At 67.3% G+C, this 55,953-nt stretch carries 56 protein-coding genes and 1 pseudogene (1 of these 57 running past the window's edge); 20 read left to right on the top strand and 37 right to left on the bottom strand.

Annotated elements, in window-relative coordinates:
- A protein-coding gene (locus EAO79_RS12060; RefSeq protein WP_124769126.1) for an Lsr2 family protein crosses the window boundary here: on the bottom strand, positions 1–74 show its start. Its footprint begins 151 nt before the window's first position; only the first 74 of its 225 coding nucleotides appear in the window; it begins with the start codon at positions 72–74; its stop codon lies off the left edge, out of view.
- Positions 75–216: 142 nt separating this feature from the next.
- On the opposite strand from EAO79_RS12060, the gene EAO79_RS12055 reads away from it, so the two are divergent.
- The 3 genes and pseudogenes from EAO79_RS12055 to EAO79_RS12050 all read left to right on the top strand — a co-directional run bounded on the left by EAO79_RS12055 (position 217) and on the right by EAO79_RS12050 (position 1,289).
- The gene (locus tag EAO79_RS12055) at positions 217–573 is read left to right on the top strand and encodes a hypothetical protein (protein ID WP_124769125.1); all 357 of its coding nucleotides are present in this window, start codon (positions 217–219) and stop codon (positions 571–573) included.
- A 38-nt stretch (positions 574–611) separates the two neighbouring features.
- Positions 612–704: pseudogene (locus tag EAO79_RS19555) on the top strand (DUF2510 domain-containing protein); the annotation flags it as partial.
- Positions 705–779: 75 nt separating this feature from the next.
- Positions 780–1,289, top strand: coding sequence for a hypothetical protein (locus tag EAO79_RS12050; protein ID WP_241160864.1), 510 nt, complete (start codon positions 780–782; stop codon positions 1,287–1,289).
- A 79-nt stretch (positions 1,290–1,368) separates the two neighbouring features.
- Here EAO79_RS12050 and EAO79_RS12045 read toward each other — a convergent pair whose 3' ends face one another.
- Complete coding sequence (locus EAO79_RS12045) at positions 1,369–1,833, bottom strand: hypothetical protein (RefSeq protein WP_205858638.1); 465 nt, start codon at positions 1,831–1,833, stop codon at positions 1,369–1,371.
- 120 nt (positions 1,834–1,953) lie between these two features.
- Here EAO79_RS12045 and EAO79_RS12040 point away from each other — a divergent pair, with 120 nt between their 5' ends.
- Positions 1,954–3,027 carry a hypothetical protein gene (locus EAO79_RS12040; RefSeq protein WP_124769123.1) on the top strand — a complete coding sequence of 358 codons (1,074 nt, stop codon included), beginning with the start codon at positions 1,954–1,956 and terminating at the stop codon, positions 3,025–3,027.
- Positions 3,028–3,068: 41 nt separating this feature from the next.
- On the opposite strand, the gene EAO79_RS12035 is transcribed toward EAO79_RS12040, so the two are convergent.
- Positions 3,069–3,572, bottom strand: a complete 504-nt coding sequence (locus EAO79_RS12035) for a hypothetical protein (RefSeq protein ID WP_124769122.1) — start codon at positions 3,570–3,572, stop codon at positions 3,069–3,071.
- 59 nt (positions 3,573–3,631) lie between these two features.
- Complete coding sequence (locus EAO79_RS12030; RefSeq protein WP_124769121.1) at positions 3,632–4,117, bottom strand: hypothetical protein; 486 nt, start codon at positions 4,115–4,117, stop codon at positions 3,632–3,634.
- Between the two features lie 39 nt (positions 4,118–4,156).
- Between EAO79_RS12030 and EAO79_RS12025 the strand changes: the two genes are divergently transcribed.
- Positions 4,157–4,582: a hypothetical protein gene (locus EAO79_RS12025; protein WP_124769120.1), complete on the top strand. Its 426-nt coding sequence runs from the start codon at positions 4,157–4,159 to the stop codon at positions 4,580–4,582.
- A 74-nt stretch (positions 4,583–4,656) separates the two neighbouring features.
- The gene (locus EAO79_RS19100) at positions 4,657–4,830 is read left to right on the top strand and encodes a hypothetical protein (RefSeq protein WP_164486935.1); all 174 of its coding nucleotides are present in this window, start codon (positions 4,657–4,659) and stop codon (positions 4,828–4,830) included.
- A gap of 314 nt (positions 4,831–5,144) precedes the next feature.
- Here EAO79_RS19100 and EAO79_RS12020 read toward each other — a convergent pair whose 3' ends face one another.
- A complete protein-coding gene (locus tag EAO79_RS12020; RefSeq protein WP_124769119.1) occupies positions 5,145–6,725 on the bottom strand; it encodes an LA2681 family HEPN domain-containing protein in 1,581 nt (526 codons plus the stop codon).
- 174 nt (positions 6,726–6,899) lie between these two features.
- On the bottom strand, positions 6,900–7,613 hold the full coding sequence (locus EAO79_RS12015) for a hypothetical protein (RefSeq protein WP_124769118.1): 714 nt from the start codon (positions 7,611–7,613) through the stop codon (positions 6,900–6,902).
- Between the two features lie 460 nt (positions 7,614–8,073).
- Between EAO79_RS12015 and EAO79_RS12010 the strand changes: the two genes are divergently transcribed.
- Positions 8,074–11,460 carry an SIR2 family protein gene (locus tag EAO79_RS12010; RefSeq protein WP_164486934.1) on the top strand — a complete coding sequence of 1,129 codons (3,387 nt, stop codon included), beginning with the start codon at positions 8,074–8,076 and terminating at the stop codon, positions 11,458–11,460.
- Between the two features lie 289 nt (positions 11,461–11,749).
- The gene (locus EAO79_RS12005; protein ID WP_124769116.1) at positions 11,750–12,451 is read left to right on the top strand and encodes a hypothetical protein; all 702 of its coding nucleotides are present in this window, start codon (positions 11,750–11,752) and stop codon (positions 12,449–12,451) included.
- Positions 12,452–12,703: 252 nt separating this feature from the next.
- Here the strand turns inward: EAO79_RS12005 and EAO79_RS12000 are convergent, their stop codons facing one another.
- From EAO79_RS12000 to EAO79_RS11930, 15 genes are all read right to left on the bottom strand, one after another.
- On the bottom strand, positions 12,704–13,744 hold the full coding sequence (locus tag EAO79_RS12000) for a hypothetical protein (protein WP_124769115.1): 1,041 nt from the start codon (positions 13,742–13,744) through the stop codon (positions 12,704–12,706).
- Positions 13,745–14,585: 841 nt separating this feature from the next.
- Positions 14,586–15,080 (bottom strand): hypothetical protein, encoded by a 495-nt coding sequence (locus EAO79_RS11995; RefSeq protein ID WP_124769114.1) that lies wholly within the window; start codon positions 15,078–15,080, stop codon positions 14,586–14,588.
- Positions 15,077–16,378: a prenyltransferase/squalene oxidase repeat-containing protein gene (locus EAO79_RS11990; protein WP_124769113.1), complete on the bottom strand. Its 1,302-nt coding sequence runs from the start codon at positions 16,376–16,378 to the stop codon at positions 15,077–15,079. The genes EAO79_RS11995 and EAO79_RS11990 overlap by 4 nt, the downstream gene beginning before the upstream one ends.
- Positions 16,375–17,016, bottom strand: coding sequence for an HIT family protein (locus EAO79_RS11985; RefSeq protein ID WP_124769112.1), 642 nt, complete (start codon positions 17,014–17,016; stop codon positions 16,375–16,377). Before EAO79_RS11985 ends, EAO79_RS11990 begins: the two co-directional genes overlap by 4 nt.
- A gap of 3 nt (positions 17,017–17,019) precedes the next feature.
- Positions 17,020–17,619, bottom strand: coding sequence for a DUF1599 domain-containing protein (locus EAO79_RS11980; RefSeq protein WP_124769111.1), 600 nt, complete (start codon positions 17,617–17,619; stop codon positions 17,020–17,022).
- A gap of 404 nt (positions 17,620–18,023) precedes the next feature.
- Positions 18,024–19,082: a DNA-processing protein DprA gene (locus tag EAO79_RS11975; RefSeq protein WP_124769110.1), complete on the bottom strand. Its 1,059-nt coding sequence runs from the start codon at positions 19,080–19,082 to the stop codon at positions 18,024–18,026.
- Positions 19,079–20,608 (bottom strand): YifB family Mg chelatase-like AAA ATPase, encoded by a 1,530-nt coding sequence (locus EAO79_RS11970; protein WP_124769109.1) that lies wholly within the window; start codon positions 20,606–20,608, stop codon positions 19,079–19,081. The genes EAO79_RS11975 and EAO79_RS11970 overlap by 4 nt, the downstream gene beginning before the upstream one ends.
- Positions 20,608–20,964, bottom strand: coding sequence for a YraN family protein (locus EAO79_RS11965; protein ID WP_064296323.1), 357 nt, complete (start codon positions 20,962–20,964; stop codon positions 20,608–20,610). The genes EAO79_RS11970 and EAO79_RS11965 overlap by 1 nt, the downstream gene beginning before the upstream one ends.
- A gap of 121 nt (positions 20,965–21,085) precedes the next feature.
- On the bottom strand, positions 21,086–21,409 hold the full coding sequence (locus tag EAO79_RS11960; RefSeq protein WP_071260887.1) for a DUF2469 domain-containing protein: 324 nt from the start codon (positions 21,407–21,409) through the stop codon (positions 21,086–21,088).
- A gap of 12 nt (positions 21,410–21,421) precedes the next feature.
- On the bottom strand, positions 21,422–22,066 hold the full coding sequence (locus EAO79_RS11955) for a ribonuclease HII (RefSeq protein WP_124769108.1): 645 nt from the start codon (positions 22,064–22,066) through the stop codon (positions 21,422–21,424).
- Entirely contained in the window at positions 22,066–22,815 is a 750-nt protein-coding gene (gene lepB, locus EAO79_RS11950; protein WP_124769107.1) for a signal peptidase I, read from the bottom strand. Before lepB ends, EAO79_RS11955 begins: the two co-directional genes overlap by 1 nt.
- Before the next feature lie 76 nt (positions 22,816–22,891).
- Positions 22,892–23,239 (bottom strand): 50S ribosomal protein L19, encoded by a 348-nt coding sequence (gene rplS / locus EAO79_RS11945; RefSeq protein WP_124769106.1) that lies wholly within the window; start codon positions 23,237–23,239, stop codon positions 22,892–22,894.
- Positions 23,240–23,426: 187 nt separating this feature from the next.
- On the bottom strand, positions 23,427–23,957 hold the full coding sequence (locus tag EAO79_RS11940) for a hypothetical protein (protein WP_124769105.1): 531 nt from the start codon (positions 23,955–23,957) through the stop codon (positions 23,427–23,429).
- 78 nt (positions 23,958–24,035) lie between these two features.
- Positions 24,036–24,695 carry a response regulator transcription factor gene (locus EAO79_RS11935; RefSeq protein ID WP_064296318.1) on the bottom strand — a complete coding sequence of 220 codons (660 nt, stop codon included), beginning with the start codon at positions 24,693–24,695 and terminating at the stop codon, positions 24,036–24,038.
- The gene (locus EAO79_RS11930) at positions 24,692–25,945 is read right to left on the bottom strand and encodes an ATP-binding protein (RefSeq protein ID WP_124769104.1); all 1,254 of its coding nucleotides are present in this window, start codon (positions 25,943–25,945) and stop codon (positions 24,692–24,694) included. Before EAO79_RS11930 ends, EAO79_RS11935 begins: the two co-directional genes overlap by 4 nt.
- Before the next feature lie 112 nt (positions 25,946–26,057).
- Here EAO79_RS11930 and EAO79_RS11925 point away from each other — a divergent pair, with 112 nt between their 5' ends.
- Positions 26,058–27,569 carry a PspC domain-containing protein gene (locus EAO79_RS11925; RefSeq protein WP_164486933.1) on the top strand — a complete coding sequence of 504 codons (1,512 nt, stop codon included), beginning with the start codon at positions 26,058–26,060 and terminating at the stop codon, positions 27,567–27,569.
- Positions 27,566–27,934 carry a hypothetical protein gene (locus tag EAO79_RS11920; protein ID WP_124769102.1) on the top strand — a complete coding sequence of 123 codons (369 nt, stop codon included), beginning with the start codon at positions 27,566–27,568 and terminating at the stop codon, positions 27,932–27,934. Before EAO79_RS11925 ends, EAO79_RS11920 begins: the two co-directional genes overlap by 4 nt.
- A 29-nt stretch (positions 27,935–27,963) precedes the next feature.
- Here the strand turns inward: EAO79_RS11920 and trmD are convergent, their stop codons facing one another.
- From trmD to nirD, 3 genes are read right to left on the bottom strand one after another with little or no spacing between them, the layout of a single operon-like run.
- The gene (gene trmD, locus EAO79_RS11915) at positions 27,964–28,671 is read right to left on the bottom strand and encodes a tRNA (guanosine(37)-N1)-methyltransferase TrmD (protein WP_085510627.1); all 708 of its coding nucleotides are present in this window, start codon (positions 28,669–28,671) and stop codon (positions 27,964–27,966) included.
- 46 nt (positions 28,672–28,717) lie between these two features.
- Positions 28,718–29,476: a sirohydrochlorin chelatase gene (locus tag EAO79_RS11910; RefSeq protein WP_124769101.1), complete on the bottom strand. Its 759-nt coding sequence runs from the start codon at positions 29,474–29,476 to the stop codon at positions 28,718–28,720.
- The gene (nirD, locus tag EAO79_RS11905) at positions 29,473–29,847 is read right to left on the bottom strand and encodes a nitrite reductase small subunit NirD (RefSeq protein WP_124769100.1); all 375 of its coding nucleotides are present in this window, start codon (positions 29,845–29,847) and stop codon (positions 29,473–29,475) included. Before nirD ends, EAO79_RS11910 begins: the two co-directional genes overlap by 4 nt.
- Positions 29,848–30,052: 205 nt before the next feature.
- Here nirD and nirB point away from each other — a divergent pair, with 205 nt between their 5' ends.
- From nirB to EAO79_RS11875, 6 genes are all read left to right on the top strand, one after another.
- Positions 30,053–32,656, top strand: a complete 2,604-nt coding sequence (gene nirB, locus EAO79_RS11900) for a nitrite reductase large subunit NirB (protein ID WP_371413641.1) — start codon at positions 30,053–30,055, stop codon at positions 32,654–32,656.
- On the top strand, positions 32,657–33,436 hold the full coding sequence (gene cobA, locus EAO79_RS11895) for a uroporphyrinogen-III C-methyltransferase (protein WP_121290213.1): 780 nt from the start codon (positions 32,657–32,659) through the stop codon (positions 33,434–33,436).
- Positions 33,433–34,596, top strand: a complete 1,164-nt coding sequence (locus EAO79_RS11890) for a uroporphyrinogen-III synthase (RefSeq protein WP_079705653.1) — start codon at positions 33,433–33,435, stop codon at positions 34,594–34,596. The genes cobA and EAO79_RS11890 overlap by 4 nt, the downstream gene beginning before the upstream one ends.
- Positions 34,597–34,773: 177 nt before the next feature.
- Positions 34,774–36,192 carry an MFS transporter gene (locus EAO79_RS11885; RefSeq protein ID WP_124769098.1) on the top strand — a complete coding sequence of 473 codons (1,419 nt, stop codon included), beginning with the start codon at positions 34,774–34,776 and terminating at the stop codon, positions 36,190–36,192.
- A 37-nt stretch (positions 36,193–36,229) separates the two neighbouring features.
- On the top strand, positions 36,230–38,383 hold the full coding sequence (locus EAO79_RS11880) for a molybdopterin oxidoreductase family protein (protein WP_124769097.1): 2,154 nt from the start codon (positions 36,230–36,232) through the stop codon (positions 38,381–38,383).
- Positions 38,380–40,041, top strand: coding sequence for an FAD-dependent oxidoreductase (locus EAO79_RS11875; RefSeq protein ID WP_124769096.1), 1,662 nt, complete (start codon positions 38,380–38,382; stop codon positions 40,039–40,041). Before EAO79_RS11880 ends, EAO79_RS11875 begins: the two co-directional genes overlap by 4 nt.
- Before the next feature lie 93 nt (positions 40,042–40,134).
- On the opposite strand, the gene rimM is transcribed toward EAO79_RS11875, so the two are convergent.
- Genes rimM through rpsP form a run of 3 tightly spaced genes read right to left on the bottom strand, consistent with a single transcriptional unit; the run spans position 40,135 to position 41,462 of the window.
- Complete coding sequence (rimM, locus tag EAO79_RS11870; protein WP_240043911.1) at positions 40,135–40,782, bottom strand: ribosome maturation factor RimM; 648 nt, start codon at positions 40,780–40,782, stop codon at positions 40,135–40,137.
- A complete protein-coding gene (locus tag EAO79_RS11865) occupies positions 40,783–41,034 on the bottom strand; it encodes an RNA-binding protein (RefSeq protein WP_064296312.1) in 252 nt (83 codons plus the stop codon).
- 2 nt (positions 41,035–41,036) lie between these two features.
- Positions 41,037–41,462, bottom strand: coding sequence for a 30S ribosomal protein S16 (rpsP, locus tag EAO79_RS11860; protein ID WP_064296311.1), 426 nt, complete (start codon positions 41,460–41,462; stop codon positions 41,037–41,039).
- 251 nt (positions 41,463–41,713) lie between these two features.
- On the opposite strand from rpsP, the gene EAO79_RS11855 reads away from it, so the two are divergent.
- Positions 41,714–42,856 carry a glutamate--cysteine ligase gene (locus EAO79_RS11855; RefSeq protein WP_124769095.1) on the top strand — a complete coding sequence of 381 codons (1,143 nt, stop codon included), beginning with the start codon at positions 41,714–41,716 and terminating at the stop codon, positions 42,854–42,856.
- 10 nt (positions 42,857–42,866) lie between these two features.
- On the opposite strand, the gene EAO79_RS11850 is transcribed toward EAO79_RS11855, so the two are convergent.
- Positions 42,867–43,247 carry an META domain-containing protein gene (locus EAO79_RS11850; RefSeq protein WP_124769094.1) on the bottom strand — a complete coding sequence of 127 codons (381 nt, stop codon included), beginning with the start codon at positions 43,245–43,247 and terminating at the stop codon, positions 42,867–42,869.
- A gap of 16 nt (positions 43,248–43,263) precedes the next feature.
- The gene (ffh, locus tag EAO79_RS11845; RefSeq protein WP_064296308.1) at positions 43,264–44,817 is read right to left on the bottom strand and encodes a signal recognition particle protein; all 1,554 of its coding nucleotides are present in this window, start codon (positions 44,815–44,817) and stop codon (positions 43,264–43,266) included.
- Between the two features lie 103 nt (positions 44,818–44,920).
- Between ffh and lipB the strand changes: the two genes are divergently transcribed.
- Together lipB and lipA are read left to right on the top strand one after the other, a co-directional pair.
- Positions 44,921–45,595 (top strand): lipoyl(octanoyl) transferase LipB, encoded by a 675-nt coding sequence (gene lipB / locus EAO79_RS11840; protein ID WP_124769093.1) that lies wholly within the window; start codon positions 44,921–44,923, stop codon positions 45,593–45,595.
- Positions 45,592–46,608 carry a lipoyl synthase gene (gene lipA / locus EAO79_RS11835; protein ID WP_064296306.1) on the top strand — a complete coding sequence of 339 codons (1,017 nt, stop codon included), beginning with the start codon at positions 45,592–45,594 and terminating at the stop codon, positions 46,606–46,608. The genes lipB and lipA overlap by 4 nt, the downstream gene beginning before the upstream one ends.
- A gap of 24 nt (positions 46,609–46,632) precedes the next feature.
- Here lipA and EAO79_RS11830 read toward each other — a convergent pair whose 3' ends face one another.
- The 3 genes from EAO79_RS11830 to EAO79_RS11820 are packed head-to-tail and all read right to left on the bottom strand — an operon-like array spanning position 46,633 to position 51,737.
- A complete protein-coding gene (locus EAO79_RS11830; RefSeq protein WP_079705645.1) occupies positions 46,633–47,133 on the bottom strand; it encodes a DUF2004 domain-containing protein in 501 nt (166 codons plus the stop codon).
- On the bottom strand, positions 47,133–48,011 hold the full coding sequence (gene ftsY, locus EAO79_RS11825; protein ID WP_064296361.1) for a signal recognition particle-docking protein FtsY: 879 nt from the start codon (positions 48,009–48,011) through the stop codon (positions 47,133–47,135). The genes EAO79_RS11830 and ftsY overlap by 1 nt, the downstream gene beginning before the upstream one ends.
- 54 nt (positions 48,012–48,065) lie before the next feature.
- Positions 48,066–51,737: an AAA family ATPase gene (locus EAO79_RS11820; RefSeq protein ID WP_124769092.1), complete on the bottom strand. Its 3,672-nt coding sequence runs from the start codon at positions 51,735–51,737 to the stop codon at positions 48,066–48,068.
- A gap of 149 nt (positions 51,738–51,886) precedes the next feature.
- On the opposite strand from EAO79_RS11820, the gene EAO79_RS11815 reads away from it, so the two are divergent.
- Complete coding sequence (locus EAO79_RS11815) at positions 51,887–52,969, top strand: GNAT family N-acetyltransferase (protein WP_124769091.1); 1,083 nt, start codon at positions 51,887–51,889, stop codon at positions 52,967–52,969.
- Positions 52,970–52,972: 3 nt separating this feature from the next.
- Here the strand turns inward: EAO79_RS11815 and mutM are convergent, their stop codons facing one another.
- The 5 genes from mutM to coaD form a co-directional block, all read right to left on the bottom strand.
- Positions 52,973–53,863, bottom strand: a complete 891-nt coding sequence (gene mutM, locus EAO79_RS11810; protein ID WP_079705643.1) for a bifunctional DNA-formamidopyrimidine glycosylase/DNA-(apurinic or apyrimidinic site) lyase — start codon at positions 53,861–53,863, stop codon at positions 52,973–52,975.
- Complete coding sequence (rnc, locus tag EAO79_RS11805; RefSeq protein ID WP_086473824.1) at positions 53,847–54,524, bottom strand: ribonuclease III; 678 nt, start codon at positions 54,522–54,524, stop codon at positions 53,847–53,849. Before rnc ends, mutM begins: the two co-directional genes overlap by 17 nt.
- Positions 54,525–54,615: 91 nt before the next feature.
- Entirely contained in the window at positions 54,616–54,825 is a 210-nt protein-coding gene (gene rpmF / locus EAO79_RS11800; RefSeq protein WP_056006932.1) for a 50S ribosomal protein L32, read from the bottom strand.
- Between the two features lie 3 nt (positions 54,826–54,828).
- Complete coding sequence (locus EAO79_RS11795; RefSeq protein ID WP_079706272.1) at positions 54,829–55,341, bottom strand: DUF177 domain-containing protein; 513 nt, start codon at positions 55,339–55,341, stop codon at positions 54,829–54,831.
- A 111-nt stretch (positions 55,342–55,452) separates the two neighbouring features.
- Positions 55,453–55,935, bottom strand: a complete 483-nt coding sequence (coaD, locus tag EAO79_RS11790) for a pantetheine-phosphate adenylyltransferase (protein WP_064296302.1) — start codon at positions 55,933–55,935, stop codon at positions 55,453–55,455.
- Positions 55,936–55,953: the final 18 nt, after the last annotated feature.

Below are 55,953 nucleotides of genomic sequence, written 5' to 3'. Positions count from 1 at the left end.
AGCGACTCTCCACCGTCATCAAGGGGTTCACCGTTGAGGTCGTCAACCATTGTGACGGTGCGTCGTATTGCCATGAGTCGTCTCCAATGAGTTCCTGACTAACGACCACCTTATCTACCGCTTGTACTGAGCGGCATACGGCCCGGATCTTGGGGAGCGTTCAAATCCCCTCACCCACCGTCGCCAAATCTAGCTCGCCCGGTACCCTGAGGACCAATGACTGACTCCTGGCTCCTCATCCTGATCCCGATCGGCATCGTTCTCGCGATCTGGGCAGCGATGCAGTTCCTCGTAGGGAGCAAGCGAGTCAGCATCGGCGTCCTCCTCACTCTTGTCGTCGCCTACGCGTTGGGCGCATTGGGTCTCTGCGGGGTGCTGTTCGGGGTCCCGTTGCTGACGCAGACCGACCGTGCGTCTGCCGAGCTGACGGAGCCGTCCTTCAGTGGCGGCATCGTCGTGACGTTCCTGGTCCTTGCAGCGGCTGCGCCGGGTATCGCCACGGCTCTCCTGCTCCTTGCCGGGTACTGGGTCAAGGCGAAGCTGCCTCGCCGGACTGGTCGAAGCGCTGCGTAGGAGATCCTGCTTCGCGCCCGTTCGCTAGGCTTCCGGCTATGTCTGACGCTCCTCCTCCGCCGCCGCCTGCTGGCTGGTACCCCGATCCAGACGAGGTTGGCTCCGAGCGTTGGTGGGACGGTGCCGCTTGGGGGCCTCGTAAGTACACGCCTCGACTCGAGACCGGTCGCCGTAACGCCGACTTACCTTCGGCGTCCGAGCGGCGCATGCAAGTCGCGATTGAGCGGGAGCTGGAAGCTGAAGATGCAGCAGCTGCCGCCTCGCCCCAGGCAATCGCCGCTCTCCAGAGGCGGCGTGTGAAGATCGGTGCAGGCCTTGCGGCTCTAGGCCTCATTGCCCACATCATCACCGTGCAGTCGATCGCCGCCCACAATCGTGCGCCATCCTCCGCGGGAAACGCAGCCGAGCCTCTTCTCTCGGACGAGTGCAGCAACGCCATGGTCGCCGCAGAGAACGAACCGTCCGAGAGCGAAGTCGCGCTCCTGGCGACCCTCGACCAATGCGGCACGTCGGAGCAGTGGATCCTCGGTATCCAGGAACACCCGACGGCCGGCTCGTTCACGTCCTACTCGAGGGCGGAGGCGATTGACTTCCTCGACCTCGCTTGCATCCGACACACGGACGCCGTCGTCTGCATCGACGCCGCGGCGCAGGGGCACCTGACCTACGAGCTCGATGATCCGCGCCTCGTCGAGCTGCAGGTCCCGCGCGGCTGATCGCGCGTCCGAAAGAAGAAGCACCCCATCAGACGGTGACGTCTGATGGGGCGCAGTGGCGTAGCGATCGAGTAGCCGGCTACTCCCGCTCGAGGCGGACGGTCATGGTCGTGCCGAGCGCAGTGACCTCGTAGGACAGCTCGCCGTTCTCGTAGGTGAACGTCTTCGCTGCGTCACCGGAGGCCATGATGGCGCTCTCGGTCTTCGAGGTGTCGTTGGCCGAGTCCCACGTGAACGACTGCGACGCATCCGCCGGCGCACCAACGGTTCCGGCCCAGTAGAGCGACTTCGTGTCGGTCGCGACCCAGTAGACCTCGATGGTGTCACCGGTGATGGTCGCGGTCTGGAAGCTGTCGGCGCTCTTGGAGTTCGTCTGCTTCCACTCGCCGGTCAGGTCGACCGGCTTCGGAGCCTCGGAGGTTGCCTGCGCCGCAGAGCTCCCGGGTTCGTTGGTGCTGGCTCCGGAGGAGCAGGCGGTCGAGCCGAAGGCGACGGCGGTGAGGAGTGTGAGCGCGGCGACGCGCTTGATGATGGTGCTGTGCATGTCGCTCAGCATAGTGATCGCCTGAGTTCGGAGAGGACGGCGCCTGCGGGTCAGTACGGAGCCCAGCGTGTCGGGGCCGGAGCTCGCCCCCGAACGTCGGTTCGATGGCACGATCGGACCATGAGCATCCCACCTGTGACACCTGAGCTGCTTGGCGCGCCGGTTGCCATCTGGGCTCTCGTGATCTCTGTGCTCGGGTTCTTGATGGCGATCGCATCGCTCGGCTGGCAGATCGTGAAGCACTTTCTCGATGGAGGACGGGTCAGCGTCTACCTCAACGCCGCGGTCCTCGAGCCCGACTACATGCTCGCCACTGTGGACAATGGCAAGTTCGAGATCCGGAACGACGAGGCGGTAGAAGCCGTTCTGAAGGGGCGGGCACTCGAACTTGCTCAGGTCGTCGTGGAGAATCGCGGCAAAGTCGCGGTGACGGTACACACCCCGAGCCTCAGCTTCAGCGGTCACGGGAAGAAACGGCACACTGTCACTCCTCGGATGTTCGCCACCGAATCTTTCGGAGCGAAACGGGCCGTGGTCGAGGACGTGGTGCGTCTCGAACCCTACGGTCGCGTGACCTTCCTCATGGACTACTGGAGCATCATGCCGTCCATTCTCGAGGATGCCCCAAAGGGTTGGGTCGACGTCCGCGGATGCGTGCAGGTTGCCGGTCGGATGCGCAGGCCGCAGCGGTCAAGTCGTCGCCTGCGATGGCGCATCCGGGAGGGGATGTACACAGCCATTCCGGGGTCGCCCGCATTCACGCCGTTCGCTGTGATCTGGCGAGCCATCTACGGACGACTCCCGGAGCGGGCCGACGAGCCCCGGCACCAACCCGACTCTGGACGCGCGCTCACACGAGGAATGCTGCGATACCCGCTTGAAGCAGCCATGGGGCAGTTCGCTGTGAGGCCCGACGTCGATGCGTTCGCGGATGCGCTCGGCGCTGAGGCCCAGCGGTTCGAGGACCAGAACTTGTTCGCCCGCTTCAACGCGTACGACGCATACGCTGCCCTCGATCGGATGGAAGGCCACCTCACGGACTGGACGTTCGGGCTGGTCTCGTTTGACCTGCGCAGGGCTCGTGATGCGCGAGCGGCACAGGCATCGGTGGCGGCTCGAGACGAGGACTCGATCGAGCATGACGTGCCGAACCCGGACGTCGCAGCTGAGCCGACGGCACCAGGTCCGGAGTGAGAACACCTCATCGGCTCCTTGGCCGCCGATGAGGGCTCGCTTCAGGGTGCGACGATGCTCGGTACGCCGAGCCCCAGCGACGCAACCGCCTCACGCACCTCCGCGGCGAAGCGCGCCCGGAAGTTCCCCAGCGGGAACGGGATCGCCTCGTCGTGCAGCAGTGGGGCTCCCGCGGCGACGAGGGCCAGCGCTAGCGCCCGGAACGTGGGTGCGTGACAGATCACGATTCCGTCAGGGGCGAGGTCGAGGATCTCGCGGGTGCGCGCCGGCGCGTGCTCGAGGAGAGCCCGTCGGCGATCGCCGGAGGAGAGCTTGTTCACCGGGTAGGGCGCGAGGTCGATCAGCCAGACCCCGTCATCGCGCAGTCGCGTGAGCCACGGCGTGCGGTCGTCACCGGTAGTGACCTTCGCACCGTAGAGCGCGAGGACGACGCCGCGGAACAGGTTGTCGGCACGGGAGACGGTCGGTGCGTAGAAGAAGCGGCGCTCCGTCGCCGCGGCAGCACCCGAGTCGGGCGCCGACTCGGCGACCAGAAGGAGCTTCACGTGGTGCGGCTTCCACTGCACGCGAAGCTGCTGGTACCAGGGGTCTTCGGCGGCCACGGTCAGCCGGCCTGGCTTCCCGGGATCGGATCCTTGCCGCCGCCGAGCGGGTTCTTCAGATCGAGCAGCAGCTCGCTCGCCAGAGCGCGGGTAGTGAATGCGAGATCGAGCGCGGTACTGTCCGCCGGGTCGTTGGCACACAATTGGGAGACGAGTCCCATGTTGGTCGTGATCATCTCGTAGGTACCCCGGTAGCTCGGCAACGGTGTCGCCTGTTCCAGCTGCAGCCCCGTGATCCCGACGAAGTCGCAATCAGCCGGAGCGTATGTCTCGACGTAGGAGAACAGCGCTCCAGCAGCGATGCCCAAGGCTGCCTGCGCTGCCGAATCGTCGATCCCAGCGTCACCACTAGCTCCGTCAGGAGAGGCCGTCTCGCCCGAGGAAGATGAAGTGGTCTCGGCTGCAGGCACGTTGATCGTGATGCACCCGGCGAGGAGCGGGGCGGACAAGAGGAGGACGGCAGCGGCCGAGAGGGAGCGGAGTTTCACGACCTCAGCGTATCGACGCCGCTCGGCATAATGGGGCTCATGCCCAAGTTCGTCACGCCCGTCGCTGTGCTCGCTGCAGCGGTCCTCCTGCTCTCTGGCTGCTCCGGCGGTAACGTCGGCGACGGCCGCCCGTGCGAGGCCGTTCCACCTGAGCTGCTGAGCGCGATCGCGGACGGCGCCAACGATGGTCCCGCGATCACCCCGATCGCCGCCGGCGCCGTGAAGTCCATCGAGCGCGGCGACGTCTACATCGTCGCGATGAGCTTCACGACACCGGGCTTCGAAGACGAGCCCGAGGTCGGCGTCTGGGGCATCGGCAGCTCGCTCACTCCCGGTTCCGGTCCCTTGGTCGCCATCGACAGCTTCGCGGCCGAGTTCACCGTGTGGCCGCACCAGATGAACGGCGAGGAGTTCTCGGTGGCCGAGGACGGCGTCGACGAGGCGAAGGCCTGCCTCGAAGGCTGAACCCAGTACCGGGCACGCCGAGCCCTTGTGGATAACTCAGAGCCCGGGCAGCCCTGATCCGTGAGACTCGACCCATGATGACGCCGCAGTCCATCAGGGACAGATACGCCGAGTTCGTTGCACGACAGATCACGGGTGGGATCGAGGATCCCGACGGTCTCCTTGAGGGTTCACTCGACGTCCTCGACGACATCATCGCCGGGCGCGAGACGCGCTTAGCTGACCGGGGTGGAGTCGGCGGCGGCTAGAGGTCAAGGTGTCGTATCGTGAGCCGATCCAGACACGAGAAGAAGTCAAGTGACCGACGATCCCGACCTGCAGGCGAAGAACGACATCCGCCGCGGGACGCTTTGCCCATCGGACGTCGATTCCTGCCCAGGTGATCGCGTCGCGCGCCCAAACGGATGCACGGACGGGCTGCCCCTGCATGGACGTTGCTCAATGAACGTCGCACCGCCGAACGCACCGTCGAGTCGCTTAGGCTGCGTCGACGCTGCTCGCCAGACAGGCACGATTCAGTCGCTGTCCCGCACGGAAGTCCGCTGAACGCTCCCAATGATGCTCAGTACTGAAGTGGAAGCGGAAGCGAGACGCGGAGCTCATCATCGATGCTCTCCTGCTGATCCTGGATAAGGTCGATGAGATAGATATAGGCGGACCTAGCAACACGAAGCGACTGGTGGGTCGCTCGGATGAGCGCCTCCGCGTCGACACTACTGTGAGCTTTTTTCGTGACGCCCGTCGGTGCAAGGTGTGTCACGTGCACGAGGCGATGGGTGCCGGCGTTACGCAGCACCTTGGCCTCGGGGTACATTCCGTCATCGTCGATGTCGTAAGCCAATTCAGCGAGGGCTGCGGCGGCGCTCACCATCTGGTCGGGCACTGGGAGTTCCGCGCGAGGTCGATCATCGTCGCGTAAGCGCCAATAGTTGAAGAAGTTCACTTTGGTAGGCTCAACACCGGACTGAAAGTGGTCGTTCGCAGCGACGGCAATCTTGTCTAGGAGGTCCAAAGTTGCGCGCTGGGCGAGAACGAGCTGTGCCGTCGGCTCACCATAGATCGAAAGGTCCAGGGTATCCGCGTAGGTGCCCGGGTCGGCAGGATCCTGCTCGAACATCGAATCCGTCAGCCGGGTTTCACCATCGTAAGCAAGGCGTCGGGCCACGAGATACTCAGCTTTGAGCACGTTCATGGAGGTGAAGATCAAGGGCGGATCAGGTGTGTCCTGGCCGACACTTACGGCTTCGATCATCGCGCTGTCCCACCGCAGATCGTCGGAGCCGAGTCCCTCGACGGCAACAGTGAGGGCCAGACGGTGGCGCTTTATCCACTGCTGATACTCATCGAGCGCGTTGCCGTCATGAGAAAGGTGTCCCTGACTTCCGGATGGAGGGAGAGCGTCCCATCGGCATGCTACTTCTTCGCCCGCAACCTCAACAGTCCGGGCACGGTGCTGCTGAGCTTGCTTGCGATACTTGTCGTATACGGCGGCGTAGTGACCGCTAAGACCGCGCCCACGGGCGGCTCTGATGCGCAGAAGTTCGGCCGCGTTTCCGGCCGCGTTCCCGTTCGTCGGATCGGCCGCTAGGGCGTCAACGTAGGCCTGGTAGGCCTCAAGCCATCGACCCGAATGATCTAGAGCGTTTCCAAGATTGCAAAGAGCCCTAGCGCGTAGGTCGCCATGCTCGGCGGAGTACCCGACCCTGGCGAAGAGCGAGCGCACGCGCCTTAGCCGGTCTCGGTCGCGAAGCTCCAGGACCGAGCGCGGGACATCTGGCTCAGCGGTATGCCACTCTTCCCGATCGACCATGTTCAAAGCGGCGAGCCCGTTGGCGATGTTGTACTCAACGTTTCCTCGGAACTCAGGGACAGATTCGTCGTCGAGAATCTGCTGCGCACATTCGATTCCGGCTGTGATGACGGCTCTGTCGCGACGATCAGTACCGAGATTCGTGAGTAGCGATGAACAGCTGAACTTCAGGGAAGACCACTGCAGGTCTCCGAGTTCGCCGTCGATCAAGGCCTGATCGGCGTCGCTCGAGAGCTCCAGTAGTTTTGCGATGGCAGCCGTGTGGCCGCCGCTCGCGAGTCGTGCGACGATGTCGCGCCGCTGGACCCATGCACTGGGAAGGCGCTCGTCCATCTTCTCCCAATCGCTCGAGGGCTCTCAGACTAGCGGTGCACGCTGACTCACCAACACGCTGGCCGGCACCGGAAACGGCGTCGCGACCAAGATCCTTGCTCTTCGCAGTCCCCAATAGGGCCGCCTCCGAGGATGGAAGACGGCCTCCTCTTAACAGAGGCTCGCAGCCATCGCCTACGCGGTGGGGTCCTCTCCAATGTCGCCTAGAAAGCTGAGGAGGCTTTCTCCATCCGCCGTTGTCCGCGACTCGAGCGCCCCAGGCCCTGTCCCGATCGTCGAGAGGTCAACCTGGACGAGCCTTTCCGCCACTAGGTCGCTGACGGCATCAAAACCACGCCGAGCCAACTCCTCGTCGCCCTCAAAAAAGTACCTGCTCAGCACCTGCCCGACGGACTGCATGTACGAGTTGCTGATCTCGCTGATCGCTTCCGGCCGATGCTTCGCAAACCACCCCTGTGGCGAACTCAGGTATCGGAGAATTCGAATGTGGCCTGGCGTGAGGGTCGAAATGAGGTCCAAATACCGTTCTCTCCTGTTGAGGTCGGTGGTCGACCAGCTTCCGGCGTTGGCGACAGCCTCAGCAAGCATCTGGCGCTTCTGCCGGTCGGCCGTCTCCCTCGCGGCTCGGAGTGTTCGATGAACAGCGGCGAGGAATTCATCGTCCGCCGGATCGAAGAACTGGCCATGTCGTGCTTCCAGGAGGGTAACTCTGGCGGCAGTCCAAGCCCAATACTCCTCATCGCGAGTGCGCTGTTTTGCAGCGACAGCTGCAGCGAGGGCTCCGCTGGCGAGGCCTCCGACAACAGGGACATTGCCAAGTAGACCAAGAGCAGCTCCGGTTACTACTCCCTTGACGGGCGATGATTCGGGAACTTCAGAGAACGGCATGATGATACTCAAGCAGATTCCGATCCGCGACGTCGAGAGAGGCCGGCAGGTGCGCTTTACACATCGTGTTTGCGCACCGCGCACGACACGAACGGAGCCATGCCGAATTGCTGTTGTGGCACGCGGACACGAAGCCACTGGAGTCACAGGTGACTCTTGCCGATTCCCGGCGAGTACACTTTACTCGCCGGAAACAGTTGGGTCGACAGCGATCTCCGACCAAGCGGGGCGATGCAGTCCGCGGCCCCGGCACGGGCCCGGGAGGGGACCAGGATCAATGTGGATAACCGGTGATGTAGAGCTGCCCGACGAAATTCTTGACGCTCATGAGCGGGGGAAACTCGTGTTCTTTGTCGGCGCAGGGGCATCACTAGCGAGCCCTTCTAATCTCCCCCTTTTTGAAGGCCTCGCTAGAAAACTCGCTCGCCGTGCGGCTCACCCCTTCTCCAAGCGCGGCGGGTTGGACTTCTTCGTAGGGCAGCTGGAGTCCCTGCCCCAGCACTTCGACGTGCATCATCACGCACGTGAGCTGATCGCCAACCCTAAGTCGAAGTTCAACTCACTGCATCGCGCCATCATCTCTCTCGCCGGCCTGGGCAGCACCTTCCGGGTCGTGACTACCAACTACGACGACCACCTGGCATCGGCCGCTGCTGAAGCGCTCGTGGCAATCCCTGACACCTGGCATTCGCCGGCATTGCCACTTGGGCGAGACTTCGCCGGTCTTGTCCATCTGCACGGCTCGGTGCTGCGCCCGAAGGAGGAGATGATCCTCACGGACCGCGACTTCGGCCACGCGTACATTACCGACGCCTGGGCAGCTCGATTCTTGCTGTCTATGTTCGCACGATTCACCGTGGTATTCGTCGGATACAGCCACGATGACGTGATCATGCGCTACCTCGCTCTAGGACTGCCATCAGAAGGCGAGCACGAAGCCACTCAGCGCTTCGCTTTTACGAATGACCCGTCGGACGCGAAGTGGAAGTACCTCGGAATTCAACCCATCGCTTATCCGGCTGTCGGGCGCAACCATGGCGCGCTGGTAGCGGCACTCGATGCTTGGGGCGAGCGCGCACGGATGAAGCAAACCGAGCACAGGGCCCTGATGCAGGCTATCGTCACTGGCGGTACTAAGCTCCCGCTGCCCGACCGCGACTACCTACAGGTACGCCTAAGCACCGAGGAAGGCGCCTTAGACTTCGCTAATGCCATTAGCACGCTGCCAGACGACGCCAAGCTCGACTGGTTGCTCTGGCTGGAAGATCTTCCCGAGTTCAAGGCGCTCTTCAATCTCCAGGATGTTACAGAGGCGCCCTCCGTCCTTGGGCACTGGTTCGCGCGAACGTTCATCCAGTCGCCCGACCTCAACGGAGCAGCCCTGCAAACGTTGCAACGCCTCGGACAGTCAATGGCGGGCTCGCTATATCAAAGCGCAACGTGGGTTATGGATGAGCTCGAGCGAGAAGATGCGACTGCCGGAGGGCGTTGGCGAGTGGTACTATCCTCATCTATTCAGGGCCATTCCTCCCCTTTGACTTCGGACCTCCTGACGCCCCTTTTGTCCGAGGGTGCGGCACCCAGCACGGCCGTGCTGCGAACGGCGCTGCGGCCCCAGCTCCGCTTGGAGCGACGATGGTACCTCGGCGAGTCCGACAATCGCGCCGTTCCGCCTGATGCCAGTATCGCGTGGAACTCGGACGAACATGGACTTTCGCAGCAGATTCGCCTCAGCGTTGAGGCAGCTCCGGCGGGCGATCGGTCGCTCGGAGGCGCTCTTCAAGAAGCACTTACGAGCGCATACGACCTCCTAGAGGCTTACCGAGGTGAGCGTCGTTGGGATCCCTTGACATTCAGTCGTTCGGCGATCGAACCGCACGCGCAAGATGGGATGCGTGAACCACTCGACGCGATTGTGGACGGCCTTCGCGACTACGGGCTGAAGGCGCTGCTAGTTCGGCCCGCACTACCCGATGAGTGGTGGGAAGTCGGCCGCGCACTGATGCGGCGCCTCGCGCTGCATCTTGTCGCTTCAGATCCCGTGCGTAGCGATGACGAGAAGCTTGAATGGGTTCTCGCTCGAACTGGCCTGTACGCGGACAACCTGAAGCACGAGATTTATCAAGTGCTCAAAGCTGCAGTTCCCAATGCAACACCAAGCTGCAAGGCGCGTGTCTTGACCGTTGTCGAGGCCGGCCCCGGCTACCCGGAGGATCTCCCGGACCATGGCCGGCATCACACGTCTGCCAGGTTGAACCTACTCGCATGGTTAACGCAGGTCGCTCCAGATTGGAGTGAGGCGCAAACCGCATTGGACTCTGTCCAGGCGCAGAATCCTGACCTCAGTGCAGGTGAACACCCTGACTTCGACACCTGGATGTCCAGCGGCACTAGGGGCGGTACGCCACCGATGCCCATCGACGACTTCATACGCGGGCTCGACGAGGACCTCTCCGGCGCCCTCGACGCGTTGCTCTCTCAAGACTACTCTGAGCGAATCTTCGAACAGCCCGACTGGTCTGATGCGCTCGAGCTCGTCGCGCTCGCCACTCAGCGCCGCCCCGATCTTGGAATGGACCTATGGGACGTAGTGGCCAGTCGTGGCGACCTCGCCGCACAACAAGGCGATCTCCACCGATCAATCGTGAACGGCTGGGCCGAGGCCGAGCTCGCCGCTCTAGGTACCGGTCCCGCCGATCGAGTCCGTTCAATGGTCGATGATCGTGACTCTGCACACGCGATCGGCCAGTTCCTGCTGAAGCAGATCCGACAAGGGATCGACTTCGAGGAGTCATCCTCAATTGTGGCCCTGAGAATATTGGCGCGCGCCCTGTGGGAGGCTCAGGGAGCGACCTACACGCATAGTGATGATTTGACGCCGCTATCATTCGCGCCGCTCTACATGAACTCATGGCCTGGATTTCTTGCGCAGTTCTGGGGTGCAGAAGTTGACCGACGCTGGCGGCACCATCGCGATGACTGGGCAGGGCTCAGCGACGAGGAATCTGAGGCCCTTGTTGCGCTACTCAGCGGCAACCGGCATTCTCTCGATGCCACCCAACCGGCTGTCGCAGGAGAGCTCTTCTTCTTTTTCTCCGCTGATGAAGACTTCGCGATCACGCATCTGCTGCCAATCTTTCGCGATGACGAGAGACATGCGTTTGGCTGGTACCCGTTTCTCTTTCACGTCAGGTGGAATGACCACCTTCTACAGGCCGGCTTGCTGGACTGCATCCTCGCCGAGATGGAGCGGCTCGAAGCGATACACGACGCAAGGCTGCAACAGAACTTTCTTGGACTAGTTGCATCGATTGTGTCCTACGCGGGCATCTCATCCGCAAACAGACGGCGACTACTTGATCAAATCGTCCTCGCATCGGACGGGGCACACGCCGTCGCATTTGCGGAAACCGTAGTGCGGTTCATCCGGTCAGATGGCGTCGATGGAGCCGAGGTGTGGCGTAGCTGGCTTGGCAAGCATGCAGAACGCCGCCTCACCGGTCAACCGCGGGTCGCGACCCCGGAAGAACTTGCCCGTTGGGCCGACGCTGTCCCCGCTGTTGGTAGGTTCACGTCCGCGGCGGCGACACTGTTCAGTGGTCACAACATCGGACTAAGCGAGCGGTCCTTCCATCCCGACCTGCCGCAGAATGCGCTCGATACACACGGCACTGCGCTCCTGGCGTTCCTCGCCGAACGGGTCAGCAACACGAGCGCGCGAGGCCACACGACAAGCTATAGGATCGCGAGACTCGTGGACGCAATTCGGGCGGCAGCTGGTGAAGAGGCTGCTCGACCGCTCATCGACGCCGCAAGGGATGGCGGATTCATCGCTGATTCGCTGTAGGTGCGGACTGCGGACGGAAGACGCCTTCGTCAGAGTCGGACGAAGTGCTGTAGCGGCCGCTCCTGCCGCTGGCTCGTGGATGAGAACATCGCCTCTGGAGGAAGGTTGCCAGCGCAGTCACTAGCCAAGTAACAGTTGCATATTGCATCTGGGTCTGCCAAGCTAACCCCGGTTCTCTCACCTCGGACGCGACTAGACGTCGGCGAGAAACGACCCGGACGAACGCGGCACCCGCCACGCAAGGACTCGGGTTGGGTGCCGGAACCCGCACTCGAAACGGACAACAATCATGCTCGAACTGGACACCACCTACACCGGTGAGGCTCTCCCGATCCGTGCCGCCGCACGGTTTCTCGGAATGAGCCCGACACCGCTTAAGAAGGGACTCGCCGCCGGCGTTATCCCCGATCTCACGCTGGCGAGCGTCGGGGCGATCAGCCTGGTCGAAGTCCTCATCGAGGTCACCAACGACGCCGGTGTGACCGTACCGGTCCTCCGCCTACCCAGCGCTGAAACGGCCGACCGGAGCACTCTGCCGATGCGGGCGTACACAGGCTACGCAGCTCACCTGAGCGATAAGGAGTTCCTCGACGCCGCTGCACGGTGGTGGAAGTCAGGCACTGACTACCCGCTTCAGGCCGGCGCGCTAATGGTCGCCTGCGGAGGCGTTGTCGTTGGATGGCTTGACATCCTCGGAGTGAAGGAACGCAACAGCGCGCATGGGATCTACTTCGACGCGCGTGTTGTCGCGCGCCTGAGCAACCGACCCGCCAATAACCGAGCGGCGCGCGGTGGCGACGTCGTCACGGGTCACGCGCGACTTCTCGATCCCGATTCCCCGAACGCCATGGATGCCGTGGCCGCAGTGGGCAAGCGTGTGCTCGGCGGCGGAGGTGGCAGCATAACCCGACTCGACTCGGCGATCCACGCCTCCCGAACGGGCGACGCGACGGTCATGGGCGATGATGCTAGAGAAGACAACACCGAGTAGCAACTTCAACAAGCACGGCTACACCCAACGGCATCTACTCCGCTACCCGGCACAGCTGAATCGAGTAGGCGCCCCGTCGAACCGCAAGACTAGCGAGGGTGAAGGCGCCGCAGCACCAACGCCTGCAGACCGGCGACTCTCCCTCATGGTCCACGCCGGACGGAAATCATCCTTGCGGGCTTCGCTGAGTTGCTCGGGAGGGCCGGTGGGTACCGGCCGTCCCGCAAGTCTTGTACCTGCGGTGAGGGCCCCTCAGACGAAGATGGCGATGGGGATGACCTGGAAGGCTCTTCCGGGAACCCTGGAGTCAAGACTGACCTGCATAAGCTCGTCGATCTGCTCCTGCCCGATCGGCAGACCTCGCGTCTGGGACTCGAGTTGGCCCTTCACCTGACCGAGCATTGTGTCTACCGCCTCTGGCGCTATCTGACTGAGCATCTTGTTCCTCTCAAAGACAGGCATGTCTTCTCGAGGCAATGACGTCACCTTACCGAGCACCCTGTAGGAACCATCCAGAACACGGTCTTCGTCCTCGACGAGGAACCTGTCTGCGTCACAAATCGTGACTGCCGTGATGCCAGGAACGCCAGTGATCGCACCGTAGTACTCTCGGGTGTGCTCTTGCCGGAAGTCTGCCTGCAACGCCCTCGTCACGCTAGCTGCAAGATCTCTTCGAGCAGATGCCTTCATCTCAAGCTCCTGCGCCGCTGCTGCGAGACCTGCAACGTTCGTGAAGTCGATACCGTCGCGACCGGAGCGTCGAGTCGTGAATTCGACGATCGCGCCAACTAGATCTGGCGTCAGAACGTCCATGATGGACGGGAACGCCGGCGCCGTGAAAGTGGCTTGGAACTCAACGAAGTCTCCGATAGCCATGGTGTCAACGCTGTCTGCGTCCGAAAGGTCTACCAGGAGTGCCCGGTCGCGGAGCGACTGCCTAACAAGGTCAAGGTAGTAGGCCTGGGAATACACGAAGGACTGCGAGGAGCGTGAACTCGTTGTAATCGCTGTACCGCTCGACCGAGACGCGTTCGCCCCCAATTTCGCGTCTACACCCCCGGCGAGCGGGACCTTGAAGCCGCCTGCGGCCTCAGCGGAGGCTGCCAGATCAAGGTTCTTCTTATCTTCGTCCGTGCGGTCCGTGTCGATGACCACGTTTGTGACAAGGGGCGCATTGAAGATCTGCTGAACTAGGCCGGCAACATGCTCCGGGTTCTGGTAGATCGACACGACAGGTGAGTACTGGCGTGCCCTCGACTCGTCCGACGCTGGCACCTCTTCAGAAACGGTCATTCGAACGCACCCCAATACACTGCGCGTAGCGCATCTTCGACCGGCGGAACAGCGTTAGTGTCTGTGCGCTCAGTGTATCCAGCGTTGACGCCCGCAACCGACACAGAGTATCGATGTTGCCCGGCGCTGGCGCCCTGGTCGGACGGGATCTTACGAAGAGCGCAAACGTTACGGTAGGCCAGATGACGCCGCGCCTCCCACGCTTCTTCGGCGCCAGTAAACTGCCTCACTAGCGAGAGATGATCCATCATCTGGTGAGCATAGCTCTTCCGCGTGCCAGAGACCCAAGGTACCTAGGGATGATTCCCGGTCCCGCACGGACGGTGGCCGCCACCGCCACATCGTCTAGATGCTCAGCAATCACCGGGAGACCTCGGATTGTCCGGTTGGACTAGAGTCGCGCCTACGGACTCCGGGGCGCTTCCTTGCCGAACTACCTGCCCGCGCGAGATGCCCGGTCCGGATGTCTCCAAGCGGACTGAAGACTGCGCTCGGCGCCTAGTCGTCGCGCTCCGAGTTCGTGGTGAGCCGAGCAAGGGAGCGGGGACCTTGTCCTATCAATCAGACGACAGGCTACTCGCGATAAATTCAGTTATCAGAGCTATCTGGCGAGAATCGGCATGGGCAGCTTCCAGATCGACCTCGTCACGCGAGTGCATCGCTCCAGTGGAGGTCGGACCCAACGGCTCAACCTTCGGCACGCCGTATGCCTGGCACGACACAGCGACTATGCAGGCGATGAACTGCCACACGCCACTGAGCGGCTCAGGGGGATGCATCGAGCAGGCACTCGAGGAGCGAACGTCGATCCGATAGACGAACTATGCATCACACGTTGGCGCTATTCGGATGGGACAAGCCCTTTTGATGCCGCGAAGTGGTAGAAGCGAGCCGCGACTCTCTCATCCACACCCTTCAGTTGAACGGCGGAGCTAATAGCGTCGCCGGTAGCAGGATCCTGCATGATGGTGAGGGCACGTCTAAGCAGAATCGACCCGATGACGAGATGCATTGTTGCCCGCACAGCATCGTCCTTCGACATCGAAGCTCTAGGCCTGCTTTCCCCTAGAGGTGCCGGCTCGGCCAACTCCTCGTGGAGAACGGAAGCCGCCGGTGAGGTGGACCGGCTTGATTCGATGAAGCTGGTCGACAGATTTGACACTTCCGAGAGCAGGGCACTCTGGTCGCAGGTCGGCAGCGAATCGAACGCTTTTGCCAGTCGGTCAGGCGATTGAACGATCACCTGATGCAGGTCTTCCGGCGACTGGGCCGCAAGTTCCCCGGAGAACCCGGCCTCGATGAGTCCCCATGCATGTCCGTAGATCGGTTTCGTCATGTTTTCTTCCTCTGCCAGTCAAGTATTGCCGTCGAGATCAGGTTAGCTAGCACAGCGAGGAGAATCGTCGTAACAACGAATGTCACCGTCTGGGGGCCAATGCCGTCAACGAGTCCACTGGACGCAGCGCCCCAGACCACAAAAGCGGCGAGGGCCAGAACGATAAGATGTGGCCAGTAGCGTCGCCCGAGCGTTTTCGGGAAGCGCTCGGTTCGCAATGAGACAACTACCCTACCGGGCGACCACCAGACTTCTCGCCAATCTGGCCCGAGTTTAGCCTGCGCGGAGCTGAGAGCATTCCAACAGTCAAAAACTAACCAACTCGTCCAGGCATGCTGGCTACAACCACCCCACTGCTGCGGCTTGTCCGCAGGCGCTGATAGGAGGTGCGTCAGACCATCGCAAACCTCTGGCCCAACACCTTCTCTGCACAACGCAGCAATCGCGTGAGGGCGTCTGGAGAAGTGGTATTCGACCCTTGACCGATTACCTGCGGCATCGAGAAAGTCTACCTCTTCGTGGGACACGTACTTCGATTTCTCGCCCCAGACATCACGCTCTCGCACGTCAGCAAGCCATCTTTCAGCGCGCTTGATGGGTGCCTCGAATGCGCCGTTTGTATTTACTTGCTGCAAAGCGATCGCCGACGTTGCAGATGCCGCGATAGAAAGGTTGCCGCGCGAATCACACCAAGCGCCCGTGTTTGGATCCATTTTGCTCACCAGGCTTCGCGCAGCCGAATCGATGGTCGGGTTTGACAGATCGTCACCCAGCGAGATCAGGGCCCGAAGGGCAATGGCTGTGCTCAGCGCTCGCCAATCGGCACCCGGCGTAATGCCCCAGCCACCGGCAGGCAGCTCCGAAGCCTCGATGAACTTACGTCCTCGTTCCATCGCCGCACGCATACTCGCCCGGTGCGCATTAAGGGACGGCCGGTCGTACATCTCGGACACAGCCAGCAATACCCAACCAGTGGCGTCCACTACTGACTGGCCGGCCGAATTGGTCACAAAGGGCCAGCCTCCATCGGACGCCTGACTACCCAGGAGAAACTTTAGGCATGCCTGGAACTGAATCTCGCTGTCAGGAGCAGCCAACGCGAAGATCGTCATCTGAGCGGTCGCGACGTGCCCCAATCGACCCGGATCGCCCAGTCTGCGGTACCACCCGCCCTGTCCAGATACTCGGTCAAGGTGGAACGTGCTCGCTCGGAGCGAAACCAGCGCCTGCATAGACGAATCGAAGGACTCCCGGGTGATCTTCTGTCCGACCAAGGCGTGTAGCAGCCAATTCTTCATGTCAGGTCTACCTTCCGCAGGAATTCAAAAACGTGGCTTGCCTTCGCGGTATCGATATCCCACGATCGGGGAAAGGCGACCCAGTCTCCGAGCAAGGGCTCTCCTAGAGTTGTCGCAACCTTTGTTCGAAGATAGTGGTGCGGTAGGTTTGAAGGATCAAAAACTGCATGCACGGCGGCGCCTTCCCAGACCGCTATGTAAGGTACGGGGTGCTCAGAATGTTGTGCTTGAAACGATGCCCAGCTATCGAAACTGATCAGCTCGTAGTCGTCCCGAACGCTCGCCGCTAGGTCAACATTTTTGGGAAGAAAGTGAACGTGTGCGTGATAACAGTGGTCCTCGCCGTGCCCTGGCGGCACGCAGGCACCAGCTCGACCATGCTCGAATGCAGTAAACTCGCCGAATCGGTCCGATAATTCGTCCAATATCCGACGAATGACTCGGCTAGTTTTCGGGATCTGAGATGGCGGTAGTTCCGCTGAACTTGGATAGTGGTCACGCGCGACAAGCATAAAATGCCCAGGGATGAGTGGCCCGAGCGAAAACATGATCGCGAACGAATCATCCAACTGCAATACCCGATCCTGGTCCGGCAGCTCACAGAATCGACAGCCGTCCTCTACTGGACCACGGGCCATGGGTTACTCCTTCACCGATAGCAACGCGATCGCGAACAACGCGTAGTTCAAGATGTCCTGAAACTGGTCACGGAGAACTGCTGAATCAGGTTCACTACCGTCAAGAATCGAGTTCACTCGCGATACTCGCACTAAGACTTCGTCTGTGATCGTCGTGACACGCATTGACTTCCATGCGCCGTCGTAGTCGTGGTCTTTACGTTCAAGCAGTTCGCGAGTCGCCGATGTGATGGACCCGTAGGTTGCCATTGCTCGCTGAGGCGTTGCCCACCGGTCTGCGGGAGGGGATCCAAGGCGGGGGGCGGTCAAACCTTCGTGGTCGAGCCTATCCAATAGCATCACCGAGTAGTTGACTACCCCGCGGTACTCTGCTTCCACATCCTCCGGGATGCGCGGCTCTACGGCACGGGACTCGAGCTCCTCGAGGCGCCGGATACGCGCAGCTTTGGTCCACACTCGATCAACTAGCGACGGCACTCGAAGAATTGCCCAGGAGTACCCGTAAGTCGCGAACTTGGCCGCGAACTCCTCACGACAGGCCAGAACCGCATTCGCGAGCTCCGTTTCGTGCCTTCCAGTTGGTTGACCTTCTTCTACGCTCATGTGCACCCTCGTAGGTTACAGGGCAGCGGTCGGCCCCAAGCAATCTGCCGGGGACACGCCCGGTCGGTGCGATCGATGCGCTGCGCCGGAACGTTCAGCCATCTCGGCGCACGCGAGACGCGGTCTTGGACCACACCCACCGATCCTACTCATCTGCTCACTGGGAGTGGTTCGATCTGCAGCTCGACCTGATCGCCGGTGGCACCCTCACGCGCACTGTCGTGTTCCCGAACGGGACGGTCCCGACACGCCTGTCGGCGAACGCCCCAGCCTCCTAGTGGACGGACACCTGGACGCGGCACGCAAGCCCGAATGGCACGACAACCTTCTTTCGCACTGAGATCATCCAGAGAGCCTGGCCCCGGTGAGATAGACCGGGCGATTGGGCAGACGCCAGCCAGTCGTCAGACGCGGCGGTCGCAGCTGTCCAGCTTTTGCCTACGGGACAGACACCCAAACGATAGCCCCTTCGGTTGACCCGCCGTGTTGATCGACCCGGAGCGGTCTCCGGCCTCCACGACCACCGTCGCAGCCGAGGCTGCGGCGATGAGTCGGTTCCGCTGCAGGAATCGCCATTTGGATGGTGTCGACCCGCACGGTGATTCGCTGATGACGGCTCCACCGGCCTCGCGGATCCGACGGATGAGCGCATCGTGACCGGCTGGGTACGGCCGATCGACCCCGCCTGCGAGGTAGGCCACGGTCGGGCCTCCGCTCCCGAGGGCGGCTCGGTGCGCCGCGCCGTCGATGCCGTACGCGGCACCCGACACGATCGCGAAGCCCCGATCGACGAGCCCGGCCGCCGCCTCGAGGGTGACGTGCTCGCCGTACCCGGACGCGGCCCGGGCCCCGACCAACGCGATGGCGCGTTCCCCCGCAGGCACGTCGGGAGAACCGCGTAGCCAGAGGGCGTGCGGCGCGTGCACACCGAGGTGGTCGAACCCCGCATGCCAGCCCGGATCGCCTGGCAGGAGTAGTCGTACGCCGACCTCGATCGCGGTCTCGCACGCGGCGACGAGGTCAGCCGAGACGAGACGGGGGCGCCAGCGTTCCAGCGCACTTCCGAGCACGCGGGAGGCGGGAATCGCGGCGGGATCCTCGGACTCGGCATCGGCATCGGCCGACGTCGAGCCCGAGCCACTGGACCACTCGCTGCCGAGGATGCGGCGCTGCAGTTCGGTCGGCCCCACCCGTTCCAGGACCGCTGAGAGTGCGCCCGCAGGGCCGAGCGCACCGACCACGAGCCCGGCCACGCCATCGCCCGGTTCGGCGATCATTGTCCAGGCCGCCCGAGCGAAGGCCGCCCGGATCCCGGTGTTGCCGACGTCGTCGTCGGCCACCGAGACGTGCTCGGCACCTCCATCCGCGCGAGGACTACCCGCGGCCTCGACCGACTCCAGGCCGCCGAGTCCGCGGACGAGGCGTTCGACCAACTCGCGGTCCAAGCCGAACCACGCGCTCATGAGATGCCCTTCCGCAGGAAGAGGGCGCGCCCCAAGTGCTCGGCTGTGGGGCTGCCGGCCCCGTCGAGGTCGGCGAGCGTCCAGCTCAGTCGGAGGATGCGGTCGTAGCCACGCATGGTGATGCCTCCCCGCTCGAGGGAGCGGTCCAACGCGCTGGTGACGGATCTGGGCAGCCGCATCCGCGGGCTCCTGAGCCAGGTGCCGCTCGCCTGTGCGTTCGTGGTCCAGCCGGTGCCGGCCAACCGCTCGGCACTCGCGGCCCGCACCGCTTCGACGCGGGAACGGGCCTCAGCGGTGGAGACCCCGCCCTCCTGCGAGAGACTCGTCAGTGCCGAGGTGATCCGGTGCACCCGCACGCGGATGTCGATCCGGTCGAGGAGCGGCCCCGAGATCCGCCCGAGATAGCGTCGACGGGCCTGCGGTGGACAGGTGCAGACGCCGTCCGCCGTGCCGTACTGACCGCAGGGGCAGGGGTTCGCGGCGAGGACGAGTTGGAAGGCGGCCGGGAACGTCGCGCTGCCGTGCGCACGATGCACGGTGATCACGCCGGCTTCGAGTGGCTGACGCAGCGAGTCGAGGACGTCGGCGCGGAACTCCGGTGCTTCGTCGAGGAAGAGCACGCCGTGCGCCGCGCGCGCGGCTGCTCCGGGCCGGATCTGGCGCGAACCGCCACCGATGATCGCCGCTGCCGATGACGAATGGTGCGGGCTCTCCCACGGTGGTCGTCGGGCGAGCGCTCCGTCCGGCGGTAGACCGATGAGCGAGCGGAGGCAGCTGACCTCGACCGCGGCCTCGGGCTCGAGGTCGGGGAGGATCTCGGGGAGCCGGGCGGCCAGCATGGTCTTGCCGGCACCGGGAGGTCCGACCATCATGACGTGGTGCCCGCCGGCCGCCGCAGCGACCATCGCGTCGACCGCGTCCGGCTGTCCGACCACGTCCGCGAGATCGAGTGGGTCGGGCATGGGCAGCCGATCGACCCGCTGTCGGACGGGTTCGAGGTCGATCGCAGAGAGTTCTGCACCGTGCCAGATGGCCGCATCACGCAGCGAGGTCGCCCCGATCACCGTGACGCCGGGCACGAGCTGCGCCTCCTCGACGTTTGCGGTCGGCACCATCACCGCGTCGTATCCGGCACGGGCGACGGCGAGGACGGCCGGCAGCACGCCGACGAGCGGACGGAGTCGACCGTCGAGCCCGAGCTCACCGAGGTGGACGACCCGCTCGGCGGACTCCCGGCGGACGAGGCCGCCGACGGCGAGACAGGCGATCGCCATGGAGAGGTCGAATGCGCTCCCCTGCTTGGGCAGCGACGCGGGAGACAGGTTGATCGTGAGCTTGCCACCGGGCAGCTCGCAGCCGGAGTTCGCCGTCGCACTCTTGATGCGGTGCGCGGCCTCACCGAGCGACTTGTCGGGAAGCCCGACGATCGCCATGCCCGGTACGGTCGCGGCGGCCGACGCCTCGACCTCCACGATCGCGCCAGTGAGGCCGGCGAGTGCGACCGACCAGGTGCGTGCGACGGCCATCAGGAGACTCCCCGCAGGTGCTGGAGTCGCATGTCCCCTTCGGACGGCAGCACGATGCCGACGACGTCGACGCGCATCCGCCGCGAGCGCGGTCGGTGCTCAGCACACCAGGCCCCGGCGAGACGACCGATCCGGGCCAGCTTGCTCGGCGTGACCGCCTCCGCGGGATCGCCGAAGCCGACGCCGGAACGGGTCTTCACCTCGACGAACACCAGCGTGCCGTCGTCGTCCGCGACGAGATCGAGTTCGCCCTGCGGGCATCGCCAATTGCGGTCGAGGATGCGGTATCCGCACGCCTCGAGATGATCCGCCGCCACCTGCTCGCCGCGTCGGCCGAGCTCGTCCTTCCGTGCCATGTGCACCTCCTGGCATCCAGCCAAGCGTGCAGACGAGGCTCGTTACCCGGGGGTGGGTCTGTCGTCGACGAGCGCGCGGCGAGGCGTGCCTGTGGAGCGCTGTCGGTAGCGGGAACCGTGCCTACTCGTCGAGCGTGAGTTCCTTCGGGAGCTCGAAGTCACGCGAGGACAACTGCTCGACGTTGACGTCCTTGAACGTGAGCACTCGGACGCTCTTAACGAATCGGTCGGACCGGTAGACGTCCCACACCCACACGTCGGTCATGGAGAGCTCGAAGTAGAAGTCGTTCGCCGTGTCGCGTCGCACGAGGTCGACCTCGTTGGCGAGGTAGAACCGGCGCTCGGTCTCGATCACGTACTTGAACTGACCCACGACATCGCGATACTCGCGGTAGAGGGCCAGTTCGACCTCGCGGTCGTAGTCTTCGAACTCGTCTTCGTCCATGGTCTCTCCAGTCTACGTGTAGGCGGGCAGCCAGCTGCTCCGGTGGTGGAGGGTCAAGCCGTGCTCGGACAGAGCCGACAGATGCTGCGCCGAGCCGTATCCCTTGTTGCCCTCCCACCCGTACTCCGGCAGCGCCTCGTGCAAGTCGATCATCAGTCGGTCGCGGTGCACCTTGGCGAGTACAGACGCTGCGGCGACCGACGCGCAGTCCCGATCCGCTTTGACCCTCGTGGTGATGGTGAGCGGTCGTTGGAGCGCCCGGCTCAGCCAGTCGCTGTTGCCGTCGAGCAGGACGGTCGATCCCGTGACGTCCGCGCCGACGGCGTGCAGTTCGAGCAGCGCCCGACGGCCGGCGAGTCCGAGGCACGCGGTGATGCCCAGCTCGTCGACCTCCGCCGGACTCGCGAGTCCGACGGCCCCGTACAACACCCACTCGCGGGCCAGCGGTTCCAGGCGGGTCCTCGCTCGCTCGCTCAACAGCTTCGAGTCGCGGAGTCCCTCAGGGAACGGCCCGCACGCCGGGGCGACGACCGCGGCGCCGACGGCCACCGGGCCGGCGATGGCTCCGCGACCCACCTCGTCCATGCCGATGACCGACGGGACACCCGCAGCGAACAGTTCGTGCTCGACCTCGAGGGTCGGTTCGCTGACGGCCATCACTCCTCTTCTGGGGCAGGGATGCCCTGGAAGACGGTCGGGTAGTTGTCGAGCCAGGCCCAGTTGCTGGACGGCCAGGTGATGACGAACGCGCGCCCCACGACGTTGTCGATCGGGACGAAGCCCCCACCGGGGGTGTCGCCGTTGTACCGGGAGTCCTTCGAGTTGTACCGGTTGTCGCCCATGACCCAGAGCGAGCCCTCGGGGACGACGATGTCGAACGGGTCTCCGGACACCTTCTCGGTGCCGGCCGGGAGCTTCACGTACGGTTCGTTCAGCGGAACCCCATTGACCGTCATCTGCCCGAGCGGGTTGCAGCACGACACGTGGTCGCCCGGTAACCCGATGACGCGTTTGATGAGGTGGTCGTCGCTGTCGGGAGCGACGAGGCCGAAGATCGACAGCACCCATTCGACGGCTGCGGTGACGGGAGGCTGCGGAGCCTCGACCGTCTGCGGGAGCCAGCCGCCCGGATCCTGGAAGACGACCACGTCGCCTCGATTCAGCGAGACCACGTCGGGGACGAGCTCGTTCACCAGGATGCGGTCCTGGATCTGCAGCGTGTTCTCCATCGACCCGGACGGGATGTAGAACGACCGCACGAGGAAGGTCTTGATGAGGAAGGAGACCAGCAGCGCGACCACGAAGATGATGAGGAGGTCGCGAAGGAAGAGCAGCGCTCCGCGTTTGCCGCGGGGGCGCTGCTGGTGGTCGGGCGACGCGTCTGCCGCCAGGGAATTGTCTGTCATTTAACCGCCTGAGCTCCCCACCAGCTTATCCGGTGGGGAGCTCAGGAACGATCGCGGAGGGCGACCGGGAGGACGACTAGTTGTCGCGCTTCTCCTTGATCTTCGCCTTCTTGCCACGGAGCTCGCGGAGGTAGTACAGCTTCGCGCGACGGACGTCACCGCGGGTGACGACCTCGATGTGGTCGATGTTCGGGGAGTGGACCGGGAAGGTGCGCTCGACGCCGACCTGGTAGCTCACCTTGCGGACCGTGAAGGTCTCGCGGACACCCTCGTTGGAGCGGCCGATGACGACACCGTGGAAGACCTGGATACGGGACTTGTTGCCCTCGATGATGTTCACGTGCACCTTGACGTTGTCGCCGGCGCGGAAGTCGGGGATGTCCGACTTGAGGGATGCTGCATCGACTGAGTCGAGAATGTGCATGATGATTCCATCTCTGCGACCGCCACAGGTCGACCGCTGAATACGTTCGGAAGGAAGGGTGTGCCCGATGCCGGCGTTCCCCTGTGGCAGAACTGCGGAGGCACAAACAGCAATTGTGTCATGAAAGGGCCTCGGATGGGAAACCGGGCCCCGGTACGGCGCAGGCGACAGCGGCGGATACGGCCGCTCAGCGACGCTCGTCGGGCTTGGACTCCTCGATCACGATGAACTCCCCACCGTCGATCGGACCGGGATCGAACCGTGGCTGCGGCGGGATCGCCGATCCGGGGGCCGTGCCTGGCCCGGCTGCAGCGGCCATGCGCTCGAACTCGGCCATCGTCTCGCGGGCACGGCGCGCCGTCTCGGAGATGAGCTGCGCGATGACGCCCCAGAAGGTCGCGAGCCCCGCCACGACGCCGAGCACCGCCCAGAGGGCGACACCTGAGCTGAACGAACCGAAGCAGATGATCGTGACGTGCCAGAGGGCGAGGAGTCCGACATCCGTCCACGACACGAGCTTCGTCGTCCTGACGCTCGCCCTCGCGGAGATGAGGAACGCGGTGGCCGCGAGCGCGATGGCGAGGATCGGCATGGCGATGAAGAGCCCGAACAGGCTCCACCCGCTTTCGCCGAAGAGTCCCCATCCGACGAACGGCCAGGCGGGCAGCACGAAGATCGCGGCGAATCGCCAGTAGTAGAACGCCCGACGGATGATCATGCCTCTCAGGCTACCGCCGGGCTCCTGAGCGCGCACTGGTCGTTCGCTGTCGGCCGATGTCGGTCCGGGCCCGAGGGGTCAGAGGAGCTTGCGCTGCAGCGCCCAGGCGGCGAGCTCGTGGCGCGAGGACAGCTGCAGCTTGCGCAGCACGCTCGACACATGGGTCTCCACGGTCTTCACGGAGATGAACAGCTCCGTCGCGACCTCCTTGTAGGCGTAGCCGCGGGCGATGAGGCGCATGACCTCCTGCTCACGGGCGGACAGCCGGTCGAGCTCGTCGACGGACTCCGCCGTCTCCCCCGTCACGGCACCGAAGGCGTCCAGGACGAATCCCGCGAGCCGGGGTGAGAAGACCGCGTCGCCGTCGTCGACCCGCCGTGCGGCCTCCGCGACCTCGGCACCCGAGGAGCTCTTCGTGATGTAGCCGCGTGCACCGGCCCTGATCACCCGGACGACGTCCTCGGCGGCGTCCGAGACGCTCAGCGCGAGGAACCGGGTGGCGGGCGCGATCGACACCGAGCCGGCGATCACGTCCGCGCCACCGCCGCCGGCGCCACCCGGCAGGTGGACGTCGAGCAGCACGACTTGCGGGCGCGTCTCCCCGATCACCCGGATCGCCTCCTCAACATCACCGGCCTCCCCCAGCACCTCGATGCCGGGATCGAGTTCGCTGCGCAGTCCGGAACGGAAGATCGAGTGGTCGTCGACGATCACGACGGTCAGTGGTCGGTCGCTCATGGTCGGCTCCTCGGAACGGTCGGGACGGTGTCGGGCTGCGGCGCAGTCGGCGCGGCGTCGTGCACGGGCAGGACGAGACGGACCTCGGTACCTCGTCCGCCGGGCCCCGGACGGATGGTCGCCTCGCCACCGATGCGCTGCATCCGGCCGATGATCGACTCCCTGACCCCGAGGCGGTCCCGCGGGACCTGTTCCAGGTCGAAGCCGGGGCCGCGGTCGGAGATCGACACCTCGATCCGCTGCGGTGCCGTCTCCAGATAGACGGAGACGTCGCCGCCGGCGTGACGTGCCGCGTTGAGCACGGCCTCACGTACGGCGGCGAGGAGCGGCTCCGGAGCGTCGTCGATCGCACGCCCGACCGCGACGACGTCGACGCGCACCGCGTGGTCGGCCTCCACCGCCGCCGCGATGGTCCGCAGCTCGGTCGCGAGGTCGCCCGTCGGAGCGGTCCCGCCGGAGAAGAGCCAATTCCGCAGCTCGCGCTCCTGCGCCCTGGCGAGACGGGACGCCTCGCTCCCCGGACCGGCCTGCTGCTGGATGAGCGCGAGCGTCTGGAGCACGGAGTCGTGCAGATGCGCGGCGATCTCGGCGCGGTCGGCCTCGCGCATCCGCGCGGCGCGCTCGTCGGCGAGGTCGCGATTGAGCTGGAGCGCCCAGGGGGCGATGACCACGGCGACCCCGAGGAGCACGGCGATCGCGGCGACGATGACCGTCCACATGTTCGGGCGGTCACCGGTGACGAAGAACAGGAGGATGCCGAGGACGACGAGGACGAGCGCTCCGAGTACGCGGATCAAGAGGGCACGTGAGCCCTCACCGCGACCACGCTCGCCGAACTGCCGCCAGGCGAGTGCGGCTCCCGCGAGGACGACGATGACAGGGATGACGGCCTCGAGTGGGATGTCCAGCCCGGTCCGGGTCGCGATCAGCGCGGTCCCGGCCGCGAGCAGGGCGATCCCGAGCAGCACCTCCGTGATCGGCGCGCGACGGGGGCCGTCGAGGTCGACTCCCTCATCGGTCGAGGCCGGCCGGAGCAGGTGCTCCCGAGGATCGAGCGGTGCGTCCGCGCCCTGCGTCGGCGTCATGACCCACAGCCACACGTAGAGGAGCAGGCCCGCTCCGCCGCAGCACGCGAGGATGACCGTCGCCGTCCGCACCGCAGCGACGGGGAGACCGGTGTGCTCGGCGAAGCCGGCGCAGACACCGCCGAGCAGGCGGCGCCTCGGACGGATCATCACCTCGGTTCCCATGGAGCCATCCAAGCAGTTCGGGGTGCGGTCGGCACCCTGGGACGGCAGGATCAGGGTGCACTCAGGGTCATGCCGGATGGGCCCGACCCGGACGCTTCGCCAGAATCGGACCATGACGAACCACAGCACGCCGCCCACCGGAGCAGAACCGGGGGCACCCGCCCCGCAGGATCCGACGACACGCTTCTTCGACTGGTGGCGGTCCACCGGTCTCCGTCGCTCGAGCGACTCGTGGCTCGGCGGTGTCGCCGGGGGTGTCGCGGCCCGGCTCGGCCTCGATCCGATGATCGTGCGCGGAGCACTCATCGTCATCGCGATCCTGGGCGGGCCGGTCCTCTTCGTCTACGCCGCGGGCTGGGCGCTCATCCCCGACCAGCAGGGTCGGATCCACCTCGAGCGTGCGATCCGGGGCGTCTTCGACCCGGCGATCGTCGCGATCGGCATCCTCGCGGTCCTCACCGCCGTGCCGTTCATGCGCGGCCTCTGGTGGGACGGCGTGCCGCATGCGTGGAACCTGCCGGGGTGGCTGGAGTCGACCATGACCGCCGGTTGGGTGATCGCCTTAGTCGCCGCGGCGGTCTGGCTGATCGTGATGTTCTCCCGCCGCGACCCTGGGCGGGAGACTCCGCCTGAGACACCGCCGCAGCGCGACCCGTGGACCAGCGACGCCTCGATCCCGAAGCCGACGGCACCATCGCCCACAGCCTCCCCCTCGGGCGCTGCCGGCTCGGCCCCGGCCTCCCCCGGTGCCGCGAACCCGGTGTCGCTCGCGAAGGCCGATGGTTGGCCTGATGATGCGGGCACAACCGTCCCGCTCCCTGGAACCACCACCGCCACCGCCACCGCGTGGGACGGGGCTCCGAGCCAGCAGCGCGGCTGGACGAGTCAGGAGTTCCGGGACGAGATGAGCCGCCAGCGAGCCGAGCAGCAGGCCGAGCGTGAGACGAAGGCTCGTGAGCGTCGTGCCCAGCACCCTGGAGCGGCCTTCGTGGCGATCACCCTCGGACTGGCGCTGCTCGCCGGTGCCGGCGCGGCCGTCATCGCGGCGAGCGCCGGGTTCTCGATCCCGGTCGTCGTGGTCATCGGGCTCGCCGCAGCGCTCGGTGCGCTCGCCGTCGCGACGATCGTCGCGGGCATCAGCGGACGGGAGAGCGGCTGGCTCGGACTGTTCACCTGGGCCGCCGTGATCTCCTTGCTCGCCACCGGGGTGTTCCCACTCGGCTCCTCCTTCCTGCCGGTCGGACGCACGACCTGGACCGTGACGTCGACGGATGCGGACGACCGACGTGGCTACGTGATGATCGCCGGCCAACCCACGCTCGACCTCGGGGAGCTCGCCGACGACGACGCGTTGCGCGGTGGGACGATCGACGTGTGGATCCTCGCAGGCGAGGTCGACGTGCTCGTCCCCGAGGACGTGCCGGTGATCGTCGAGTTCTCAGCGATCGCGGGCACCCTGGAGACGGGACGCGATGGTCGGGACCGGACGGACCGACGCGGCGGAGCCCTGTTCCAGGATGAGGCACGGTACGGACGAACGGCGTCAGGAGACACGACACGGGTACGGGTGTGGACGGTCGCCGGCAGCGCTGTCGTGACCGAGGAAGCGGAGGCGGGACGATGAGCGAGCAGGACGACTGGACCGGAGCGGCGGACATGTCGTCCCCAACCGACGCGGCGACGGGATCGGCTCCGTCGGAGACCGATCAGACGGCCACCACGGAGTCGACCAAAGCGCAGCCGGCCACAGCGCAGACGGCGGATGAGCCGAGGACCGATGCTGGCCCGAAGGATCGAGGCGGTCGACCACCGCGCTTCGGCACGATCCTCTGGGGCGTGCTCCTGCTCGTCTTCGCCGGCGCCATGCTCGTCACCAACCTCACCGAGGTGCGCATCGACCCCCTGGGGTGGATCACCGGGGCGATCATCGCGACCGGGGCCGTCCTCGTCATCGCCGGCATCGCCGCCGCCGTGCGACGTCGGCCCTGACAGCCGTCACGCACAGGACCCCGGCGCGCTCAGGCGTCCGGCTCGTCGGCGGGCAGCAGATCCGGGCGGACCTCGCGGGTCCGCTCGATCTGCTGCTGACGACGCCAGGTGGCGATCGCACCGTGGTTGCCGCTCAGCAGCACCGGCGGTACCGGGAGTCCTCGCCACTCGGCGGGCTTCGTGTAGCTCGGGTACTCGAGGAGCCCGTCTTCGTGCGACTCCTCGACGAGACTCTCGGGGTTGCCGACGACGCCCGGGACGAGCCGACCGATCGCCTCGATCATCGCCATCACGGCCACCTCTCCCCCGTTGAGGACGTAGTCGCCGAGGCTCACCAGGCGGACCCGTGCTCGGCTGGCGGTGTGGTCGAAGACGCGGTGGTCAATGCCCTCGTACCGGCCGCAGCCGAAGACGAGGTGCGGCTCGGCCGCGAGCTCGCGGGCCATGGCCTGAGTGAACACCTCACCCGCAGGAGACGGGAAGATGACCAGCGGCTCCTCCTCGGTGTCGTCACCCAGGATGCCGTCGAGCGCCTCACCCCAAGGCTCCGGCTTCATGACCATGCCGGCTCCCCCGCCGTACGGGGTGTCGTCGACGGTGCGGTGACGGTCGTGCGTCGAATCCCGCAGGTCGTGGACGTCCAACTCGATGAGCCCGCTCTGCTTCGCCTTGCCGAGCAGTGAGAGGTCCAGGGCATCGAAGAAGGTCGGGAAGATCGTGACGATGTCGATGCGCATGAGGAGCAGTCTATTCGCGCGACGGTCGTCGTCCCGGTCGCGCCGGTCAGCCCGACAGTCCGGCCGAGACCTCCTCGTAGCGGTCGACCACGAGGTCGACGATGCCCGGATCGGGAACCTCGCCGAGGTGGAGGAGCGGCGGCGTCACGAGGTCCGCTCCCGCCTCCTCGAGCAGCCGCGCGAAGTAGCCGGGCGCCAGCAGGTAGGTGGCGATGATGACCCGCCCTCGCGGTCGACTCGTTCGAGCCGCGACCACCGCATCGGGCACCGACGGCTGAGCCGCGGAGACGAACGCCGTCTCGACCGGCACCCGCAGTCGCGACTCCAGTCGACGTCCCATGTCGACGCAGTCGGCGACGGCCCTGGCGTCGGTGGACCCGGCCGCTCCGAGCACGATCCGATCGTCGGGCGTCACGTGCAGCGCCTCCAGTCGCCTGGCGAGGACCGCTACGAGGCGGTCGTCCGGTCCCATCGCCCGTCCGAGTGCCGTCGGCCGATCCGTCGCCTCGAGGTCCTCGACGAGGTCGACGTGGACGTGAAACCCCGCGGACAGGAGCAACGGCACGACCACCGCGGGCCGCTCGGGCTCGATCGAACCGAGGGTGGCCGGGACGTCGGGCTGCTGGACGTCGACGAAGCCACCGGCAACGTGGAGGTCGGCACGCGATCGTCCGACGGCGTCGACGAGCGCGGCGACGGAGGCCTGTCCGATCGGGCAACTCGTCCCGTGGGACACGGCCAGGAGCGCCGGACTCGTCCGCGTACGCGTCTGCGGACGGCGCACCGCGGTCTCGAGCAAGGTCATGCGTCCTCCCCCAGCTCGATCTCCACGAACCCGCCCACGATGCGGGTGCGGAACGTCTGGAGGAAGAGGCTCGGGTCGGTGAAGCACTCACCCGTGCCGAGGTCGTACACCTGCTTGTGCAACGGTGACGCGATCGTCGGTCGCTCCCCTCGAGAACCGACGATGCCGCGAGCCATCACCGGCGCGGCGGTGTGCGGGTCCCGATGGTCGACGGCGTAGACCTCATCTGCGCCGATGCGGAACACCGCGATCTGCCGGGCGCGGAGCAACGCCACCTCGCCCCAGGAGAGTTCGAGGTCGTCGATGGCGCAGACGCGTCGCCACTCGGCGAGCGCCGTCCGCCCGGTGTGCTCCTGCATCGTGATGCTCATCGTCGGCCTCCTGATCGTGCGTCGGAGCACCGACGCTACGGGCGGGGTGTTTCGTCGGATCACCCGTGACGTTTCGGTGAGGTGAAACCGACCTCACATCCGCCCGGGCGTCGTGTGCGGTCCTGGACGCGTTCGGGACACATGCGGGCAACGGTCCGGAAACGCCGCGTCAGTACGCTCGCTGGAACACGAGCCGAGGGGGCCCATGATGATCGATCCCACCGCAGGAGATCTGCCGCGTCGCGTCGTCGTGGTCGGCGGCGGCCCGGCCGCACACCGTCTGGTCGATGCCCTGCACAGTCGCGACGCCGGGCGCACCATGCACATCACGGTCGTCTGTGAGGAGCTCCACCGTCCCTACGATCGTGTGGCACTGAGCAAGCGTCTCGACGATGCGGCGATCGACCTCACGCTCGCGCCGACGGGTGTCTGGGACGAGCAGCACGTGTCGCTCCTGCTGGGCGAACGCGCCGAACGGATCGACCGCGAGGCCCGGACGGTGCACACCTCCCTGGGGAGGGTCGTCACATACGACGAGCTGGTCCTGGCGACCGGCTCCTCGGCCCCGGTGCCCGAGATCGACGGTTCGGAACACGCCCTCGTCTACCGGACGATCGACGACGTGGACCTGCTGGTGTCGGAGATCGAGCGCATCGGCTCCCTGCGAGGTCGTCCCGCCCGGGTGATCGTCGCCGGCGGCGGGTTGCTCGGGCTCGAGGCTGCCGGTGGCGCGGCACGGCTCGGTGCCGAGGCGAGCGTCGTGCACTCCGGGTCGTGGCTCATGTCCGCCCAGCTGGACGAGGGAGCCGGTCGAGCCCTCGGGCGCATCATCGGCGGCCAGGGCATCGGTCTGCACCTGGGGACGAGGCCACGGTCGATCCTCGTGGACGAGCAGGGCGGTGTCTCGGGCGTGAAGTTCTCGAGCGGCCAGCAGGTCGACGTCGACATCGTGGTGTTCGCGATCGGCATCCGCGCCAGGGACGAGCTGGCCCGCGATGCCGGGATCGAGCTCGGTGACCGCGGCGGTGTCGTGATCGGGACGGACTGCAGGACGTCTGCGCCGGGTGTCTGGGCCATCGGCGAGGTCGCCTGCTTCGACGGTCGATGCACCGGTCTCGTCGCACCGGCGAACGCGATGGCCGAGGTCGTCGCGGATCGGCTGCTCGGTGGCGAGGCGGAGTTCACGACCGTCGACGACGCCACGAAACTCAAGCTGTCCGGTGTCGACGTCGCGAGTTTCGGCGATGCGCTCGCGCGCACCGAGCACAGTCTCGAGATCGTGTACGCGGACCCGGCACGCGGGCTGTACCAGAAGCTCGTCATGACGGACGACGCAAAGACCCTCCTGGGCGGGGTCTTCGTCGGCGACGCCTCGCCCTACGCCTCGCTGCGCCCGCTCCTCGGCGCCGAGCTGTCGAGTGAGCCGGCCGCCTACCTGTCGGCGTCAGGGATCGAGGCACCGGCCGGGGACGAACTCCCCGACGCAGCGCTCGTCTGCGCATGCAACGCCGTCACCGCGGGGACCGTCCGCGACGCGATCGCGGGCGTGTACGGCGAGGCGCGCACCGAGTTGGGGGCGCTCAAGACCTGCTCCCGCGCCGGTACCCAGTGCGGCTCCTGCGTCCCGCTCGTGAAGAAGATCCTCGAGACGGAGCTGACCAAGTCCGGCATCGCCGTCTCGCGCGCACTCTGCGAACACTTCGAACTGTCCCGGCAGGAGCTCTTCGAGACCATCCGGGTGCTCGGTCTCACCTCCTTCGACGAGATCCTCGCTCGCTACGGCACCGGACGCGGCTGCGACGTGTGCAAGCCGGTGATCGGTTCCATCCTGGCCAGCCAGCAGGGTGGGTACATCCTCGACAGCGGCCGGGGGACGCTGCAGGACACGAACGACCGGGCGCTCGCGAACATGCAGAAGGACGGCACCTACTCCGTGGTCCCGCGGATCCCCGGTGGCGAGATCACACCGCAGAAGCTCGCGGTGATCGCGCAGGTCGCCACCGACTACGGGCTCTACACGAAGATCACGGGCGGTCAACGCATCGACCTGTTCGGCGCCCGCCTCGAACAGCTGCCCGACATCTGGCGCATCCTCGTCGACGCCGGCTTCGAGTCCGGACAGGCGTACGGGAAGTCGCTCCGCAACGTGAAGAGCTGTGTCGGGTCCAGCTGGTGCCGCTTCGGTGTGCAGGACTCCGTGGGCATGGCGGTCCACCTCGAACTCCGGTACCGCGGCCTCCGGGCACCGCACAAGTTCAAGTTCGGGGTGTCGGGGTGCGCGCGCGAGTGCGCTGAAGCACGTGGCAAGGACGTGGGGATCATCGCCACCGAGCAGGGCTGGAACCTGTATGTGGGCGGCAACGGCGGGTTCCAGCCGACCCACGCGCAGCTCCTCGCCGGAGACCTCGACGACGAGACGCTCATCCGGTACATCGACCGGTACCTCATGTACTACATCCGGACGGCGGATCGACTGCAGCGCACCGCCAGGTGGATGGAGGACCTCGACGGCGGACTCGACCACGTGCGGGAGGTCGTCGTCGAGGACTCGCTCGGACTCGCCGCCGAACTCGAACAGGCCATGGCCGCCCATGTGGACGGGTACGAGGACGAGTGGGCGGCGACCCTCGCCGACCCGGAGCGCCTCCGCCGGTTCCGTTCCTTCGTCAACGAGCCGGGCGACGCCGAACCGCGACTCGCGCGGGTCGCGGAGCGAGGCCAGTACCGGCCCGCGACGACGGAGGAGATCGAGCGCGGCGAGGCCGTCTATCTCGCAGGGCCTACCATTCCAGTGAGGGAAGGGGCGTAGATGTCGGGTCCAGGCAGGGTCACGCTCGTCGGCGGCGGACCGGGCGATCCCGCGCTGCTGACCGTCGCTGCCGTCGAGGCCCTCCGCGACGCGGACGTGGTCCTCTACGACCGGCTCGCACCCCACGACACCCTCCCCGAGCTCGCCCCGAACGCGCTCCTCGTCGACGTCGGCAAGCGCCCCGGCCATCACCCGATCGGCCAGGACGGCATCGAGACCGTCATGGTGCAACACGCGCTCGACGGCGCGGCGGTCGTCCGTCTCAAAGGAGGCGACCCGTACGTCTTCGGGCGCGGCAGCGAGGAAGTCCTGGCCTGCCACCGCGCGGGCGTCCCCGTCCGCGTGATCCCGGGCGTCTCGAGTTCCGTCGCCGTGCCCGCGGCGGCAGGCATCCCCCTCACGCACCGGAACCTGAGTCATCTCTTCACCGTGGTCAGCGGTCATGCGCCGCTCTCCGACGAGGAACATCGTCACCTCGCCGGCCTCGGTGGGACGATCGTCGTCCTCATGGGTGTCGGCACGCTGCCCTCCATCTCCCACGGGCTCCTCACCTCGGGGCTCGCCGCCGACACACCCGTCGCGATCATCGAGCGCGGCTACAGCGAGACCCAGCGCACCACCGTGGCCGACCTCGGGACGATCCTCCACGTCGCCGCGGCCGCCGGCGTGCGGTCACCGGCCGTCATCGTGATCGGCCACGTCGTCGCCTTCGCCTTCGACGGTGACGCCGAGGCCTCGGAACTGCTGGCGCGGGCCGAACGTCTGGGGGCATCGGCGTGACCGACACCACCCCGCCGGCCGCTGACGCCGGCCCGGACGTCACGACCCCGGTCCCGGGATTCCGGGCGGACCAGCTCGAGGGCTTCCGGATCGGCGTGACGAGCGACCGTCGATCGCAGGACCTCATCGACGCCTTCGAGCGGCGCGGCGCCACCGTCGTGCACGCACCGACGCTGCGGATCGCACACGCACAGCACGACGAACCGCTCATCGACGACACGCGCGACATCATCGCCGCACGCCCCGACGTCCTGCTCGCCACGACCTCGTACGGCATCCGACGGTGGTTCGAGGTCGCCGACGCCGCTGGACTCGGCGACGAACTCCTCGAGGCGCTCGCCGAGACGGCCATCCTCGTCCGTGGTCCCAAGGCACGCGGTGCCATCCGAGCAGCCGGTCTGAACGACGTGGGCATGAGCGACCGCGAGACCACCGCTTCCCTCGTCGACAAGGTCGTCGCCGACTACCCGGCCGGTCTCCGCGTCGCCGTCCAGCTCCACGGGTACACCGACGAGCGCCAGCTCGAACGGCTCCGTGCCGTCCACCAGGAGGTGCACACGGTCGCCCCCTACCGGTGGACGGACCCCGATGCGACCGACGAGCGCGTGCGGCGACTCGTCGAGGCGATCGTCAGTGGCTCGCTCGACGCGGTCACCTTCACGAGCGCCCCGTCGGTCGTCGCCCTGTTCACGGCCGCGGAGGCACTCGGTCAGGAGGACGCCGTCGTCGACGCCTTCCGTCGCGACGTGCTGTGCGCGGCCGTCGGCCCGGTCACGGCGGCGCCACTGCTCGCCCAGGACATCGAGCCCATCGTCCCCGAGCGGTTCCGCATGGGGGCACTCATCCGGCTGCTGTGCGAGCATCTCGAACAGCACGCGATCCTCCGAGCCGAGACGCTGCACGGCCCGATCGCCATCCGTGGCGCCATCGTGGAGCTGCCCGGCTCGCGGGTCCGGCTCCCCCCGAACTCCCTCGCGCTCCTCCGCGCCCTCGTCCGTGCGAACGGAGCCGTCCTCTCGCGCTCCGCGCTGGCCGACGCGCTGCCCGCAGCCGCGGACCACCACGCGCTCGAAGTACAGATGAGCCGCCTCCGCCAGACGCTCGGCGTCCCCGGACTCATCAACACGATCGTCAAGCGCGGCTACCGCCTCGACGTCTGACGGCGGCCGGTCCGGCTCCTGGACCGCGGGCGGTCATCCGCCTCACCGGGGTGATGAGTGCCTGTGAGCAGGCGGTGATCCAGGTGTTACCTCGCGGGTGGGGCCCCGAAACACGGCGTCGGTAGCTTCGGAGACAGCACACGTCCCGTCCCGCTTCACCGAACGCTCGGAGCAGCCATGACCACGAACCTCGAAGCAGTCGACGCCCCACCGACCACGGCGACACCGACCGTCACCCCGGTCGCACTGACCCACCGCCCCGGTCGTTGGATCGACGGGTGGAACCCCGAGGACAGCGCGTTCTGGGACCGGGAGGGCCGCGGCATCGCCGGGCGGAACCTCCGGTGGTCGATCTTCGCGGAGTTCCTCGGCTTCGTGGTCTGGCAGCTCTGGAGCATCGTCGTCGTCATGCTCCCGACGGCCGGGTTCTCGTTCTCCACGGCCGAGACCTTCTGGCTCATCTCGATGCCGAGCCTCGTCGGTGCGACCCTCAGGTTCCCGTACTCGTTCATGGTCCCGCGCTTCGGCGGGCGGAACTGGACGATCATCTCGGCGGGGCTGCTCCTCATCCCGTCCATCGCGCTCGCGCTGTGTGTGGGCAATCCGGACACCCCGTTCGGCGTCATGCTCGTCGTCGCCGGACTCGCCGGGTTCGGCGGTGGCAACTTCGCCAGCTCCATGTCGAACATCACCTACTTCTACCCGCAGCGGGAGAAGGGCTGGGCGCTCGGGCTGAACGCGGCGGGCGGCAACCTCGGAGCAGCGGTCGCACAGTTCGTCGTCCCCATCGCGGTCACCGTCGGAGCCGCCGCCACCCTCAACCTGAGTCTCGCCGGATGGATCTGGGTCCCCTTCATCCTCCTCGCGATGTTCGGTGCCTACCGCTACATGGACAACCTGTCGTCAGCGAAGGCGGACCTCCGCGGATCCGCCGCCGCGCTGCGGGAACCGCACCTCTGGCTCCTCGCACTCCTGTACATCGGCACCTTCGGCTCGTTCATCGGCTTCGCGAGTGTGTTCCCCAAACTCATCGCGGACCAGTTCCCCGACTTCTCCTCCTTCGCCGTCGGTTCCGCGTCGATCTCGCTCGCGTTCCTCGGAGCCCTGATCGGCTCGCTGGCACGACCCTTCGGTGGGCGTCTCGCCGACCGCTTCGGTGGGGCCGTCGTCACGATGAGTGCGTTCGCCGTCATGGCCCTGGGAGCGCTCGCGGTGCTGTGGACCCTGCCGCTGGCGAACTTCTGGCTGTTCCTCGGCTGCTTCCTGCTCCTGTTCGTCGCCGCCGGTGTCGGGAACGGCTCGACGTACCGCATGATCCCGAGCGTCTTCGCGGCGCGATCCGGCCTGCGCGACGCCCACCACCGCAGCGGCGACGTCGGGACGCAGCGCAAGGCCGCCGCCGCGCTCGGGCTCATCTCCGCGATCGGTGCCTACGGCGGCTTCGTCATCCCACAGATCCTCGGGCTCTCGCACGGCGCGACCGGTAGCTACTCGGCCGCGTTCATCGGCTTCATCGGCGCGTATGTCGTCCTGTTCGCGGTCACCTTCCTCGTCTACTTCCGCAAGAACGCGTCACTCGCCGGCCAACGACTGTGAGCCGTCGCTCCACCCGCTCCTGACCGAAGGACCACGCATGCCTCGTCCCACCGCCCCGGTGACCGACACCCACTGCCCGTACTGCGCGTTGCAGTGCGCGATGTCCCTCACCCGAACGACGGCGGTGGACGGGGTCGCTCCGAGGCTCCCGGTCGACGTCGCCGGGCGGGACTTCCCGACGAACCGGGGCGGCCTCTGCAAGAAGGGGTGGACGTCGGCCGAGCTCCTCGCGCGGGGCGATCGCCTCACGACCCCCTTGGTGCGCGACGCCACCGGTGAGCTGGTCGAGACGAGCTGGGATGCGGCCCTCGACCTCGTCGCATCGACCATCCTCCGCATCCGTGGTGAGCGCGGGGCGGACGCGATCGGAGTCTTCGGAGGCGGTGGCCTCACGAACGAGAAGGCCTACCAGCTGGGCAAGTTCGCCAGGATCGCGATCGGGACGAGCCGGATCGACTACAACGGCCGGTTCTGCATGTCCTCCGCCGCGGCAGCGGGCAACCGTGCGTTCGGGATCGACCGGGGGCTGCCGTTCCCACTGGAGGACCTCGACGGTGCGTCGACCGTCCTCCTCCTCGGATCCAACGTCGCGGAGACGATGCCCCCGTTCATCGGTCATCTCGTCGGTGCTCAGGCCTCCGGTGGCCTCATCGTGGTCGATCCGCGCCGCTCGGCCACCGCGCGACTCACCGAGACCGGTCGTGGACTCCACGTGCAGCCCGCGCCCGGGACGGATCTGGTCCTGCTCCTGGGGCTCACACACATCGTCCTCGCCGAAGGGCTCGCAGACGAGGCCTACCTGGCCGAGCGCACGACCGGGCTGGACGGCCTGCGCCGCAGCGTGAGCGCGTGGTGGCCGGAACGCGTCCAATCCGTGACCGGCGTGCCGGCGCCGGTCCTCCGAGACGTGGCTCGTCGGCTCGCCGCCTCGGACGGCACCTACATCCTCACCGGTCGCGGCGTCGAGCAGCATGTCGACGGCACCGACACGGCCACCGCCGCCATCAACCTCGCACTCGTGCTCGGACTACCGGGCCGGCCGGGATCGGGCTACGGCACGCTCACCGGCCAGGGCAACGGCCAGGGCGGTCGCGAACACGGTCAGAAGTGCGACCAACTGCCCGGGTACCGCAAGATCACCGATCCGGAAGCCCGCCGTCACGTCGCCGAGGTATGGGGTGTACCGGTCGAGTCGATCCCGGGTCCCGGGCTGCCGGCCGTCGCCCTCCTCAACCGCCTCGGTGAACCAGACGGTGTGCACGCCCTCCTGGTCCACGGCTCGAACGTCGTCGTATCCGCTCCGAACGTGCAGACGGTCCGGGACGGACTCGGCCGCCTCGAGCTGCTCGTCGTCTGCGACTTCTTCCTGTCGGAGACCGCCGCGCTCGCAGACATCGTCCTCCCGACGACGCAGTGGGCGGAGGAGGAGGGCACCATGACCTCGCTGGAGGGGCGCGTGATCCGCCGCCGGCGGGCGTTCGATGCTCCGGTCGGCGTCCGCAGCGAGCTCTGGATCATGCACGAACTCGCCCGTCGTCTCGATGCTCCGGGCCGATTCGAGCTGGACCCGTCGATCGTGTTCGACGAGTTGGCGGCCGCATCCGCCGGAGGCCTCGCCGACTACTCGGGACTGAGCCACGCCCTCCTCGACACCGGGCTCGCCGCGTACTGGCCGTTCCCCGTCGGCAGCGGCGGCACGCCCCGGCTGTTCACGGAACGGTTCGCACACGACGACGGTCTCGCCCGCATCATCGCGGTCCGCCCCGCGACGGTCTCGGAGTCACCGGAGACCGGGGAGGAACTCACCCTGACGACCGGACGCCTCCTCGAGCACTACCAGTCGGGCACCCAGACCCGCCGCGTCCCCGAGCTCGACGACGCCCGTCCCGAAGTCTTCGTCCAGGTCCACCCCGCGACGGCGGCACGACTCGGGATCGTCGAGGGCGGACTCGTCGAGGTCTCGAACCGTCGGGGCACGCTGACGGCTCGAGCCAGTGTCGACGGCGACATCCGTCACGACACCGTCTTCCTGCCGTTCCACTACCCGGGCGACGCGTCGGCGAACCTCCTGACGCAGGACGCGGTCGATCCGATCTCGGGGATGCCGGACTTCAAGCGCGCGGCGGTGCGGCTGCGCCCGGCCGCTGGCACACCGCTGCCGGAAGCCACAGCGACCGGAGCCCTCCGATGAGTCCGCGACCAGGTCGCGCACTCCGCATCGTCGTGGTCGGATTCGGCCCGGTCGGTGCGCGATTCGCCGAGGAGGTCGCCCCTGCCGTGCGGAACGGCTCGATCGACGTGACCGTGGTCGGGCAGGAACCGGTCGACGCGTACAACCGGGTGTTGGTCGCCGATCACGCGGTCGGCTCGACCGGACTCGCCGACATGACGCTCGTCAGTGCCGAGGACCTCGCCCTGGACGGTATCCGTGTCCTGCGCGGCACGACCGCGATGCAGATCGATCGCGAGACGCGGACCGTCGAACTCGACACCGGGGAGACGCTCCCCTACGACCGCCTCGTCTTGGCGACGGGTGCGCGCGCGAACGTTCCGACACTCGACGGCGTCGATCGACGGAAGCGGGACCTCCCGGCGCTCGAGAAGTATGGACGGTCGTTGCTGCTGTCCGACCACGACCTCCCCCGCGGCGTCTGCACCCTGCGTGACCTCGCGGACGCCGACACCGTCGCCGGGGTCGTCCGATCCGGCGGCCGGATCGTCGTCCTGGGTGCCGGTGTCCTGGGACTGGAGCTCGCGCTCTCCGCCGCGCGCGCCGGCGCCGACGTGGTCGTCGTCCACCACGGCCCCACCCCGATGCCGCGGAACCTCGACCGCGGCGGCGGCTCCGTGCTCGCCGCGGCGCTGCGGGCAGCAGGCGTGGAGGTCATCGCACACAGCCGCGCCGAGGCGATCGGTCATCGGGACGACCCCGCGGGCGGGAGGCACTTCGATGCGCTGATCACCGCTGACGGGAAACGGATCACCGGCGATCTGCTCGTCCTGTCGTGCGGGGTGAGCGCACGCGCCGATCTGGCGATCCTCGCCGGGGTCCGTGTCGGCTCCGGCGTGCTCGTCGGCGAAGACCTCAGCAGCTGGTCGGACGAACGGATCTTCGCCATCGGCGACTGCGCGCACGTGCTGGCGCCGACACCGGAGCTGCGCAGCGAGCGCATCGTCCCCGGCGGCCCGTCGGGGCTCATCGGCCCAGGATGGCGGCAGGCCGAGTGGCTCGCCGCTCGATTCCTGATCGAGGCCGCGGCCGGCGGACCACCGCTCGAGCTGGGTCCACCACCGGTCGAGCGGGCGAGCACCGTCGCACTCAAGGCCGAGCGGGTCGACGTCGTCGCGGTCGGCGACGTCCAGGCAGAGCCCTGGGACGTCGAGTCGACGACCGCTGACGGGTGCAGCGTGCATCCGGCCGCTCCGCGCAGCGTCTCGGTGTGGGCGGACCCCGACCACGGCCGCTACGTCAAGATGATCACCCGCGCCGGGGTCCTGACCGCCTTCGTCTCCGTCGGTATGCCGCGAACTGCGGCCGAGCTGACGCTCCTGTACGACGGGGGCGGCGAACTGCCGGCGGATCGCTCGGTCCTCCTCCGGCTCGACGGGCCGGACGCGATCGGTGGTGCCTCCGCCGATGCGTTCGCCCCCTCGACGACGGTCTGCACATGCAACGGCGTGACGGTCGGCAGGATCATGGATGCCGCGCAATCGGGCAGTACCACGGTCGCCTGCATTGGCAAGGCAACCCGCGCCGGTACCGGCTGCGGTGGGTGCACCGGCCGGATCGCCGCGGTCCTCGAGCGGGTCGCGGACGGTGATCGTCAGAGCGAGCCAGTGCCGGCGTGATCTGCCGGAGACGACGACGGAGGCGCCGGTTGCACGCAACCGACGCCTCCGTCGTGGGTGTTCCGAGCCGGGAGAACCGACTCGGAACGCGATCTACTGCTCCGGCTGCGACGCTCCGGTGTCGTCCTGAGCCTCGTCGGAGGCCTCGGATTCGACTGGGCCGGCCGTCGTCGTCTCGGGGGCGTCGTCGGCCTCCGGGAGTTCCTCGAACAAACCGGTGGGCGGCGTGACCGTGACGATCCCGGCAGCGATGTCGACCGTGGGGACGATCGCCTTCACGAACGGGACCATGACCTCGCCGTCGCCGGTCTTCACGATCAGGAGGTCCTGAGCCGGGAAGTGGTCGACGCGAGCGACGGTACCGACGGCGACGCCGTCGCGGTGCACGGCCAACCCGACGAGCTGGTGGTCGTACCAGGCGTCGTCGTCGACCGGTAGCTCGGTGGGGTCCTGCTCGACCCAGAGGATCGCCTTCACGAGGGTCTCCGCCTCACTGCGATCGGAGATGCCGACGAAGAAGGCGACCGGCTGGCTGTTGTACCAGCGCAGTTCGATGAGCTCGAGCGTCTTGCCGCGCCACTTCGATCCTGCGGGGACCTGGAGCGTGAACGTCGCGCCCGGGGTGAACCGGTGCTCCGGCTCATCCGTGTAGAGCTCGACCTTCAGGGCGCCCTTCAGGCCATGGGCTTTCGTGAGCCGACCGACCCGCAACTGGGTCTTCGGCTCCGTCTCGTCCGCCACCTACGCGCTGGCGCCGGAGGCGTCCGTGTCGACCACGTCGACTCGGACCCGCCGACCGTCTGCTAGCGCTGCCACGAGGGTGCGCAGGGCTTTGGCCGTCCGGCCGGCACGACCGATGACCCGGCCGAGGTCCTCGGGGTTCACACGAACCTCGAGGACCTCGCCACGGGCGGAGTTCTGTGCCGTGACGCGAACGTCATCCGGGTGATCGACGATCCCCTTGACGAGATGTTCGAGCGCGGGAGCGAGCAAGACTACGCCTGCTCTGCTTCAGCGGCGTCGGCAGCGGGCGCCTCGGCCTCGGCCGGAGCAGCCTTGGCCGCGGGGGCCTCAGCCTTCGGCTTGAGGACGGGCTTCTTCTTCTCGTCGGCGACGAAGGCGGCCTTCGGCTCCTTGACGCGGACGGTGCTCACGGCGTCCTTGTCGCCCTTGAACTTGCCCCAGTCACCGGTGAGCTTGAGGAGTGCTGCGACCTGCTCGGTCGGCTGGGCGCCGACGCTGAGCCAGTACTGCGCACGCTCGGAGTCGACCTCGATGAACGAGGGCTCCTCGGTGGGGTGGTACTTGCCGATCTCCTCGATGACACGACCGTCGCGCTTCGTGCGCGAGTCTGCGACGACGATGCGGTAGTACGGCGCACGGATCTTGCCGAGACGCTTGAGACGGATTTTGACAGCCACGATTCTCCTGAATGATGTGATGTTTGATGTGCTCGCTGCCGAAAGGTGGGGCCACACGCTCGACGCGAAAACTGTGGTTGCTGCGGGCGTCGGATAGAGGGTCGAACTCCGCGCAGACTCAACTCTCTATTCTGCCAGACATCGGGCGATCTGGGTAATCCGGCGACACCGATACCGGATGACCCCTCCACCCCGTGTGAAGATGGGCTGGCGCGTGGCATCCGGCCGCGCCCTGCGGGAGGTCGACGCCAATGCCCATCGAGTTCGCCAGATCCGAGCGTTCGACCGTCGGCCTCGAATGGGAGGTCGCCCTCGTCGACCGCGACACCGGCGATCTCGTCGGCGCAGCGGACACCGTCCTGTCGGAACTTCGCAAGAGCGACGGTTCCGATCATTCGCAGATCACCAACGAGCTGCTGCTCAACACCGTCGAACTCGTCTCGGGTGTGCACCACACGGTCCCCGAGGCGATCGCGGACCTCGAAGGCCAGCTGGCCGAGGTGCGGGCGATCACGGATCCGATGGGCGTCGAACTCATCTGCAGCGGTTCGCACCCGTTCGGCCAGTGGTACGACCAGCAGGTCACCGACAAGCCCCGCTACCACAAGCTCATCGACCGCACCCAGTGGTGGGGTCGCAACATGATGATCTGGGGCGTGCACGCGCACGTCGGCGTCGAGACGGTCGACAAGGTCCTCCCGATCATGAACGGGCTGCTGACCTATCTGCCCCACCTCCAGGCGCTATCGGCGTCCAGCCCCTACTGGGGCGGGGTCGACACCGGGTACGCGTCGAACCGCGCGCTCATGTTCCAGCAGCTCCCGACGGCGGGCCTCCCCTACCAACTCTCGGACTGGGAGCAGTTCGAGGCCTACGTCGACGACATGACGGTGACCGGCATCATCGAGGACCACACCGAGGTCCGCTGGGACGTGCGACCGTCGCCGCAGTGGGGCACGGTGGAGATGCGTGCGTGCGACGGAGCGTCGACCGTCGCGGAGTTCGGGGCCCTCGCCTCGCTCATCCACTGCCTCACCGAGCACCTGTCCGACCGCCTCGACGCCGGAGAGCGCCTACAGACCCTGCAGCCGTGGTACGTCCGCGAGAACAAGTGGCGTGCTGCGCGGTACGGCCTGGACGCCGAGATCATCCTCGACTCCTCGGGCCACGAGCGCCTCGTGACCGACGACCTGCACGACCTGCTCGACACCCTCGCGCCGGTCGCCCGTCGGCTCGGCTGTGCAGAAGAACTGGCGAGCATCGCCACGATCATCGAGCACGGCGCGAGCTACCAGCGGCAGCTCGCCGTCGCCCACGCGAACGGCGGCAGCCTGCAGGCGGTGGTGAGCTCGCTCGCGAAGGAGCTGCGACACGGGGTTCAGCCCTCCGCCTGACGAGGCGGCGTCACTCAGCGCGGTCGAGCGTCCCGATCCGCGTGCCGGCGTCGTCGGTCACGTTCAGGCGGCGGCCGTCGTCCGAGAGTGTCGCCTGTGCGATCCCCCGCAGCCAGGTGTCGACGCCCGGGCACGCCATCAGGGTGCTCGCGACGTCGGAGACGACGACCGCGTCGTCCTCGGCGCGCCAGGAGCCGGAGAGGCTGTTGCAGCCGTCCGAACCACTCACGCGACCGTCGTCGGTGAACACCAGGTGCGGGTCGGCGGCGCCGGTCCCCTCACCCCAGGTGCCCAGGACGCGTTCGCCCGGAGGCGGAGCGGAGCACCCGGCGAGCATGCCCGCGGCCAGGACGACTGCAACGACCGAAGCCGCTGTCCTCAGCGCGCACATACCACCTCCGCTCGACTCAGCGACCCAGGAACTTCTGCAGCTCGGCGAGCTCCGCCTCGGTCGGGGCTGCCGATCCCGACGACGAACCGCCGCCGAGGCCGAATCCAGCGCCCGTAGCGGCGGCCTGCGTCTCGACGGCGCCGGCGTTCTCCGCCGCGCGCTTGGCCGGGTTGCCTGAGCGGGAACCCTTCTTCTTGGCCTGCGGCTTCGGTCGGTTCGTCCGCGCACCGGGGACCGGACCCATCCCGGGGATGTTCGGCACGCCACCCTTGGCGACGGTCTTCATCATCTTGGCCGCCTGCTCGAAGCGGTTGACGAGGGCGTTGACCTCGGTGACGGTCATGCCGGAACCCTTGGCGATGCGCAGGCGCCGGGATCCGTTGAGGATCTTCGGGTTCGTGCGCTCGGCCGTGGTCATCGACTGGATGATGGCCTCGGTGCGGACGATCTCGCGTTCGTCGAAGTTCTGGAGCTGCTCCTTCATCTGCCCCATGCCGGGGAGCATGCCCATCATCTTCTTGATGGAACCCATGCCGCGCAGCTGCTGCATCTGCTTGAGGAAGTCGTCGAGCGTGAAGGAGTCGGTCGCGAACTTCTCCGCGACCTTGCGCGCCTCCTCCTCGTCGAAGTTCTGCTGCGCCTGCTCGATGAGGGTGAGGATGTCACCGAGGTCGAGGATCCGGCTCGCCATGCGGTCGGGGTGGAACGGCTCGAAGTCGTCGAGACCCTCACCGGTCGACGCGAACATGATGGGGCGTCCGGTGACCGAGGCGATCGAGAGTGCCGCACCACCGCGGGCGTCGCCGTCGAGCTTGGAGAGCACCACACCGGTGAAGTCGACGCCGTCGAGGAAGGCCTTGGCCGTCGCGACCGCGTCCTGACCGATCATCGCGTCGATGACGAAGAGGACCTCGTCGGGATCGACCGCCTTGCGGATGTTCGACGCCTGCTTCATGAGCTCGGCGTCGACGCCGAGTCGTCCTGCGGTGTCGACGATGACGGTGTCGTAGAGCTTCTGCTCGGCGAACCGGACGCCGTCGCGGGCGACCTTGACCGGGTCGCCGACCCCGTTGCCGGGCTCGGGAGCGTAGACGGGGACGCCCGCCTGCTCTCCGACGACCTGGAGCTGGTTGACGGCGTTGGGGCGCTGGAGGTCGGACGCGACGAGGAGCGGCGTGTGGCCGTCCTTCTTGAGCCACTTGGCGAGCTTGCCGGCGAGCGTCGTCTTTCCGGCACCCTGGAGTCCGGCGAGCATGATGACGGTCGGCGGCTTCTTCGCGAACTCGAGACGCCGCTGCTGTCCGCCGAGGATCGTGACGAGCTCGTCGTTGACGATCTGGACGACCTGCTGCGCCGGGTTGAGCGCCTTGCTCACCTCGTCGCCGAGGGCGCGCTCGCGCACGCGACCCGTGAAGTCCTTGACGACGTCGAGTGCGACGTCCGCGTCGAGGAGGGCGCGACGGATCTCGCGGACGGTGCCGTCGACATCGGCCGCGGAGAGCTTGCCCTTGGTGCGGAGGTTCTTGAACGTGTCCGCGAGGCGGTCAGAGAGTGTGCCGAACGTTGCCATGATCCCTCCAGTTTAGGGCAGACCGCGACGCGACCCGGTCGATCGCCGCCACGGCTGGAAGATGAGTATTTGGACGGCGTCCAACAATGCTATCGTGGCGGCCATGACACAGCTCCTCATCGCCGGGCTCGCGCCCGCATTCGTCCCGTACCGCGAGGGTTGGGCGCTGCAGCGTCGGGTCCATGAGGCGGTCGTCAGCGGAGCAGGGCCGGAGCACCTCATCCTGTGCGAGCACGAGCCCGTGTACACGGCGGGCAAGCTGACCCGTCCCCACGAGCGTCCCGACGACGGCACACCGGTCGTCGAGGTCGACCGCGGCGGCCGCATCACCTGGCACGGCCCCGGGCAGCTCACCGGCTATCCGATCGTCCGCCTCCCGGAGCCGGTCGACGTCGTCGCACACGTCCGCCTGCTCGAGGAGGTCATGCTGCAGACGATCACCGAGCTCGGCGTCATCGGCCGCCGCATCGACGGACGGTCGGGTGTCTGGGTCGACCCCGTCGCCGGCGGACCGGCCGCGAAGATCGGCGCCGTCGGTGTCCGGGTGCAGGCGGGGGTCACGCTGCACGGCTTCGCGCTCAACTGCGACAACTCCCTCGAGCCCTTCGGCCACATCGTCGCGTGCGGTATCGCCGATGCCGGGGTCACCACGATCAGCGCCGAGCTCGGTCGAGGGATCACGCCGAGCGACGTCGCCGAGCGCGTCTCCGAGATCTTCGAAGCGCTCCGGCCCGGTTGGACGGCCGCGTCCGTGACCACGATCGGAGCGGCCGCGTGAGCGGCTGCGGCGCACCGGCACCCGCTCCCGCGGCGGACACCGGCGGACGGAAGCTCCTGCGGCTCGAGGTCCGGAACGCCCAGACCCCCATCGAGCGGAAGCCCGACTGGATCAAGACCCGCGCGACGATGGGACCCGAGTACCGACAGCTCCAGGCGCTCGTGCAGGAGGAGGGCCTCCACACTGTCTGCCAGGAAGCCGGCTGCCCGAACATCTTCGAGTGCTGGGAGGACCGCGAGGCGACCTTCCTCATCGGCGGGTCGCAGTGCACGAGGCGCTGCGACTTCTGCCAGATCGACACCGGCAAGCCGGCCGACTACGACCGCGACGAGCCGCGACGGGTGGCCGACTCGGTGCAGCGGATGCGGCTGCGCTACGCGACCGTCACCGGTGTGGCGCGCGACGACCTCCCCGACGAGGGGGCGTGGCTGCACGCCGAGACCGTCCGGCGCATCCACGAGACGAACCCGGGGACGGGGGTCGAGATCCTCGCGACCGACTTCTCCGGCAACCCCGACCTCCTCGGCGAGGTGTTCGCCTCCCGACCGGAGGTGTTCGCACACAACGTTGAGACGGTCCCACGCATCTTCAAGCGGATCAGGCCCGCCTTCCGCTACGAGCGCTCCCTCGACGTCCTGACCCAGGCGCGTGCGGCCGGCCTCATCACGAAGTCCAACCTCATCCTCGGGATGGGCGAGGACCGGAGTGAGATCAGTCAGGCGCTCGAGGATCTGCACGAGGCCGGCACCGACATCATCACCGTCACCCAGTACCTCCGGCCGACGCCTCGACACCTCCCGGTCGACCGCTGGGTCAAGCCGCAGGAGTTCCTCGAGATCAAGGAGGAGGCCGAGGAGATCGGGTTCCTCGGTGTGCTCGCGGGACCGCTCGTCAGATCGTCCTATCGCGCCGGACGCCTCTGGGCGCAGTCGATGACCGCGAAGGGCCGCGAGGTCCCCGAGGGACTGCAGCACCTCGCAGACGCCTCACTCGGCTTCGCCCAGGCGGTCTGAGGCCGGCGCCTCGACCTGACGGGCTCAGTCCTCGCTCGTGACCCCGGTGACCTCGCCGTCGGAGGTGTATGCGACCATGAGCACGCCGTCGAGCTGGTCCGCGTCGAGCGAGTACTCGAAGATCGCGAACGCCTCGTCGCCGTTGTGCTGATGCGGCGCGAACCCGACGCTCAGCAGCGTCATCGACCGGATGACGTCGACGTCGCGGTCTCCGGACTCGTCGACCAGGACGTCCGGCAGGGACTCCCCCAGCTCCTCGACGGCCTGGATGATGTACTCCGTCACCTCGGAGGTGCGGTCGTCGACCTCGCTCAGCATCGCCTCACGCGAGCGCAGGTCGAAGCCCTCCAGAGCGAGGATCATCGCCGCCGCCAGGTCGAGTGCGTCGGCCGGGATGTCGTCCTCGTCGGGGGCGCTCAACGAGATGGAGACGGACTGCTCCCCGACGTCGATGTTGTCGGACCAGTAGACGCCACCGCCAGGCTCGGTCGCGATGATGCCGAAGTAGTCGTGTTCGATCGCCATCAGCTGCCCACCAGGTTCTGTGCGAAGACGTGCGGCGTGAAGCCGGTGAGGTCGCCGATGCCCTCGCCCTGACCGACGAGCTTGATCGGGATGCCGGTCTTCTCCTGCACGGCGAGGACGAACCCGCCCTTCGCGGAGCCGTCGAGCTTCGTCAGGACGAGCCCGGTCACCCCGGCGTGCTCGATGAACGCCTGCGCCTGTGACAGACCGTTCTGACCGGTCGTCGCGTCGAGCACGAGGAGGACCTCGGCGATGGGCGCCTGCTTCTCGACGACGCGACGGATCTTGGACAGCTCGTCCATGAGCCCGCCCTTCGTCTGCAGCCGACCAGCGGTGTCGATGATGACGATCTCGGTGCCGGTCTGCTTGGCGTACTCGATCGTCTGGAAGGCGACGGAGGCCGGGTCCTGCCCCTGCTGCTGGGGGCGGACGATCTGTGCGCCCGCGCGCTCAGCCCAGGTCGCCAGCTGCTCGACGGCAGCGGCGCGGAAGGTGTCCGCTGCCCCCACGACGACGGTGCGGTCGTAGTTGCGGAGGAACTTCGCGAACTTGCCGATGGTGGTCGTCTTGCCGACCCCGTTGACGCCGACGACGAGGACGACCGCCGGACGCTCGCTGAGCTTCAGCGTCGTGTCGAACTTCGACAGCCGCTCCTCGACCTCCTCGCGCAGCATACGCTGGAGGTCGCGCGGGTCGGTGGTGCGGTAGCGGTCAACGGAGGCGTGCAGGCCCGTGACGATCGACTCGGTGACGTCGGGGCCGAAGTCCGCGCCGATGAGCGCGTCCTCGAGGTCCTCCCAGGTGGTCTCGTCGATCGTCGGACGTTGGAACATGCCTTTGAGGGCACCGGAGAGTGACCAGGGTGTGCGTGCAGCCATGGTCTCAGCGTAGCCGTCGGCGACGCGGTCCCGTCGCGTGGGGACGAGACCGGATCAGCTCGCGCGTTCTGCTGCCACGCGCTGACCGACGACGGCCGACACCCCGTCCTGGCGCATCGAGACGCCGTAGAGGGCGTCGGCGATCTCCATGGTGCGCTTCTGGTGCGTGATGACGATGAGCTGGCTCGTCTGACGGAGGTCCTCGAAGATGGTGAGGAGCCGCCCGAGGTTCGCGTCGTCGAGGGCCGCCTCCACCTCGTCCATGATGTAGAACGGGCTCGGTCGGGCTTTGAAGATGGCGATGAGGAGGGCGACCGCGGCGAGCGAGCGCTCCCCGCCCGACAGGAGCGACAGGCGCTCGATCTTCTTGCCGGCGGGCTTGACCGACACCTCGATGCCCGTGGTGAGCATGTGCTCGGGGTCGGTGAGCGAGATGCTGCCCGTGCCGCCCGGGAACAGGATCGGGAACACCTCGGTGAAGGCCGCTTCGGTGTCGGCGAACGCCGAGGCGAAGATGACCTCCATCTTCCCGTCGATGTCCTCGATGATCGACAGCAGGTCGGCGCGGGTGCTGGTGAGGTCGGCGAGCTGTTCGGTGAGGAAGCGGTGGCGCTGTTCGAGTGCCGCGAACTCCTCGAGCGCGAGCGGGTTGACCCGCCCGAGTTGGGCGTAGGTGCGCTCCGCTGCTGCGAGACGCTTCTGCTGCTCGGCGCGGACGTAGGGCGTCGTCGGCACGTCGTCCGACTCCTCGGTAGGTTCCTCCTCCGGCTCGGCGTCCGGCGTCGCGGGTCCGTCGGCAAGTGCCTCGGGCGCCTCGTCCGAGTCGGGTGTCGTCGTCTCGGGTGAGACCTCCGGACCGGTGTCGTCGGCCGTTCGCACAGCCGAGCGGGCGGTCGCGCGGGGTGTCGGCGGGTCGACGGGCACCGGAACCTCAGGCCCGTACTCCGCGACGAGCACGTCCTCGACGAGTCCCAGCTCCGACCCGGCGCGCTCGAGCAGACCGGACAAGTGGAGCTTCTTCTCGTAGATCTGGAGTTCGAGGCCGTGTACGCTCTCGGTGACGACCTGCAGCCGCTGCCGGAGCGTGTGCTCCTCGCCGCGCAGTCGCACGAGTTCGGCGTTCCGGCTGGACCGCGTCGCCTCGGCTGCCGCGAGGGCGACGCGGGCCTCGGTGACCGACCGGTCGGCCGAGTCGAGGACGGGCGGGAGCGCCTCCGTCACCGCGGTGGCGGCCGCGGCCTGGCGCGCACGGATGACGGCACGCCGAGCCGCTTCCTCAGCTGCCGCCTGGTCGGCCTGCCGCTGCCGCTCGAGGTTCGCGACCGCGAGCTCCTCCGCCCGCACGCGTTCGCGCGCGGTCTCGAGGAGGAGGCGGTGCTGCACTTCGGCCTCGCGCGCCGCGTCCAGTTCGGCGGAGAGCCCGTCGCGTGCCGAGACGTCGAGGAGCGGTCGTGGACGCGCGCGAGCGGTGTCGTGGTCCAGCTTGGCCCGCTCCACGGCGGCAGCGGCGTCGGCGACGGCCGCCTCCGCCGTCCCGGCAGCTGCGAGGAGGCGGTCGTGTTCGGCCTGCGCGGATTCGTACCGAACCGTGACCCGGTTCACGCGCTCGGCCTGTGAGGCACGGTTGGCGTCGAACTCGCGGAGGGCGCTAAGCGCCGCCTGCGCGGTCTGCTTCGCCTCCTGCAGGATCGTGCGCTGCTCGGCCAGAGCGAAGCGCGCCCGTTCGATGAGCGACTCGACCTCGCCGTGTCGATCGGCTGCCGCATCGCGTTCAGCCAGCAGTTCGATGCGGCTCTGCGCTCCGCCGCTCCCCCCGCGGACGATGCTGTCCGTGACGACCGCGCCGTCACGGGTCACGAGGGTGAACGCGCTGAGTGACGAGCCGAGTCGGTCGTACGCCGCGATCGCGTCGTCGAGCGAGTCGACGACGAGGACCGAGGCGAGGATCCCTAGCACGCCAGGAGGGGCCTCCACCAGCTCGGCAGCCGAGGTGAACCCGGCGGGCGCGTCCGGGACGTGTCGCGCACCGTCGGCGATGACGATCTCGACCCGGCCGAGATCCTGGTCGGCCGCGTGATCGAGCGCCCGACGGGCGGCGTGCCGGTCGACGGCGACGGCGGCCTCCGCGAGCGTGCCGAGCGCTGCGGCCACCGCCGACTCGTGGCCGGGTCGGACCTGCACCCGGTCCGCGACGATCCCGTCGATCCCGTCGATCCCGCTCGCAGCGAGTTCGGCCGAGCCGGTCTTGAGGTCGAGGGCGCGCGAGAGTGCACTGGTCTTGGCGCCGAGCGAATCGCGTTCACGTTCGAGGGTGTGGAGCTGCTCGCGCAGGCCCTCGATCTCCCCCTCGGCCTCCGCTGCGCCGCGTTGGGCCGCCTCGTAGGCGTCGTCGAGTCCGGAGTCGGCGGCGTCCGCCAGGGTCGGGTCGTCCTCGAGCGCCTCGTACTCCAGCCGTGCGGCGTCCAGACGGAGGGCAGCGGCGTCGATCGCGTTCTGCTGGCGCAACGCCTCGCCACGGACCGCGGCGAGTTTGGACCCGGCGGCGTCGACGGCGCCCGCGAGCTTGGAGAGCTCCAGGTCGTGTCGTGACACGAGCGCGCTCTGCGCCGCGATCTCGACGTCCACCGCGTCGAGTGCGGCGCGCTTCGCGCGGGTGTCCGCCTGCGCCTCCTGCAACGCGCGCTCCGCGTCGGCGACCGCCACCCGCAGTCCGTCGATCTCGGCGGTCGCGTCGGCGACCATCTGCTTCGTGATCCGCGGTTCGGCGGCCGTCGTGTCCGTCGATGATCCGAGCAGGGCGAGCCGCTGGTTGGCCAGCGTGTACAGGTTCCGGAGGCGTTCCTGCACGCTCTCGAGTTCAAAGGTGATCCGGCGGGCGTCGTCGACCGCGTCGCCGAGTTGCGCCTGCTCGATCCGGTTGATCCGCAGTTCCGCCTGTTCCAGCTGCTCCTGCAGGACGAGGCGCTCGCTGTGGCGCTCGCTCTCCGACCGGTTGTGCTCGTCGAGGGAACGCCGGAGGCCCACGACGTCGTCCGCGAGGATCCGAGCGCGGGCGTCGCGGACGACCGCTGCGATCGTCTGCGCCTCCCGGGCGATCTCCGCCTGACGGCCGAGCGGCTTCAGCTGCCGACGGATCTCCCCGGCGAGGTCGCTCAGCCGCGTGAGGTTGGTCTGCATCGCCTCGAGCTTCCGGAGCGTCTTCTCCTTGCGTCGACGGTGCTTCAGGATGCCGGCCGCCTCCTCGATGAAGCCGCGTCGCTCCTCGGGCGTCGCCCGCAGCACCGCGTCGAGCTGTCCTTGCCCGACGATGACGTGCATCTCGCGGCCGAGGCCGGAGTCGCTCAGGAGCTCTTGGACATCGAGCAACCGGCACGTGTCGCCGTTGATGGCGTACTCGCTCCCGCCGTTGCGGAACAGGGTGCGGCTGATCGTCACCTCGGTGTACTCGATGGGCAGTGCGCCGTCGCTGTTGTCGATGGTGAGCGTGACCTCGGCTCGACCGAGCGGTCCTCTGGTCGACGTGCCGGCGAAGATGACGTCCTCCATCTTGCCGCCGCGGAGGGTCTTCGCCCCCTGCTCGCCCATCACCCAGGCGAGCGCGTCGACGACGTTCGACTTGCCGGAACCGTTGGGACCCACGACGCAGGTGACGCCCTGCTCGAACGCGAAGGTGGTGGGGTGCGCGAAGGACTTGAACCCTTTGAGCGTCAGGCTCTTCAGGTACACGCGCACCTCCTCTCCCGCGTCGCGGATGCTGTGCACTACGGTAGCGAATCCGCGGACGGACGAGGGACACCACGCTGTGCCGGCCCGCCGGGGCGGTCGTAGCATGGACCGCATCACCCAGGACGGTCTGGTGCGGGAGGGAGGCGACGATGCGCGTCACGATCGACGAGGTCGAGATCCCAACGTCCGGGAGCTCAGCCGTGTTCGAAGCGGTCCAGGAGGTCGCGAACACGCTCGAAGCGGAGATCTGGTCCACCGACGACTTCGCTCTGACCTCCGCCATGACCCTGCCCGAGTACCGCGACCAGCGGTTCCAGCGACGCGTCCTGCTCGCCGCCGCCCTCGACGGCCGTGTGGTCGGTCGCGGCTGGCTCGGGTACGGCGCCGAGGCCGACGCGGTGACGGCCTCCCTGGACGTCGGTGTCCTCCCCGACGCGCGTCGTCGTGGGATCGGCACAGCGCTCCTGCTGGAGCTGGAGCGACGGGCCCTCGCGGCCGGTCGCCCGACAGTGACCGCCTTCACCCAGCACGCCGTCGACGACATCCCGGCCGACGAGCCACTCCTCGGTGCGAGCGTCGGCGAACGGGCTATCCCTGCGAACGCCGCGGCGAGCCGGTTCATGCTCGATCGTGGATACGCCCTCGCCCAGGTCGAGCGAACCAACCGCTGCGACCTCGCCTCGATGCTCGGGGAGCTGCCGGACATCGTCGCGACGTCGACCGCCCGAGCCGGGCACACATACCGCCTCGTGCACTGGGTGGACCGCACCCCCGACGAGCTGCTCGGCTCGCTCGCCACAGCCCACGGACACATGGCGACCGACATCCCGGCCGCCGATCTGGAACTCGACCCCGAGGTCTGGACGCCCGAGCGGGTCCGCGCCCGCGAGGCACAGCTGGCGGCGTCTGGCGACCACGCGATCGTCGTCGCCGCCGTCCACCGCGACAGCGGCGCGGTCGCCGGGTACAGCGAGCTCGTCCTCGGCGAGGGCAAGGAACACGCGGAGCAGTGGGACACGCTCGTGCTCGCCGACCACCGGGGACACGGCCTCGGACTCTGGATGAAAGCGGCGAACCTCCTCGCACTCGCCGATCAGGCACCCGAGCGGTCCCGGATCTACAGCTGGAACGCCGACGAGAACGCGCACATGCTCGCGATCAACGACCGACTCGGGTTCCGCATCGTCGGCTATTCCGGAGAGTGGCAGCGCCGACTCCCCCGCAGCGACTGATCGTCAGGTGCGGCGCTGGCACACGGGACAGCGGTGCGAGCCCCGGTTCATGAACTGCTCGCGGACGATGAGCGTGCCGCAGCGCGCGCACGGTTTGCCCTGCCTTCCGTAGGCGTTCAGGCTGTGGGCGAAGTACCCCGCCTGACCGTTGACGTTCACGTACTGGGCGTCGAAGCTCGTCCCGCCCTCGGCCAGGGCCTTGGCGAGCACGGCACGGACCTCCTCGAGCAGCCGGCCGGCGCGTCCGAGCCCGAGACGGGCGGTCTCCTGCTCGGGGTGGATGCGCGCCGCCCAGAGCGACTCGTCCGCGTAGATGTTGCCGATCCCGCTGACCAGGGTCTGATCGAGGAGCGCCCGCTTCACACCGGTGCGTTTCTCGCGCAGTCGTCGGAGGAAGCCGGCGTCGTCGAAGGCCGGGTCCATCGGGTCGCGGGCGATGTGCGCGACCTGGTCGGGCACCATCGCGACCTCGTCGCCAAACCCACCTGCGGCTCCGTCCGTCGTCGGGACGAGCGCGGTCACCGCCATGGAGCCGAAGATCCGCTGGTCCACGAAGTGCAGCCAGAGCTCGCCGTGCTCGGGATGCTCCAGCTGCAAGCGGATGCGCAGGAGTCGGTCGGCGTCATCGCCAGGTGACCGGAGCAGCATCTGCCCGCTCATGCCCAGGTGACCGACGATCGCCTCATCGTCGTCGAGGGGGAACCAGAGGAACTTCCCGCGTCGGACGGCAGATCGGATGGTCCGCCCCGTCAGCCGTGCCGTGAAGTCGGCGACACCACTCGCGTGGCGGCGCAGGGAGCGTTCGTCGAAGACCTCGACGCCGGCGATCGTCGCCCCGCTGACGGCGGGCTCCAAGCCGGCGCGGACGACCTCGACCTCAGGGAGTTCCGGCACTGATCCTCGACCAGGCTTCCAGGGCCGCCGCCATCTCGGCGTGCTTCTTGCTCGTGCCGGAGCCCGTCGCCGTGACCGCGGTGCCCACGGTGACCGTCGCGACGAACCGTCGGTTGTGATCGGGGCCGGAGCTGGCGATCTCGTAGACGGGCGCCGGCGCACCGATGGCCGCGGCGGCCTCCTGGAGGCTCGTCTTCGGGTCCATCGCCGCGCCGAAGCGCTCAGGGTTCTCGAGGAGGGGGTTCACCAGGCGCAGGACGAGTGCCGTCGCGGCGTCGGGTCCGGCCGACAGGTACGTCGCGCCGATGACGGCCTCCATCGTGTCGGCCAGGATGGACGCCTTGTCGCGGCCTCCGGTCTGGTCCTCGCCCTTGCCGAGCTTGATCCGCTCGCCCAGACCGATCGAACGCGCGACCTCGGCGAGCGCGATCGTCGAGACGAGGCTCGCCCGACGCTTCGCCAGCTGCCCTTCGTCAAGGTGCGGGAAGTCGCGGTAGAGCATGACGGTGACGGCCTGCCCGAGGATCGAGTCGCCGAGGAACTCGAGGCGCTCGTTGTGCGGGAGTCCACCGTGCTCGTACGCGTACGAGCGGTGCGTCAGCGCCAAGTCGAGCAGCTCGTACGAGACGTCGACACCCAGTTGCCGTGCGAAAACGACCACACCGGGATCGGTCTCCGATGCGGAGCCGATTCCGGTGTGGTCGGAATGATTCGTGTTCACGCTGTTCGAACGCGGACGTTCAACGCGCGGATCAGACGTCTGCGACCTTGCGGCCCTTGTACTCGAGGTACAGGGCGGTGCCCTGCGAGTCCTCGACGACCTTGGCGCGGTGCGGCAGGCTGTACGTGACGCGGCCGTTCTCCACCGTCTTCACGAGCGTCGGCACGGCGGCCTTCCACTGCGAGCGACGCGAGCGGGTGTTCGAGCGCGAGACCTTCCGCTTCGGGGGGTTTCCAGCCATGATCTATCTCTCTTCTGTGTCTGCAGCGGCGCGCTGGGCGCTACTGGCGTCTGTGTCAAGTACGGAGTCTGAGGACAAGCCCGCGAGCGCAGACCAGCGAGGATCTGCGACGTCGTGAGGGTGTCGTTCCGGACGTTCGGCCAGCCGCTCACCGGTCTCGGGGTCGAGTCCGGGGCAATCCGGCTGGCACACCGGCTGAAACGGTAATGCGAGAACTACCGCATCTCTGACCAGAGGTTCAAGATCCACGTGGTCGTCGTGAACCTCGAAGTCAGACGCTTCCGAATTAGGATACGCGAAAAGTTCCTGAATCTCGACTTCGACAGGCAGTTCGATGTCGCGGAGGCAACGGCCGCACTCGCCGGTCGCCAGTGCGTCGACGTCGACGGTCACGAGGATCCCCTCGTGCACGGACTCGAGACGCACCTGCTCGGAAAGCGTCGTGCCCTCCTGGACGGCGACCAGACCCTCGCCCCAGCGCTCGGCGAGCACCACCTCGAGGTCGTGCTCGCGCATCTCCCCGGGACGGTTCACCAGATCGCGCACATTGACGCTGAACGGCGAATTGTTCGTTCTCTTCCTAGTCACGATCGACGATTCTACGCCGAACCCGACCGGGAGGACGCCCTAGCCCTCTTGGAGGAAGGTCGCCACCACCTGCGGGACGTACGGGCTGACATCGCCACCGAGCGCGGCCACCTGCCGGACGAGTGAACTGGAGACGTGCGCGTGCGCGGGATCAGGCAGGAGGAAGACCGTCTCCACGCCGGCGAGGCTGCGGTTCATGATGGCCATGGGCGTCTCGTACGCGACGTCGACCTGCGAGCGGATGCCCTTCACGAGCACGCTCGCGCCGACGTCCGTGCAGTAGTCGACGAGCAGGCCGACGTTCCACTGCGCGACGACGATGTTGTCAGGCAATCCGCCGTCCGCGATGGAGCGCTCGAGCAGGGACACCCGCTGCGGCATCGGCAGCAGCGCGGACTTGTCGGGGTTGTGCACCACCAGCACGTGCAGTTCGTCGAAGATGCGCGCCGCCCGCTCGATGACATCCAGGTGACCGAGGGTGACTGGGTCGAACGATCCGGGGACGACGGCGATCCGCTTCATGCCGCCAGCCTATCGGTG

Source organism: Plantibacter sp. PA-3-X8 (assembly GCF_003856975.1).
Taxonomy (GTDB): Bacteria; Actinomycetota; Actinomycetes; order Actinomycetales; family Microbacteriaceae; genus Plantibacter; species Plantibacter auratus.
Note: the sequence above shows the minus strand (reverse complement) of the source record. Positions and strands in the feature narration are given on the sequence as shown.

What these genes read in the sequence shown, in the direction of transcription:
- EAO79_RS11910 (WP_124769101.1), bottom strand. Translation starts at nt 29,476, where the DNA reads ATGACCTTGCTCGAGACCGCGGTGCGCCGTCCGCAGACGCGTACGCGG.
- EAO79_RS11920 (WP_124769102.1), top strand. Translation starts at nt 27,566, where the DNA reads ATGAGCGAGCAGGACGACTGGACCGGAGCGGCGGACATGTCGTCCCCA.
- cobA (WP_121290213.1), top strand. Translation starts at nt 32,657, where the DNA reads ATGTCGGGTCCAGGCAGGGTCACGCTCGTCGGCGGCGGACCGGGCGAT.
- EAO79_RS11935 (WP_064296318.1), bottom strand. Translation starts at nt 24,695, where the DNA reads ATGAGCGACCGACCACTGACCGTCGTGATCGTCGACGACCACTCGATC.
- EAO79_RS11990 (WP_124769113.1), bottom strand. Translation starts at nt 16,378, where the DNA reads ATGAAGAATTGGCTGCTACACGCCTTGGTCGGACAGAAGATCACCCGG.
- nirD (WP_124769100.1), bottom strand. Translation starts at nt 29,847, where the DNA reads ATGAGCATCACGATGCAGGAGCACACCGGGCGGACGGCGCTCGCCGAG.
- EAO79_RS11985 (WP_124769112.1), bottom strand. Translation starts at nt 17,016, where the DNA reads ATGGCCCGTGGTCCAGTAGAGGACGGCTGTCGATTCTGTGAGCTGCCG.
- EAO79_RS11980 (WP_124769111.1), bottom strand. Translation starts at nt 17,619, where the DNA reads ATGAGCGTAGAAGAAGGTCAACCAACTGGAAGGCACGAAACGGAGCTC.
- rpmF (WP_056006932.1), bottom strand. Translation starts at nt 54,825, where the DNA reads ATGGCTGGAAACCCCCCGAAGCGGAAGGTCTCGCGCTCGAACACCCGC.
- EAO79_RS11880 (WP_124769097.1), top strand. Translation starts at nt 36,230, where the DNA reads ATGCCTCGTCCCACCGCCCCGGTGACCGACACCCACTGCCCGTACTGC.
- EAO79_RS11795 (WP_079706272.1), bottom strand. Translation starts at nt 55,341, where the DNA reads ATGCGCGAGCACGACCTCGAGGTGGTGCTCGCCGAGCGCTGGGGCGAG.
- EAO79_RS12025 (WP_124769120.1), top strand. Translation starts at nt 4,157, where the DNA reads ATGCCCAAGTTCGTCACGCCCGTCGCTGTGCTCGCTGCAGCGGTCCTC.
- lipB (WP_124769093.1), top strand. Translation starts at nt 44,921, where the DNA reads ATGACACAGCTCCTCATCGCCGGGCTCGCGCCCGCATTCGTCCCGTAC.
- EAO79_RS11970 (WP_124769109.1), bottom strand. Translation starts at nt 20,608, where the DNA reads ATGGCCGTCGCACGCACCTGGTCGGTCGCACTCGCCGGCCTCACTGGC.
- EAO79_RS11955 (WP_124769108.1), bottom strand. Translation starts at nt 22,066, where the DNA reads ATGGCCGTCAGCGAACCGACCCTCGAGGTCGAGCACGAACTGTTCGCT.
- EAO79_RS12020 (WP_124769119.1), bottom strand. Translation starts at nt 6,725, where the DNA reads ATGGACGAGCGCCTTCCCAGTGCATGGGTCCAGCGGCGCGACATCGTC.
- EAO79_RS11875 (WP_124769096.1), top strand. Translation starts at nt 38,380, where the DNA reads ATGAGTCCGCGACCAGGTCGCGCACTCCGCATCGTCGTGGTCGGATTC.
- ftsY (WP_064296361.1), bottom strand. Translation starts at nt 48,011, where the DNA reads ATGGCTGCACGCACACCCTGGTCACTCTCCGGTGCCCTCAAAGGCATG.
- EAO79_RS11855 (WP_124769095.1), top strand. Translation starts at nt 41,714, where the DNA reads ATGCCCATCGAGTTCGCCAGATCCGAGCGTTCGACCGTCGGCCTCGAA.
- EAO79_RS12015 (WP_124769118.1), bottom strand. Translation starts at nt 7,613, where the DNA reads ATGCCGTTCTCTGAAGTTCCCGAATCATCGCCCGTCAAGGGAGTAGTA.
- rplS (WP_124769106.1), bottom strand. Translation starts at nt 23,239, where the DNA reads ATGCACATTCTCGACTCAGTCGATGCAGCATCCCTCAAGTCGGACATC.
- EAO79_RS11975 (WP_124769110.1), bottom strand. Translation starts at nt 19,082, where the DNA reads ATGAGCGCGTGGTTCGGCTTGGACCGCGAGTTGGTCGAACGCCTCGTC.
- EAO79_RS12050 (WP_241160864.1), top strand. Translation starts at nt 780, where the DNA reads ATGCAAGTCGCGATTGAGCGGGAGCTGGAAGCTGAAGATGCAGCAGCT.
- EAO79_RS11815 (WP_124769091.1), top strand. Translation starts at nt 51,887, where the DNA reads ATGCGCGTCACGATCGACGAGGTCGAGATCCCAACGTCCGGGAGCTCA.
- EAO79_RS11995 (WP_124769114.1), bottom strand. Translation starts at nt 15,080, where the DNA reads ATGACGAAACCGATCTACGGACATGCATGGGGACTCATCGAGGCCGGG.
- EAO79_RS12005 (WP_124769116.1), top strand. Translation starts at nt 11,750, where the DNA reads ATGCTCGAACTGGACACCACCTACACCGGTGAGGCTCTCCCGATCCGT.
- coaD (WP_064296302.1), bottom strand. Translation starts at nt 55,935, where the DNA reads ATGAAGCGGATCGCCGTCGTCCCCGGATCGTTCGACCCAGTCACCCTC.
- EAO79_RS11965 (WP_064296323.1), bottom strand. Translation starts at nt 20,964, where the DNA reads ATGGCACGGAAGGACGAGCTCGGCCGACGCGGCGAGCAGGTGGCGGCG.
- lepB (WP_124769107.1), bottom strand. Translation starts at nt 22,815, where the DNA reads ATGACAGACAATTCCCTGGCGGCAGACGCGTCGCCCGACCACCAGCAG.
- EAO79_RS12045 (WP_205858638.1), bottom strand. Translation starts at nt 1,833, where the DNA reads ATGCACAGCACCATCATCAAGCGCGTCGCCGCGCTCACACTCCTCACC.
- nirB (WP_371413641.1), top strand. Translation starts at nt 30,053, where the DNA reads ATGATGATCGATCCCACCGCAGGAGATCTGCCGCGTCGCGTCGTCGTG.
- EAO79_RS11830 (WP_079705645.1), bottom strand. Translation starts at nt 47,133, where the DNA reads ATGGCGATCGAACACGACTACTTCGGCATCATCGCGACCGAGCCTGGC.
- EAO79_RS12000 (WP_124769115.1), bottom strand. Translation starts at nt 13,744, where the DNA reads ATGACCGTTTCTGAAGAGGTGCCAGCGTCGGACGAGTCGAGGGCACGC.
- EAO79_RS11930 (WP_124769104.1), bottom strand. Translation starts at nt 25,945, where the DNA reads ATGGGAACCGAGGTGATGATCCGTCCGAGGCGCCGCCTGCTCGGCGGT.
- EAO79_RS11960 (WP_071260887.1), bottom strand. Translation starts at nt 21,409, where the DNA reads ATGGACGAAGACGAGTTCGAAGACTACGACCGCGAGGTCGAACTGGCC.
- EAO79_RS12040 (WP_124769123.1), top strand. Translation starts at nt 1,954, where the DNA reads ATGAGCATCCCACCTGTGACACCTGAGCTGCTTGGCGCGCCGGTTGCC.
- EAO79_RS12055 (WP_124769125.1), top strand. Translation starts at nt 217, where the DNA reads ATGACTGACTCCTGGCTCCTCATCCTGATCCCGATCGGCATCGTTCTC.
- EAO79_RS11850 (WP_124769094.1), bottom strand. Translation starts at nt 43,247, where the DNA reads ATGTGCGCGCTGAGGACAGCGGCTTCGGTCGTTGCAGTCGTCCTGGCC.
- EAO79_RS19100 (WP_164486935.1), top strand. Translation starts at nt 4,657, where the DNA reads ATGATGACGCCGCAGTCCATCAGGGACAGATACGCCGAGTTCGTTGCA.
- trmD (WP_085510627.1), bottom strand. Translation starts at nt 28,671, where the DNA reads ATGCGCATCGACATCGTCACGATCTTCCCGACCTTCTTCGATGCCCTG.
- EAO79_RS11885 (WP_124769098.1), top strand. Translation starts at nt 34,774, where the DNA reads ATGACCACGAACCTCGAAGCAGTCGACGCCCCACCGACCACGGCGACA.
- EAO79_RS11925 (WP_164486933.1), top strand. Translation starts at nt 26,058, where the DNA reads ATGACGAACCACAGCACGCCGCCCACCGGAGCAGAACCGGGGGCACCC.
- ffh (WP_064296308.1), bottom strand. Translation starts at nt 44,817, where the DNA reads ATGGCAACGTTCGGCACACTCTCTGACCGCCTCGCGGACACGTTCAAG.
- EAO79_RS11940 (WP_124769105.1), bottom strand. Translation starts at nt 23,957, where the DNA reads ATGATCATCCGTCGGGCGTTCTACTACTGGCGATTCGCCGCGATCTTC.